This window comes from Komagataeibacter xylinus (assembly GCF_009834365.1).
GTDB classification, from domain to species: domain Bacteria; phylum Pseudomonadota; class Alphaproteobacteria; order Acetobacterales; family Acetobacteraceae; genus Komagataeibacter; species Komagataeibacter xylinus_D.
On record NZ_CP041348.1, the window covers coordinates 280,001 to 336,044 of the forward strand.

Sequence of the window (56,044 nt, forward strand, 5' to 3'; positions counted from 1 at the left end):
GACTACTGGCCGCCCCCTCCGCCTGGGCGGCTGACGCGCTGGGCCAGCCAACGGCTTCGCTGTGCTTTCGCCTGCATGACGCTGCCCTTGCCGGTGGCTATTCATGGGGCAAGGGACGGCTTTATTTTGGTGGCCATTCCTACCCGGTCAAGATCACGGGCGGCGGCGCTGTGGGAATCGGCTACAGCACACTGCGGGGCGAAGGAAAGGTCTATAACCTCGCCCGCCTGTCCGATATCAATGGCACGTACTGGTCGGTGCGGGCCGAAGGCACGATTGGCCGGGGCCGCAACGTGACAGTACTCGATAACAACCACGGCGTTGACATCAAGGCGACCATGCACACGAGCGGAGCGCATCTGGCCGCTGCCGTCATGCGCCTGACCCTGAAGGTCAATCCCGGTGGTGAGCGGGTCGAGGCTACGCCTGCAGTCTGCAGCTTCCCCATCCGCTAAAAGCGCATTTAAAAACAGATTATTAATAAAAAAGAAGAAAAGTTTCGGGCGTCGCCTTTCTTTAAAAAGGCGACATCTTCCGAAGCTTTTTGAAAAGCGCCCTCAACTCACTAGACCGTACTGATCACGATCTCGACGAGGTTGGGCCGCCCTGAGGCCATCGCCGCCTCAATGGCCGGGGCAATATCGGCCGCTCGTGTGATCTGCCGCGCTTCGAGCCCGTATGAAGTCGCCATCGCCTGATAATCAATGGGCGGATCGCACAGATCCATCGCCAGGAAATTGCCCTGCCGGGCCGAGACATAATGCGTCTGCCCGCGCATGAAACCCTTGAGCACGTTATATTCGCGGTTGTTCATCACCACGAATGTTACCGGCAACTGCTCATGCGCCGCAGTCCAGATCGCCTGCGGGGAATAAAGGGCCGCACCATCTCCCACCAGGCAGACCACCGGCTCGCGCCCCAGCCCCAGCGAAGCCCCCACCGCAGCCGGCATGCCCCAGCCCAGCGCGCCGCCGCGCAGGAAGGAATACTGCGCCGCCCAGTCGCTGTTGAGGAACATGCGCGTGTAGGACGACGTGGCAATGGCCTCATCCACAATGGCAACCTGGGGGCCAATGGCGCGCACGGCCTCGTAGGCGGCAACACAGGGGGCTATGACCGCATCACCCTGATGATCCGCCACCAGTTCTTCGGCCTCAAGGCGCCTGCGGGCGCGGGCCGCCACGACTTTTCCACGTGCGGCAACATGGGCCGCACGGCAGGGTTCGGTCTCGCGCTGGAGAAGAGGCAGCAGCACGTCAAGCGAGGCGCGGATATTGCCCACGAGGGAAAGCGGCGTCTGGAACGTGCGGCCAAGATCACGCGCATCGGCCGAGACCTGATAGACCGCGCAGCCCGGCGGCACGGGCGAGCCCTCGGAATAGAGGATGGTGATGAGCGATTTGCCGCCGAGTGCAAAGATCGCATCATAATCCGCCAGGCGACTGGCAATATCGGTGGCGCGCGTGGGCATGTTACCTGCCCAGAGCGGGCACGACGTGGCGAACGGAATGCGCGAGGGCCACGACGCGCCATAAACCGGCGCCCCCAGCATGTCGGCCACGGCGGCGACCTGTGCTGCGGCATCCGCCCCATGCACCTCATCACCCGCGATGATGGCCAGCCGCCCCGGCGTAATGCCCGCCAGCGCATGGGCAAGTTCGGGCAGGCCGCCGGCTATGGCCGCTCGGTTGATGACCGAAGGACTGCCGATGTCGATCTCGCTGGCCTCTTCCATCACATCCATGGGCAGCGACAGGAAAACCGGCCCCGAAGGCGCTGCCATCGAATCGTTAAAGGCGCGGCGCACCAGCACGGGCAACTGGTCGGCATGCAGCACTTCCTGCGCCCATTTCACCGCCGGGGTGGCAATGCTGACCAGATCGCCAAACAGCAGCGGGTCGGAGATGGTATGCCGCGAATCCTGCTGGCCCGCCGTCACCACCAGCGGTGTCTGCGATACGCTGGCATTGAGCAGGTTGCCCATGCCATGCCCCAACCCGCCTGCCGTATGCAGGTTGAGAAAGCCGGGGCGGCCTGCTGCCTGCGCATAACCATCGGCCATGGCCACAACACTCGCCTCCTGCAGGGCCAGGATATATTTCAGGTCCGGGCGGCGCTGCAGGGCATCGATCAGGGGGAGTTCCGTCGTGCCGGGATTGCCAAAGATATAGCGGACCCCCTCACTTTCCAGAATTTCCAGAAGGATATCGGCGCCGCGCCGCCCTCCCGTTCTTCGTGCCGCGACCTCAAGCGGTGTAATGGCCATGCTGTTCCCTGCCTGCTTTGAAGGTGTGGATCATGGCAACACGTTTCGGGGTGCGGGTCCAGCAGCGGGGGGAGGAAGCAGGCGTCAATTTTTATCTTGATAATAATAATGATTATCATTATCAAGAATACAACCCGTGGGCTCTCCGACAGATTCCCAACCGTCGATTTCCCAACCCTTCCCACGGAAACTTACGGCATCACCTGCACCCGGGTGATGCCGTTTTTTTATGGAAGACCGGCACAGGCGCACGGCGCATGGCGGCACAAGCGTGCATCTTGTGATTGACCACCCACCACAACGCGAAGATGATACATGCTTACGCGACCATGAAAGTACGCCCCTTGCCTGCCGACAGTCCCGTGCCCCCGACTGCCCAGACAACCGCCCACGGCACGCAGGCGGATCATGACCCGGCCCTTCCCGTCATTATCGAGACCCTGCGCCATGATGGCATCATTACCGCCCGCCAGGTCGAGGCGGCACGGTTCTGGGCCACGGATTACCGGATTGGCGTGATGGGGCTCGAAGACCCGCTGTTTGACCGGACATCGCTCGGCCTGTCACGCCGCCCGCTCAACGGACGGAGCGGGTCGATCAGCCGGTACCGGCATATTCATGATATTATCGGCGCACGTTACGAGCGCGTGCTCATCGCCGCCATGATCGATCAGCGCCCCCTGCCCGAACTTGCCCGCCATGCCCGTCATGACCCGCAGCATATGGGGCAGGTGCTCGCACTGCTGCTTGATTTCCTGACCCGGCATTACGATGCGATGCCCGGCCATCTGTGGCGCGGCTGAAGGCGGTCTCACGCAAGCCTTATGCCTGTTCAGAAAAAATTTTTGGTGCAGCTTTCTTCAAAGAGTTTCAAAAAAAGTCGCCTTTTTGAAAAAAGGTGACACCAAAAAACTGTTCTTATTTTTTATCAATAATCTGTTTTCAAACCAGTTCTGAAAAAAATGCCGCTCTTTTTTGCAAAAAAGCGGCATCCACAGGTTGGTCTTGTTTTTATAAAGCAGCCAATTTCAAACAGGCTCTCAGTCCTGGCGGTAAGCCTCGGCAAAGGCTGCGGCCGCACCGAGCAGACCGGGCTGCGGATAGGTAATCAGCTTTACCGGCATTTCCGACATCATGCCCTCGAACCGGCCCTTGGCCACAAAGCGTTCGGCAAAACCAGAATTGGGCAGGTGCTTGGCCAGGCGCAGCCCGAGGCCGCCTGCAATCACCACGGCACTGCCACCCTGCGCCAGCGCAAGATCGCCCGCCACGGTGCCCAGGCTGAGGCAGAAGCGCTCGAGGGCAGCGGCCGCCACGGGGTCCGAGCCTTCCAGCGCCATGGTCCACAGGGCCTTGTCATCACGCGCCTTGACCGAGAGTTCTCCCATCTCGGCAATCGCCTCATACAGGTTCAGCAGGCCCGGCCCGGATACCACGCGCTCGACCGACACGCGGCGGTAACGGCGGCGCAGCACGGTCAGGATCCGGTCTTCCAACTGGTCGAGTGGCGAGAAATCGATATGCCCACCCTCGGTCTCACACACGAAATAACCATTCTTGCGCCGCACGATATAAGCCGAACCCAGCCCCGTGCCCGGCCCGACCACGGTGGTCACGCCCTGCTCGGGCAGCGGAATGTCAGGCCCGCAGATATGCTGGAGGCTGTCCACGCCAACCTGCGCCACGGCGTGGGCCACCGCGCCGAAGTCATTGACCAGGATCAGTTCGTCCACCCCCAGCTTGACCGGCAGCCACGCAGGCTGGATCACCCACGGGTTGTTGGTCAGCTTGAGGATATCGCCCTTGATCGGGCACGCCACTGCAATGCCGGCCGCCTTGGGCAGCGGGCGGTCGACCACGCGGGCAAAGGCTTCCCATGCCAGCTGCAGGCTGGCGTGATCAGCACATTTCAGGGTCGTGGCCTCCCCCAGCGTGACGACACGGCCCTGGTCCACCTGGGCAATGGCGAACCGCGCATGGGTTCCACCAATGTCAACTGCTACGATCTCTTTCATGTCCGGTCACGCTCCGTGGCCATACGGCAGCTTGCTGCCTGCATCATTGTAATAAAAACGGCCTGCAAGTGTGCCCGCCCCCGGCATTGCATGCAACAGGCAGATGAATTGAGGCTTTGCAGGCCCATGGGTTCACGTCTCGGGTATGAAAAAAGACCAGTCGGGTCGGTATTTCATTGATCGAGGTCACAAAATAGCCACAATCCCCACAATCGGGACTAAAATACATTTTATTAAGTCCCGCGCACGCATTGAAATCAGTCCGTCTGGTCCGCCCTGATGGCGGAAAGGATGCGCCGCTTGAGCGGCCATGGCACCAATGTGTCGATCAGCCGCAGCACCGAGAACACGAACGGAAAGACAAGATGGGGCTGGTTACGCGCCACCGCGCGCGCAATGCGGCGCGCGGCAGAGGGCGCGCTTTGCAGGAAGGGCTTGGCCCCCACCACGCGGCGGCTCATGGGCGTATCGACAAACCCTGGCGAGACCAGCGTCACCCCGATGCCTAAAGGTGCAAGGGCCATCTGCTGGGCCTCGGCAAAGCGCTTGAGCCCGGCCTTTGAGCCGGAATAGGCGGCTGCAAACGGCAGCGCATGAAAGGCCGCGACCGAACTGAGCATGACGATATGCCCCCGCCCGCGCGGCACCATGCATTCGGCCGCCGCCGCCGCCATGGCGGAAGGGGTGGCATAATTGACCAGCCCCAGCCGCAGCACGTCCTCCGCCTTTTCCACCACATCATCGCTGCGGCGCATGTCGCCAAGCCCTGCGGCAAGAATGGCGATGCCGATGGGATGGGCCGCATCATCGGCGCGCAGGGCCGCGATGGCGGCGGCCCCATCCGCCAGGTCAAGCACGCGGGTCTCGACCGCAACGCCGCACCCGCGCGCGCGCGCCGCCACCGCATCAAGCCGCCCGGCATCACGCCCCCACAGCAGCAGCGGCCGCCTCTGGGCTGCATAAAGCCATGCCAGTTCCGCTCCTATCCCGCTCGAGGCCCCCGTAATGAGCACGTATCGGCCTTCATCCGTGCGTGATGCAGAGCTTACTGTCATTGTCCATCTTCCTTTTCGGGGTCCATCTGTGCCATGAGCACAACAACAGGACGGACCACCGAATCATTTCTTTCAACCCATGCCTGCATAGCCTGCCCCGTTTTGCCACGGAATGAAGGTCGATGCCGGTAATGTTCAGGATGCAACGAACCGGTCATGAACGAAACCGATCGTCTTACTATCATACCCGTTTCCGGCTTTCGTCAGATGACCACCTTCATCCAGTTGCCCCGCCACCTCTATGCGGGGCTGCCAGGCTATGTGCCGCCGCTCGACCTCACCCAGCGCGACCTGCTCACCCCGCGCAAGAACTCCTTTTTCCGCAATGGTCGGGCGCAGTATTTCCTCGCCATGCGCGGCAGGCGGGCCGTGGGCCGCATCTCGGCACAGATCGATCCGGTCTCGATGGAACATTATGGCGAGCCGATCGGCTTTTTTGGCGCGCTCGATGCGATTGACGACCTTGAGGTGGTATCCGCCCTGCTTGATGCCGCAGGCACCTGGCTGCGCCAGCGCGGCATGAAGTCCATGCGCGGCCCCCAGACGCTCGACAGCAACGGCGAGTTCGGGATGATGCTGTCAGGTCACCACGCGCTGCCCATGGTGGCCATGCCGTGGCACCCAAAATGGCTGCCGGGCATGATGGAGGCCTGCGGCTGCACCAAGGTGCGCGACCTGGTGGCCTACCAGATGCACACTGGGCCTGATGCGGAGGAAGCCCATCTCGTGCCCGCCAGCCTGCGGCTGGGCGAAGGCCGGCTGGGCAATGTCACCACGCGCGGCCTGCGCATGGACCGCATCAAGGAAGATGGCGAGATCCTGCGCCAGCTTTACAACGATGCCTGGCGCAATAATTGGGGCTCGATCCCGCTGGCGCGCGAAGATATCGAATCCATGATCGTGGAGATGAAGCCGCTGCTCAAGCCCGAGCATTTCGTGCTGATCGAACAGGCGGGCAAGCCGGTCTGCGTGGCGCTGGTGGTGCCCAACGTGTTCGACATCTCGGCAGACCTGAACGGCGCCCCCTCGCCGCTGGGCTGGCTCAAGCTGGGCAAGCGCCTGCTGCGCCACGAGTTCCATTCCGCCCGCGTGATCCTGCTTGGCGTAAGCTCCGTGCTTGATGGCACCGCCCTTGGTGCGATCATGCCCGCACTGGCCATTACCGAACTCATGAAGCGTGGCCACAGCCTGCCCTACCGCACCATCGAACTGGGTTGGGTGCTGGAAACCAACACATCGATGCGCCGCCTGATCGAGCGCATCACGCCCGAGCCATGCAAGCGCTACCGGGTGTATGACCGCCCCTTGGAAGAATAGGAAAAAAATAAAAGTTTCCGGATGCCGCCTTTTTTCAGGAAGGTGGCGTTCCTGCGAAGCTTTTTTATTTTTTGGAGTTTGCCTTCGGTTCGGCCACGTGGCTCCAGCCCCGCCGGGCGAGCGGCATCTCGTTGCCTGCCTCATCACGCACCTGCACACCCGCCCCCGGCACCATCCGGCCAATACGGGTCACGGCAACGCCCACGCGGGCAGCATGGGCCAGTAAACTGGATTCCTTTGCCGGCGGCACGGCCAGCAGCAGTTCATAATCATCGCCGCCTGTCAGGCACTGCGCCAGCCATGCAGAGCCAAGCGCATGCACGGCTGGCGAAAGCGGCACTCGTGGGGCTTCGATGACCGCACCCACCCCGCTCTCGCGCGCCAGGTGCCCCAGATCCTGCACCAGCCCGTCCGACACATCCATGCCTGCCGAGGCAATGCCACCGAGTTCAAGCCCCAGTCGCGGGCGCGGCAACTGGTAGCGGCTGGCAAGGAAGCCATCGGGATCGGGCACCTGCCCCTGCCGCGCCAGCAGGCCCATGGCGCCATCGCCAATCGTGCCGGTTACCCATATGCCGTCACCTGCCCGCGCGGTATTGCGCCGTAGCGCCATGCCCGGCGCCACATGCCCCAGTATGGTGAGCGAGAGCACCAGCGGGCCGGATGTGGCGGTGGTATCGCCACCAAGCAGGGTAATGGCAAACTGCTGCTGGTCCTGCGCGAGGCCAGCCGCAAAACCGGCAAACCAAGCCTCATCACGCGCAGGTGGCATGGACACGGTCAGCAGGTAGCCCAGAGGCGTTGCATCCATGGCCGCAAGATCGGACAGGTTGCAGCGCAGCAGCTTGCGGCCAATGGTGTGCGACGGGTCATCAGGCAGGAAATGCACACCCTCGACCATGGCATCCGCCGCAACAACAAGCTGCCGCCCTGCGGGGGGCGTGAACACGGCTGCATCATCGCGCAGGTCCAGAGCGCCATCACCCGCCAGCGGGCGGAACACGCGGGCAATGAAGCCGAATTCAGCTGGAAGGCCGTTCTCCCCGGCGCGCTCCGGTGCCATGGCCGCCCTCCTTTTTCCCTGCCTCAGGAAGCCGGGCTGTCGGGTGCTTCATCAACGACGTCCTGCGCCGCCTCGGCCGTGGCGGCAGGCGCCGGTTCGTTCACGCGGCGTGACAGGGCATCGAGCACGCCGTTGAGCATGCGCGGCTCATCACCAGCCAGGAAGCCGTGGCCGATATCCATGTATTCATTGATGATGACGCGCGCGGGTGCGGGGTCGGCTGCCAGCATCTCGCCGCCTGCCGCATGCATGATGGCGCGCAGCACCGGGTCAAGCCGGGCCAGCGGCCACGACGCGGGCAGGATCTCGTGCAGCAGCGCGTCAATGCGCTCCTGCCGGGCCATGGCCCCGCGCACCACAATGCCGAACAGCCGCGCATCGGCATCGGGCACCTGGCCTTCGGCATACTCGGAACCGGTCCCACCAAGGCGATGGCGGTTGAACTGGTTGATGACCTGCTCCGCCCCTTCACGCCCCTGCTCGATCTGGAACAGGGCCTGCACCGCTGCCACGCGTGAAGCGGTGCGGGAACGGACCTTGGGCTGCCGGTCGCCGTCTGTCTGTGTCATGGCGCGTTACTCCTGCTGTGGCGTTGCTGCAAAATCACGGCTTCATCGCCTCTTTGGGCGGCGGGGTCCAGTTCAATCTTTGTCTTTCGGGCCGGAAGGCGGAAAGTCCTCGCCGCCCTCGCCTGGCCCGGCGGTCGAAATCGTGGCCAGAATATCAGCAAAATCCTTGGTTTCACGGAAATCCCAGTGCACGCTGGCAAAGCGGATATAGGCTACCGAATCAATTTCGCGCAGCGTTTCCATCACCAGCCGCCCGATATCACGCGAGGGAATGTCCGTCTCCCCCATCGCCTCAAGCCTGCGCACCAGCCCATTGACGATCCGCTCGATCCGCTCGGCATCAACCGGGCGCTTGCGCAGCGCAACCTTGACCGAGCGCGCGAGCTTGTCGCGCTCGAAGGGCACGCGCCGGGCATCCGCCTTGATCACAACCAGATCGCGCAGTTGCACGCGCTCGATGGTAGTGAAGCGCTGCCCGCATGAGCCACAGATGCGCCTGCGGCGAATGGCCGCCCCATCTTCATGCGGGCGGCTGTCCTTTACCTGTGTGTCGTCATGTCCGCAAAAAGGGCAACGCATGGGCAAGCTGTTCCTGATCTGGGGGCAAAAGCACGCGTGGCGCGGACTCAGGCCCCGGTTTGCGCCAGCACATCGAGCACCGCCTCGCCATAGCGGGCCAGCTTCGAGCCGCCCACGCCACGGATCATGCCAAGCTCATCAAGCGTGGTCGGGCGCTCGAGGGCAATATCATGCAGCACCGCATCATGAAAAATGACATAGGGCGGAATTTCCTGCTCGCGCGCCTCGCCCAGCCGCCAGCTGCGCAGCGCCTCGTAGCGGGCAGCGGCCTCGGGCGTGAGGTCGGCCATGGCGGGGCGCGTGCCGCCTGTGCCGCGCGCGGCCTTGAGATCCTCGGTCGCGTCCTCGCGCAGCATGATCGGTTCCTCGCCCCGCAATATGGGCCGCGCGCGTCCTTCCTCAAGGGCAAGGGCGTTATATTCGCCCGTTACCCTGATGGCGCCCCGCGCGATAAGCTGGCGGATCACGCCGCGCCAGAACGGCTCGGGCCGGTCGCGGCCTATGCCGAACACGCTCAGCTTTTCATGCCCGTGCCGCGCCGTCATGTCCGAGGCCTTGCCCCGCAGCACGCCCGCCACATGCACCGCGCCAAAGCGCTGGCCGGTGCGGTAAATGGCCGAGAGTACCTTCTGCGCGGCTACCGTGCCATCAAACGTGGCCACCGGGCTGCGGCAGTTGTCGCAATGGCCGCAGGCTTCATCAAGTTCCTCGCCAAAGCACGAAAGCAGCGCCTGGGTGCGGCAGCCCGTGGTTTCGGTCAGGGCAATCATGGCTTCGAGCCGCGCGCTCATAATGCGTTTCTGCGCATCCGGCGCGTTGGACTGCTCCAGCCAGTACCGTGCGCGCGCCATGTCATCGCCGCCATAAAGCAGCACGGTTTCCGCCTGCTCGCCATCGCGCCCGGCGCGGCCGATCTGCTGGTAATACCCTTCGGGCGAGGAAGGCATGTCGAGATGCACCACGGCGCGCACGTCGGGCCGGTCGATGCCCATGCCAAAGGCGATGGTGGCCACGATCACCACCGGCTCGCCCGAGCGGAAGCGCATCAGTGCGGCGCGTTTTTCCACCGGCGAGAGACCGGCATGGAACGGCAGCGCCGCATAGCCCTTGCCCGCCAGCGAGCGGGCCACACGCTCGGTCTTGCTGCGGCTGCCGCAATACACAATGGAAGCCGCCCCGCGATGCCGGTCGAGAATGGCAGTAAGCTGGCGGATTTCCGATGTCTTGGGCTTGACCGCAATATCGAGATTGGGGCGGTGGAAGCTGGCCTTGAGCACCGTGGCGTCGGGCATGGCCAGGGCTTCAAGAATGTCGCTACGCGTGCGCGCATCCGCCGTGGCGGTGAGCGCTATGCGCGGCACATTGGGGAAATGCTGCGGCAATGCCGCGAGTTCACGGTATTCGGGGCGGAATTCATGGCCCCAGGCCGAGATGCAGTGCGCCTCGTCAATGGCTATGACCGAGAGCGTCAGCCGCCCGAGCCGGTCAAGCATACCCGGCGAGAGCAGGCGCTCGGGCGAGACGTAGAGAATGTCGAGCCTGCCTGCCATCAGGTCCGAGCGCACGCGGGCGGCGTCGTCAGGCTCCTGCTCGGAATGCAGGGCGCCCGCATTGACACCAAGCTGCCGCAGGGCGGCAACCTGATCATCCATCAGCGCAATCAGCGGGGATATGACCAGCCCCGTGCCGGGCCGGGCAAGGGCGGGCACCTGATAGCACACGCTCTTGCCGCCGCCGGTGGGCATGAGCACCAGACAGTCGCGCCCGGCCATGACCTCCGCCACCGCCTGCTGCTGCAGGCCACGGAAATCGGGAAAGCCGAAAACCTCGGCCAGCACCGCGCGCGGGTCGCGCGTGCTGCCTTCGGGCGCCGTCATATCATGAAAAGCGGGGCCTTCGCTCAGTGTCCGCCGACCTCGATCTCGACCCGGCGCGAAGCGAGCGCACCGTCTTCGTTGTTCATCGGGCCACGCGGCTGCTGGCTGATATGGCCTGCATCCACGCCGTCAACCGCAAGCTGACGGGCCACGATCTTGGCGCGGTCAATGGCCAGCAGTTCATCGGCCGACAGGTCATGGCTGGCAGCGGCATAGCCTTCAACGCGCACCTTGGCATTGTTTGCCACCGCGCGCTGGGCTGCCTGCGAGATCACGGTCTGGGCCGGGGCATCAAGCTGGGCCGAATTGGGGGTGAAGAACACGACATACTTGCCCGGATGGCCACCAGCGCATCCTGTCAGCAGACCGAGACCAAGAAGAAGGGACAGGCGACGCATGATGGAGTTACTCCCGTTTCAGATATGCATGACGGACCGCGCCCAGCCTGGAGGTGTGTCCGATCCGGTTTTCCGCTACTTCGTGCCCGCTGGGGCGGGGCACGTCAATCCTTTCGGCAGGCGGGATGGCCCCTTCATGCCGTAGCCGCCACGGTTTTACCACCCACGATACGCCATGCCTGATCCAGCTTTTCCACACCCGTCAGCCGGTGCACGATCAGAATGACCGTGCGCCCTTCCGTCACCTCATTAAGGGTAAGCAGGAATTCACGCTCGGTCTGGGCATCAAGCCCGGTGGCCGGCTCATCAAGGATCAGGATCGGCGCGCGCGACAGCAGCACGCGGGCCAGCGCCAGGCGCCGCCCCTGCCCGCCGGATACGCTGGCACCACCCTCACCCAGCCAGCTATCCAGCCCATCAGGCAGGGCGCGGACCACGTCGGCCACGCGGGCCTGCTCGAGCGCCGCCCACAGGTCGGCCTCGGTGGCATCCGGGCGGCCAAGCAGCAGGTTGGCGCGAATCGTATCGGTAAACAGATGCGTGGCCTGTGACAGCCAGGCAATCCGCTCGCGCATCGCCTCGTCGCGGATGGTGGCGATATCCTCGCCGCCCAGCGTAATGCGCCCCGCCTGCGGCCCCACTACCTTGAGCAGGAGTGCCGCCAGCGTGGACTTGCCCGCCCCCGAAGGTCCCATGACCGCAATGCGCTGGCCTGCGGGAATGCTCAGGTCAAGACGATCAAGCACCGGCGCGCGGGCCTCATCCCACCGGAAAGAAACCTGCTCGAAGCGGATGTCTGTGCCCGCAGGCGCAGGCTGCGTGCCTTCGAGCGGGGCATGTTCGGGCAGGTCGCCCACCGCCACCACGCGGGCGGCGGCGCGGGTGATGTTGCCCGCAAGCGCGCCCGCGCGCGTCAGCCCGCCAATACTCTCGAAGGCCGCAACCGTAAGGAACAGCACGGCTGCGGCAGGCAGCGGGGCAATGCGCGGCAGGCCCAGACCCAGGGCCGCCGCCAGAACCGCAACAACCGCCGCCTGCCCGCACAGGTAGGAGGCAGCACCAGCCAGCGCCAGCATGCGGGCCTGCTTCATCTGCGCACGGCAGAGTGCGGCATCACGGTCGCGCACATGGTCAAGCATGCGCCCCTCCGCCCCGAAGGTCGCGATCTCACGCAGGCCACCCACCATGTCGAGCACGCCCACGCGCAGTTGCGCCGCCTCATGGTTGACCAGCCCGCCTTCGCGCCGCCCCATCATGGCAGCACAGAACGGCAGCACGAATGCCCCGCAGGCAAACAGCGCGCACACCACCACGGCCAGCACGGAACTGACCATGTTGATGGCAATGAACAGGAAGGGCAGTACAAGGCACGCGCCCGCCAGCGGAATGATGATGCGCAGGTAAAGCCCGTCCAGCGTCTCGACATCCGACACGAGGCGCGAGAGCAGGTCACCCGCGCGGCGGAAGCCAAGCCCCGCCGCCGCCCCGCGCGCAAGATGGCGGAAGAACCACACCCGCACATCGGCCAGCGCGCGGAACATGGCATCATGCGCGACCAGCCGCTCCGCATAGCGCAGGATCACCCGCGCACTGCCAAAGATGCGCAGCGCCCCGGTGGTGACCACGATCATGCCCATGGTCATGGCCGCGACACGGATGCCTGCCTCGCGCATCAGCACAAGGCCGATGATCAGGGCGAGCAGCGACAGCAGCGCGCCCGCCGTGAGCAGCGGCGCGCGATGCTGCCAGATCTGCAAGATGTGCCCCACGGGGGCGAGCACGCCCTCGCGCCGAGCCTCACGGTTCAGTTCCCTTGTCTGTGAGGATTTCACGATACTTTCTCCCCACTGGTCACGACATGGCCCTGCGCCAGGTCAATCCGCTGGCCGTCAAACCCGGCCACGGCACTGGAATGGGTGGCCAGGATGACGGTGCGCCGGGCGGCAAGGCGGCGCAGGCTTTCAAACACGTCTGCCTCGGTGTCGGGGTCGAGATGCGCGGTTGGCTCATCAAGCACCACAAGCGGCGCATCTTTAAGGAAGGCGCGGGCAATCGCCACGCGCTGCGCCTGGCCGCCAGACAGGCCGAAGCCGCCCTCGCCAATAAAGGTATCAAGCCCGTGGGGCAGGCTGGCCACGAAATCTCCGGCCGCTGCCGCCGTAACTGCGGCGTGAAGCTGGTCTTCCGTTGCATCGGGGCGGGCAAACAGGATGTTCTCGCGCAGCGTGCCCGCAAACAGCACCGGCTTCTGCCCGATCCACGAGGTCATGGCCACCAGCGCTTCAGGCGCCAGCGTGGTCATGTCCACGCCATTGAATGTGATGCGCCCGCTGGCAGGCTGGATGAAGCCGAGCAGCAGTTCGATGATGGTGGATTTGCCCGAACCCGACACGCCGCACAGCAGCAGCGTCTGGCCCGCGGGCACGCTGAAGGACACATCATCAACCGCCATGCCGCGTGCGACATCCCATGCGAAACTGACATGCTCGAAGGCAACTGCCACGCCCCCCGTCATGTCGCACACCGCCTGGCCGCCAACCCGCGCGGGCGTGGCATCGGGCAGGATGCGCATGGCACTCGCGGCCCCCGAGGCATGCGCCCGGTCCTGATAGGCCAGGGCGAGACTGCGGAAGGGAGCAAAGAATTCCGGCACCACCAGCACCACGAACAGCCCGCGCGCCACCTGCCCGGCCATAACGGCAGCAGGCACGCCCTGCTCATGCAGGTCCATCAGGTGGGCACCGTTGCGCAGCGCGATGAGCACAAGGGCCACGACCATGGCGCAGTCAATGGAGGCGGAAGACAGGAAGGCCACGCGCAGCACCTTCATGGTGCGCAGGCGCAGTTCCTCGGCGCTCGCGGCAAGCCTGCGGGTTTCATCCTCCGTGCGGCCAGACAGGACAATGGTGGCGATGCCGCGCACCCGGTCAAGGAAACGCGCCTGCAGGCGGGTCATGGCCAGGAACTGGTTGCGCGAGGCCACCGCCGCCCCGATGCCGAACAACGCCTGACCAAACGGCACGGCAAGGCCGCAGATGGCCATGATCAGCGCCGAGCCCGGCTGCACGAACGCCGCAAGCACCCCGATGACAAAGGGTGCGGCCACCCACAGCACGGATGCGGGCAGCCAGCGGGCGAAAAATCCGTCCAGCGCCTCGATCCGGTCAACGGCCAGCGCGGTCAGCTCGCCCGTATGGTGCTGGCGCAAAAGGCCCGGCCCGCCACGCATGATCGCCTCGATCACGCCGCCACGCAGGCGGGCGCGCCCCTTCATGCCCGCGCGCGCGGCCAATGTATCGGATGCGGCCTGCAGGCCTGCGCGCACCACCGCCAGCCCGACCAGCCCGGCCAGCGGCCACGCAACAACCGGCATGCCACCGGGCACCAGCACGCAGGCCAGCACGGTGGCGATGCACCACACCTGCCCCACGGCAACGGCGGATATGGCCAGACCCAGCAACACGACAGGCATGGCCTGCCTGCGCCCCAGGCGCGACTGTGCCCGGGTCCACGCCTTCATCACTGTCTTGTCATCGTTCATGACCGCTCCCTATACCGAATGACACGACACAGGGACAGCCATCATGCGCCGCCATAAACTGCCCGTGAGATAACTCTGCCATGCATTTTTGCATGCATTCAGTCGGCCAGTTCATCCTGATCGGGCTGCTTTAACGGAAAAACAAGCACATAGCGGGTGCCGTTTTCCTCGAACATCTGCAACGTACCGCCCAACTGCCGCGCAAAGCCGCGGATCAGCTGCATGCCGATCCCGCTGCGCTCGTCTTCCGCTCCCCTGAGGTTGCGGCCCGCTGCCATGCCCACACCGCTATCGGCGATCCACAGGCACGCCCGGCCGCCATCAAGCGCGCGCAGGCCCACTTCAAGCGTGCCGTGCAACTGGTCGGGAAAGGCATATTTGATGGTGTTGCTGACCGCCTCGGTCACGATCAGGGCCAGCGGCACGGCCTGGTCGGGCACCATCAGCAGGTCATCCACGCGGATGTCGAGCGTGATCCGGCCTTCATCGGATTCACCGATGGCATGCATGATCTGGCCGCACAGTTCGCGCACGAAACTCTGCATGTTCAGGCTGTACAGCTCGCCATCGGCATACAGATAGCGGTGCAGGGTGGCCAGCGCGCGCACACGGTCGCGCGCCTGGGCAAATTCCTCGCGCGCGCCAGGCTGGCGGATGCGGCCGGCCTGCAGATTGAGCAGAGAGGCCACGATCTGCAGGTTGTTCTTGACGCGGTGGTGCATCTCCTTGAGCAGCAGTTCCTGGCGCACCTGCGCGCGCTCAAGGCGCTTTTCATGCCGCGCCAGCCTGCGCGTAGCCTTGCTGAAGGCATGGGCAAGCTGCCTGACCTCAAGCGGCATGGCCCAGTTCGAGCGCACGTCATACACCCCGCCAAGCTGCCACTGGTTGACCGAGGCCGTGAGCTGGCGCAGGGGCGTTATCACCAGCACATCAGCACTTTTCGAAGCCCCCAGAAGCCCCACGAGCAGCAGCACCCCGCTTGTAACAAGCGAAATGGCAAACATGACCACCGCATGCCGCTCGCTGGCGTTGCGCCGCGTCATGGTGAGCACATATACCCCACCCTGCACTCGCCCGATGGAATACGAGCCTTCAGGCAGGGTGATGTGGTCGTGCTCCACGCCACGCATGACCTCAAAGCGCGCCCACTGCATGATCCGCGCCGGCGGATGTTCCTGCCAGTTGCAATCCGCGCAGAGGGGCGCTGTGGCGCGGGCGTGACTGTCCATGACCCAGATCTCGATCGGGCCATTCTGCTGCATCAGGTCAAGCCGGGGGTCGCTGGTCTGGAGCATGGCACTGCGCCATGACAGCGGCATGATGGCGGTAAGATAGCCCGAGCGCGCCGGGCGGCCCGCATCATCGCCAATCATGGCCGCAACGGTGATGCGGAAGTGACCGGGCACGCCCGTCAGTGCATCAGGTATGGCCACGACCTTCACATCGCCCTGAAAGCGGGGCATCTCGTCAACGGTCAGGGTGGGCGCCTCATGGTCGGGGCCGACGGCGGCGGCGATATTTCCCCGGTCATCAGCCAGCGCGATCTGGCTGTAATGCCGCCCGGTCAGGGACTCGACAAGCTGGAGCATGCGCGCAAGCCCGCTACTGTCGAGCCGCATGCGCGCCACCGCCTGCAGCAGCGAGGCGACATGCTCGGATTCATGGTGCAGTTCAAGATCGATGCGCGCCACGGCCATGTCCGTGCGGTAGCCCGGTGCCTCGAGGGTATTATGATAGCTGTGCCATGCCTGCACGGCCCCGATCAGGGCGATGGGCATGGCCGCGAGCAGGATGATCGCCATCATCCGGCCACGCACGGCATCGAACACGCGCCCGACCCGCGTAAACAGGCTGCGATGGCGCCCGTGCCTGCCGCCCCGACCGGAAGAAGGTGGAACGGACATGTCTATTTTGTCCGCTTCCGGTCTTCCTCAATAAGACGCAGCAGCTCCTCGGGAACAGGCTCTTTGGTCACATCATCGAACAACTGGTGCAGCCCTCGCCTCAGCCATAGCTCGAACGCATCATCCGATCTGCTTGTGGACTTCTTTCCTGGTTGCCTGGGAGGACACTTGTCCTTCAGAGCCATCGCATTATCCCGAAGTAAATTCCCACTTCACACAACCCCTGCCTACGTGCCAGGGCCGTATCATTACCCTGTAGAATCCCGAGGTACTGACGAAGATATCAGTGTCAGTGCCATATTCACGCCATAATTCAAAGTGGGAATTCCCGTCTCAGGCCGATGCAGCGGTCGTCGCGACACGGGCCTGCGTGCGCGAACGCAGGCGCTGCACCGCCCCGCGCAGTTCAACGGTGGAGATATCGCGCTCCTCGCCATACAGCCACGTAGCAAGCTGGCGGCGGGCGCGGAATACGCGGCTCTTGGCGGTGCCCACGGCGCAACTGGTGGCGACGGCAAGCTCGTCATAGCTCATGCCCTGCATCACCACGAGCACCAGCGCCTCACGCTGGTCGGCGGGCAGGCGGTTCATGGCCTCGGCAAGTTCCTTGACCATCAGGCGTTCTTCATGCGCGCCGCTGCCTGCCATGCTGGACGCGGGCACATCCTCGATATTGCCGGTCTCGCGCTTCTTGCGCAGGTCGGAAATGAAGCGGTTGCGCAGGATGCGGTGCATCCATGCCGAGAAATTGGTGCCCGGCGTAAAGCTGTGCTGGGCGGCCAGCGCATTGCACACGGCATCCTGCACCAGGTCATCGGCTGCCGCCCGGTTGCGCGTGAGCGACAGGGCCTGCACACGCAGTCGGGGCAGGATTGCAATCATCTGGTCATGAAAGCTGCTGGTCATTTTCATCTCCCCTGTTTCGTCGTTCATGCCAGTGCAATGAACGGGAGGGATGAAAGGTTACATTTTCCATGTAACGAAAACGCGAGCACCGCGCACCGGTTCCCTCAGCCTTCGCCGGCGGCGCCCGCCTGCATGTATTCCATGATCTGGGCGCGCGCGCGTGACACGCGAGCCTTGAGCGTGCCCACCGTCACGCCGCACACAAGGGCGGCCTCGGCATAGGTCATTTCCTGCACGCCCACGAGCACCAGCGCCTCGCGCAGGCGGGGAGTGAGCTGCCAGATCGCACCATTGAGGTCGCGCAGTTCATCGGCCTCCCCCACACTGGTGTCGCTTTCGGCCTGGTCGGGGCGACGGGCGTAATCCGACATCACATCACGCTCGCGCCGCCCCTTACGCGCCTGCTCGTAAAACAGGTTGCGCGCGATGGTGTAAAGCCACGCCTTCATGCTGGTGCCCAGCGTGAACTGCTCGAGCGCGCCGAGCGCGCGCAGCACGGTTTCCTGCACCAGGTCATCCGCTGCCGCGGGCTGGCCGGTCAGGAAACGGGCAAAACCACGCAATTGTGGCAGGAGAGACAGGATCTCCCCACGCAAGTGCGTGACCCGTGACGGATCAAATGGTATTCCTGATTCCAGTTTGTTTACTCTTCAACTCTTGCAGCACAGTCTAACGCTGTCATGATCCGGAGTGTAACAGTTTATCTGGGGAGATGAATGCCTCATGCCGCTATCACGGCGTCAAGACCTGCTTCGCGCCCTGCCCTATGCCCGGCGTTACGCCCGTGCGTTATGTGGCAGCCAGTCGAGCGGCGACCTTCTGGTGGCCGAAAGCCTGCGCGAACTCATGGCGGTGGATGACCCCACCCTGCCACCGAGGCTACGCCTTTACCAATGGATCTCGCGCCACCATGCCCAGCACGGCGCGCAGGATGCGAAGGCGGGCGGCATGCCGCCGCTGGCGCGCAAGCTGCTCCTGCTCACCTCGCTTGAGGAACTCAGCGTGAATGATGCTGCCCGCGTGCTGGCCATTGCCCCGCCGCAGGCCGCCGCCATGCTGGAGGATGCCCATGCCCGCCTGCGCTCGTGCGCCCAGACCAGCGTGCTGATCATCGAGGATGAACCGATCATCGCGATGGATATCGAGGAACTGGTGCGCCAGTGCGGCCACACCATTGCCGGCGTTGCCAGCAGCGAGGAGGAGGCCGTGCGCCTTGCACGCGAGACCCGGCCCGGCCTTATCCTGGCCGACATCAATCTCGGCGATGGCGGTGACGGAATGAATGCCGTCTCGGCCATATTGCAGCACCAGGACATTCCGATCATCTTCGTCACCGCCTACCCCGAACGGCTGCTCACGGGCGATACGATCGAGCCGGCCTTCGTCATCACCAAGCCATTCGAACCGCTGACGCTGGCGGTATCCACCTATCAGGCCGTATCGGGCGGGGTACCGCTGAACTGACAAAGCCGCATGCCAGTCCCGGCGCAACCGGCATCCCGCTCCCCGGCCAGATGTGTATGCTGCCCCGGTTGCTGCCGGACGAAGCTGGGCCGCCATGCGACAGCTGAGTGAAGAGAGGGCAGAATGAAACGGCTGGTCATCGTCTCCAATCGCGTTCCCGTTCCCAAGGAGGGGCTGCGGCCCGGTGGCCTCGCGGTGGTGCTCAAGGACCTGCTGGCCCGCCAGGGCGGCATGTGGTTTGGCTGGAACGGCACCTGCCACCCCGACGCCGCCCACCTGCCGCCTGAACACCAGCAGGCCGAAGGAGTGGAATACGCCACCATCGGCCTCACCCCCGCCGAGCACCGCAATTACTACACCGGCTTTTCCAACTCCACGCTGTGGCCGCTCATGCACTCGCTGCCCGAGCACATCCACTTCGAGCGCCGCGAGCTTGAAACCTACTGGTCGGTCAACCAGCGCTTCTGCGAGAACCTGCTGCCCCTGCTGCGGCCCGATGACATCATCTGGATACACGACTACCACCTGCTGCCGCTGCCCGCCCTGCTGCGCCGCAACGGGGTGCGCCAGCCCATCGGCTTCTTCCTGCACACGCCCTTCCCCGCGCCCGACATGCTGGCCACGGCGCCTGATGGCGGCACCTTCCTGCGTGACCTGCTCAAGGCGGACCTGCTCGGCTTCCAGACTGCTGATGACACCGCCAATTTCATCTTCGCCGCAACCCGCACGGCAGGCGCGGTCCTCAAGGGTGAGGACACGCTGATGTTCGAGGACCATACGGTGCGCGTGGGCACCTTTCCCGTCGAGATCGACCCGCAGGCCTTTGCACGCGCCGCAGCCACCGCAGCCGATTCGCAGGACCTGAAGCGCCTTTCGGGCTCGCTGGCGGGGCGCAAGCTGATCTTTGGCGTGGACCGCATGGACCCCACCAAGGGACTGGACCACCGGCTGGCGGGTTATGAGCGCATGCTCGAGACCTACCCCAAGCGCGAGCGGCAGGTCACCTTTTTGCAGATCGCGGCCGAAAGCCGCACCGAGGTCGCCTCCTACAAGGCGCTGCGCAAGAAGCTCGAGCACCAGATCGGCAAGCTCAACGCCCATCGCGGCCAGGCGGACTGGACGCCGCTGCGCTTCCTCACCCGCGGCAGCCCGCGCCCCACGGTGGCGGGCTACATGCGCTTGGCCGATATCGGCTACATCACCCCGCTGCGCGATGGCATGAACCTCGTGGCCAAGGAGTTCATCGCAGCCCAGGACCCCGAGAACCCCGGCGTGCTCATCCTGTCGCGGCTGGCGGGGGCGGCCAGCCAGCTTGATGCGGCCCTGCTGGTCAACCCGCTCGACCATGATGGCATGGCCGATGCGCTCGAGCAGGCGCTGGCCATGCCCGCACCCGAAAAGCGTGAACGCTGGCAGGCCTGCTGGAACGCCATCGCCAACCGCACGGCATTGGGCTGGGGGCTGTCCTTCCTCCAGTTGCTGGAAAGCACGGTGCGCAAATAGGGGTTGCCTACACGGACCTTGCGCCCGGCCCGCCTGACACGACATAAGCGGGTATGGCTCCTCCTCCCCTTCTCCTCCTCCAGGATATTACCCTGACCCTTGGCGGCGCGCCGCTGCTTGATGGCGCGGGATTTGGCATCGGCCCCGGCGAGCGGGTCTGCCTTGTCGGGCGCAATGGCTGCGGCAAGTCCACCCTGCTGCGCATTGCGGCGGGCGAGATCCAGGCCGATGACGGCACGGTCTTCCTCCAGCCCGGCACCACGGTGCGCTACCTGCCGCAGGAGCCCGACCTGTCGGGCTTTGCCACCACGCTGGATTACGTGCGCGCAGGCATGGGGCCAAACGACCCGGAATACCGCGCCGAACTGCTGCTGACCGAACTCGGCCTGAACGGCACGGAAGACCCCTCGACCCTCTCGGGCGGGGAAGCACGCCGCTGCGCGCTGGCCCGCGCGCTGGCCCCCGAGCCGGACCTGCTCCTGCTCGATGAGCCGACCAACCACCTCGACATGCCGACCATTGAATGGCTGGAGCGTGAACTGCTTTCACTCTCATCGGCCATGGTCATCATCAGCCATGACCGCCGCCTGCTCGAGACACTGTCGCGCTCGGTCGTGTGGCTTGACCGGGGCGTGACCCGCAGGCTCGACCAGGGCTTCGCCCGCTTCGAGACTTGGCGCGAGGAAGTGCTGGAGCAGGAAGAACGCGACAGCCACAAGCTCGACCGCCAGATCGCGCGCGAGGAAGACTGGATGCGCTACGGCGTGACCGCGCGCCGCAAGCGCAACGTGCGCCGCGTGGCCGAACTGGCCGAACTGCGCAACCAGCGCCGCACCGCCATCCGCCCGCAGGGCGGCCTGAAGATGGAAGCCCGCGAGAGCGACCTGTCGGGCAAGCTCGTCGCCGTGGCCGAGGATGTATGCCGCGCCTATGACCCCGCCCACCCCGTGGTCAGTCACCTCGACCTGCGCGTGCTGCGTAAGGACCGGCTGGGCATTGTAGGGGCCAATGGCGCGGGCAAGAGCACGCTGCTGCGCCTGCTCACCGGGCAGGACAAGCCGGATTCGGGCACGATCAATATCGGCAGCGCGCTATCGGTCGTAACCCTGGACCAGCAGCGCCGCACGCTCGACCCCAAGGCCACCCTGGCCGATACGCTGACAGGCGGCGGTGGCGACATGGTGCAGGTGGGCGACGAGAAGCGCCATGTGATCGGTTACATGAAGGACTTCCTGTTCCGCCCCGAGCAGGCGCGCACCCCGGTGGGCGTGCTGTCAGGCGGTGAGCGCGGGCGACTGATGCTGGCCTGCGCGCTGGCACGCCCCTCGAACCTGCTGGTGCTCGATGAGCCGACCAACGACCTCGATCTTGAAACGCTCGACCTGTTGCAGGAGATGCTGGCCGCCTATTCCGGCACGGTGCTGCTCGTCAGCCACGACCGTGACTTCCTCGACCGGGTCGCCTCCTCCATCCTTATGGCTGAAGGCGGTGGCAGATGGGTGGAATATGCCGGTGGCTACAGCGACATGCTGGCCCAGCGGCAGGATGCAACACTCGCCGCCCGCCCCCGCACCGAGCGCAGTGAGGCCCCACCCGCCACGACCGATGTCACGCCCACCGCCTCGCCCCGCCAGCCCGCGCGCAAGATGACCTACAAGGACAAGCATGCGCTGGAGCAGTTGCCGAAGCAGATGGCTGCCCTCGAGGCGGAAATCGAGCGTCTGCGGGCAATCCTGAGCGATGGCGGGCTTTATGCCCGCGACCCTGCCGCCTTCACCGCCGCTACCGCCGCCCTCGAAAAGGCGCAGGCCGACCTGACATCTTCCGAGGAACGCTGGCTGGAGCTTGAAATGCTGCGCGAGACGCTTCAGTCCTCCTGAACGGGGGGAATGATCAGCCCCGAGGCCTCCATCTGCGCCCGTGTTGCGGCAATGCCCTGCGTAACTGCAAGGGCGGCTGCCAGCGCCCGGCGGCCTGCCGCGCCATCAACCAGTACTTTCACGCCATCAAGGCAGGCAGCGGCAAAGGCCGCGTGTTCGGCGGCCAGCGTGTCATGGTCGCGCCACGTGACCGATTCGCGGCGGAAGCCGCCAGTGCCCGGCAGCGGCAGGCCACGTTCGCGCCCGATCATGGTCAGTTCGCGCTTCATGAAATCGGCGGAGAGATAGCCCTCCTGTGAGAACACACGCATGCGCCGCTCGGTCTTGAGCGAGATGCGGCTGGCAGCAATGGTCGCAACGCAGCCATTTTCAAACCGCACGCGGGCATTGGCGATATCCTCGAACGGTGAACTCACCGCCGCACCCAGCGCATCCACGCTTTCGATCGGGCTGTCGACAATGGCCAGAACCAGATCGAGGTCATGGATCATGAGGTCAAGAATGACCGATACATCCGTACCGCGCGGCTTGTAGGGCGCGATGCGGGTCGCCTCGATATAGAGCGGGCGGGTAATGCGCTCGGTAATGGCCCGGTGCTCGGCGGAATAGCGCAGCAGGTGCCCCACCTGCAGCACCACGCCATGCTTCTGCGCCAGATGCATCAGTTCATCGGCCTGCTCCAGCGTCGCGGCCATGGGTTTTTCCACCAGCACGTGCCGGTCTGCCGCCAGTGCCTCGCGGGCGAGGTCGAAATGATATTCCGCCGGCGCCGCCACGATGATCGCATCAGAACGGGCCAGCAGGTCGGGGTAGGACAGCACCGGCACGCCACCGGCCTCATCAGCCACCTTGCGCGCCCGCGCGGCATCGGGGTCATGGATGCCCACGAGTTCCTCCCGCGCGCCAGACAGCACCTTGAGCGCGTGAAAGCGGCCAAAATGCCCTGCCCCCACAATGCCGATGCGTAACCGCCGTGCTGCCTGCGCCATATCCTGCCTTCCGTGCATGCCGTTCTTTCGGGGCCGTTTCAAAAGCAGGCCTGTTACCGCGCTTTTGAAACGGCCCCCTGCCGGATTAGCAGCCGGCACGCCGGTCGCACAGCCCCCCGCCATGCCCGCTTCCCCCTGCCAATGCGGCAAAACGGCAACGCCGGGCAGGCGCTCGGTGCATCAGCGGTTGCATCATCGGGCGTGGGGCGGCATGTTCCCGCACTGATTTTACGTGCACACGACACATTGACCATGCCGGGCAAGGGAACCGGCTCAGCCGGGCGCAGGGAGCTTTCCATCAAGTCATGATGTATTACAGTCGGCTCAGAATGGCTTCGGTCATTGGCGTATGTCTGATCGGGCTGGCGCTGTGCCTGCCCAATTTCATCCGCCAGCCCAGCCCTTCCCTCCCATGGCGCCAGATTCATCTGGGCCTTGACCTGCGTGGCGGCTCATACCTGCTTTTGCAGGTGGACATGGCCAGTGTTGCCGCCGACAGGCTGCGCGGCCTGCAGGACCAGACACGCCAGACCCTGCTCAAGGCCGGGCTGGGCTACCGCAACCTTGCCACCGGCCCCCGCGGCGTGACGTTTACGCCCCGCACGCCCGACGAGACGCAGCCTGACCTCAAGGCGCTGCGCAGCATGCCGATGAATGTGCCGGGCGAGTTCAGGGTGGAACAGGGCGATGGCGGGCAGATCGCCCTCACGCTCTCGCCCGATGCCGCCCGCCAGCGCGCCTATGATGCGGTGACCCAGTCCATCGAGATCGTGCGCCGCCGCATTGACGCCACCGGCGCGATCGACCCCGAGATCACCCGCCAGGGCGAAGACCGGATCATTGTGGAGCTGCCGGGCATCAGCGACCCCGAGCGGGTAAAAAACCTGCTCGGCACCACAGCCAAGATGACCTTCCACCTTGTGGCCGATTCCGCCATTGGCTCCGCCGTGCCGCCAGCAGGCGTGGAAATGCTGCCCATGAGCGAGGGACAGGGCACGCTGCCGGTCTTTTCGCACGTGGATGTAGATGGCGCTGACCTGACCAATGCCAGCGCCTCGGTTGATCCCGATGGCGGCGGATGGGCGGTGAACTTCACCTTCGATTCGACCGGCGCGCAGGAATTTGGCGATGTGACCCGCGCCAATGTGGGCAAGCGCTTCGCCATCGTGCTTGATAACAAGGTGATCGAGGCCCCGGTCATCCGCGGCGCCATTACCGGCGGCAACGGGCAGATTACCGGCGGCTTCTCCGCCCAGCAGGCCACCGACATCGCCCTGCTGCTGCGCGCGGGCGCCCTGCCCGCACCGCTCAATGTAATCGAGCAGCGCTCCATCGGCCCGTCGCTCGGTGCTGATTCGATCCGGGCAGGCGGCTACAGCCTTGCCGCCGGCTTCGTGCTCGTGATCGCGTTCATGGCGCTGTTCTATGGCCGGTTCGGCTGGTACGCCAACATGGCCCTGCTGGCCAACCTGGTGCTGATGACCGCCATCCTCTCGCTGTTCGAGGCAACACTGACCCTGCCGGGCATGGCGGGCATGCTGCTGACCCTGGGCATGGCGGTGGATGCCAACATCCTGATCAACGAGCGCATCCGTGAGGAAGTGGCCCGTGGCCGCAGCGCGCTCCAGGCCATGCAGGCAGGCTTCGAACGCGCGACCGCCACTATCGTGGACAGTAACGCCACCGCGCTGCTGGCCCATGTGATGCTGTTCGTTTTCGGAACCGGGCCGGTGCGCGGCTTCGCGCTGACCATCACGATCGGTATCGTGACAACCCTGTTTACCACCCTTCTCCTTTCCCGGATGCTGATGGTGCGCTGGTATGCCCGCACACGCCCCAGCACCCTGCCGGTCTGAGGCGCGCCGAATGATGTTTGATCGTCCCCTTCTCCGGTTCGTGCCGCGCGGCACGAAAATCAACTTCATGCGCGGGCGCTTCATCGGGCTGGCAACGTCCGCCGTGCTGTCCATTGCGTCGCTGATCCTGTTCTTTCACCCCGGGCTGACGCTGGGGCTGGATTTCCGCGGTGGCATCGTGGTCGAGGCCCGCACGCAGGGGCCGGCTGATTTCAACGTCATCCGCGCAGCCCTTGCGAGCGAGCATGTCTCGGCTGCGGGCGTGCAGTCCTTTGGCGGGCCGGACGACGTGCTGATCCGCCTCGACACGCCCCCCGACAGCGAACCCGACCATGAAGCCCGCACGCAGGCCATGGTCGACTCCGTGCGCCATGCCATCGCCACCCTGCCGGGCGCGCAGGTGCTGCGGGCGGATGCGGTCGGGGCCTCGGTATCAAGGGAACTGTTCCGCAACGGCATGCTGGCGCTGGGCATCAGCCTGCTGATGATCCTGGCCTATATCTGGTTCCGTTTTGAATGGGAGTTCGCGGTCAGCGCGGTGGTGACGCTGGTGCTGGACCTGACCAAGGCCATCGGCTTTCTGGTCATTACGCATTTTGAGTTCGATCTGGTGATGGTGGCCGCCATCCTGACCATTCTGGGCTATTCCACAAACGACAAGGTGGTGGTGTATGACCGCGTGCGCGAGAACCTGCGCAAATACCGCACCATGCCGCTGGCCGAATTGATCGACCTGTCGATCAACGAGACGCTGAGCCGCACGCTGGGCACGTCATGCACCGTCTTTCTGGCCGCCCTGCCGCTGGCCCTGTTTGGCGGGGCGAGCCTGTCCGGCTTTGCGTGGGTGATGCTGTTCGGGATTGTGGTGGGCACGTCGTCTTCCATCTTCATTGCAGCGCCGCTGCTGCTGCTGATGGGCGAAAAGCGCCTGCGGCGGGATGCACGGCCGCCCGCTCGCTCGTGAGAGCGCAACGTCAAATTCATAAAATTTAAAAGTTTTGGGTGCCGCCTTTTTTCAAAAAGGCGGCATTCTTTTTTTGAAGCTTTTCTCCACACTATCTGGGGGCAGGTCCAGCCGCAGGCGGCACGACCACCTGCCCGTTTGCATTGACGGGCATGAGGGGCGCGCCGGGAAGGCAGCGTGCAGGTGCCACGCCATTCAGCGTGGAAGGGTCGGGCTGGTTGGCGCAGGCCACCATGAGGGCCACGGCCTGCCTGCCTTCACGGCGCGTGCGGCGTGAGGGCTTTTGCAGCACGGTCATGATCGTGTGCTTGCCGTATTTAAGCGAGGCCGCCATGTCATACACCTGCTGGCCCGACAGCCCGCCATCCTGCAGGCGGCTGACAAGGCTGCCCTCGGCCATGAAATAGGTCGAGACCAGCAGGTAATCCTGTGCCGGGCCGGGCAGACGCGCCATGTCCGGGCGCCGCAGACCGTGGCAGCCCCCAAGCAGGCCGACTGCCGCCACAAGCAGCATGCCGGAACGGACATGTCTTCGAATATCAATCATGTAGCGCCAACCCTGTAACGGCTTTGAAAATTCTCTTTCATGCACAACGCATGCCCCGCGCCGTGGCCAGGCGGGCGGGTTACGGCCATCGGGTTACACAAACGCTGCATCCGATCAACCCGCGCCTGCCGATAGTGGGCACACGGGCCACCGGGCACAAGTATGCGGGAGGACACAAAAAAAACGGGCACCCACAACAGGGTGCCCGTTCCTTACGCTGCGCCTGGGGCGTGCGTTCAGGCCTTGGGGGCCTCGCCCTTCTGGGCGGCTTCGGTCTTGAGCACGTCGAGAATGTCCTGCAGCAGCAGTTCGCTACGCGGGGGTGCGGGCGGCGTTGCCGGCTTCTCGGCTTCTTTCTTCGCGGTCAGGCGGTTGATGACCTTGACCACCCAGAAAATCACGAAGCCGATGATGATGAACTGGATCACGGCGTTGAGGAACAGGCCCACGTTCAGCGTGACGGCGCCTGCCTTCTGCGCATCGGCCAGCGTGGCCAGATGCGGGCCGCGCAGCGTGACGAACAGGTTGGTGAAGTCGATGCCGCCAATGAGCAGGCCAAGGATGGGGGTGAAGATATCCTTCACCAGGCTGTTCACGATAGCCGTGAAAGCCGCGCCGACGATAACACCGACAGCGAGGTCAACCACGTTGCCGCGCATGAGGAAGTTACGGAATTCGCCCAGCCAGCCAGGCACATGAATATCCTTGACGTGCAGTTCAGGCACGTGATCCGGCAGTTTTGCCATTAACGCCAATCCTTTATTTCTCAGAAGAAATTCATTCCTAGCAACATCGGGCGCGCGTGACGACTGCATCAACGCCGCTTTTTTGCCATTCCGGCTGCCTGATGCAACGCGGTAACACCCTGCCTGCCCGCAGCGGGCGCGGGTTTTCTTGTTATCGGGTGTTGATCTCGGGCGCCCATCTCGTCTATAGGCCAGCCGAACATACGCCCCCGGTCGGCATCGGTGGGCCCAGCGCGAAAGTTGTTTGAAATGAAATCCGGCATCCACCCCGACTACCACGAGATCAATGTCATCATGACCGATGGCACCGAGTACAAGACCCGCTCCTGCTACGGCAAGCCGGGCGATACGCTCCGCCTCGACATCGACACCAAGTCCCACCCGGCGTGGACCGGCGTGCAGCGCATGATGGACACCGGGGGCCAGGTCGCCAAGTTCAACAAGAAGTTCGGCGCGCTGGGCCAGCGCAAGAAGGGCTGATAACCCTCACCTCCACCGAACATACACTGCGGTTACCGGCAATGCCCGGTCCCTTGAACGGGGGGCCGGGCATTCCCATGTCTGGACCATGCGAACGCCCGAGCGGGTTCGCATCTTCCCTACAGCGCGGCCCGCTCGACCGAGGAGCCGCCCACCCGCAGACCTTGCTTCATGGAGGTTTTGAACATGGCTTATGATTTCGCACCACTGTTTCGCAGCGCGATCGGGTTTGACCGGCTGGCCCAGCTTGTCGATACGGCAGCCCAGAATCCGGTAAGCCCGTCCTACCCGCCCTATAATATCGAAAAACTGTCCGATGCCCGTTATGTCCTGACCATGGCGGTGGCAGGCTTCGGCCCTGATGACATCGAACTGACCGTGCAGGACAACACGCTGATCGTGGCCGGTCGCGTGGCGGAAAACACGCAGGACCGCGAGATGCTCCATCGCGGCATCGCCACCCGCGCGTTCGAGCGCCGCTTCGTTCTTGCCGACCACGTGGTGGTGGAAAAGGCGGACATGACCAACGGCCTGCTGCGCATTGCCGTGCGCCAGATCGTGCCCGAGGCGCTCAAGCCGCGCCGCATTCCCATCTCGTCAGGGCAGGTCATGGGCATGGAAGGCGCACCACCCCCGGACTCCGTTGCGGCACCTGCCATGGCGGCCCAACCTGCCGCCTGCGGTTGCGCCGCCTGAGCAGAACCCGCAATGGCAGCGCCATTGACGACGGGGGCGGGCCATCTGGCCTGCCCCTGTTTTGCATGGTGTGGCTGCCTGCCCGGCGGGTCAGCGTATTTGCAATGTCCGGGGCTGATGGATGCGAAACATCCAGCGCGGGCGGATTGAAGTCTTGACCTTTGGCGCCCTCAACCTTCATATCACTTCCACGAGTGTTTTCCGTTTCTGGCGCGCCAGCAGGCACGCACGGTTCCCGCTTCGGGATGGAGCCGTTTCAAACACCCTTTCAGGTGCCTGCGTGTGGCGCCACACGCTGTAGGACCTGAGTGACAATGACTGCCCTGCCCCTGATGCCCAAGGCCACCGCCGTGTGGCTTATTGAAAAGACGGCGCTGACCTTTACCCAGATTGCCGAATTCTGTGGAATGCACCCCCTTGAGGTGCAGGCCATCGCCGATGGCGAAGTGGCGCAGGGAATCGTGGGCTATGACCCGATTGCCAACCACCAGCTGACCCAGGCGGAAATCGATCGCTGCGAAAAAGACCCTGAGTCGCGCCTCAAGATCCTGCCGCCCGCCAACCCGATCAACCGCCGCTCGAAGGGCGCACGGTACACGCCGGTGGCCAAGCGCAATGACCGGCCTGATGCGATTGCGTTCATCCTGCGCAACTTCCCGCAACTGTCCGAGCAGCAGACCAGCAAGCTACTGGGCACCACCAAGGACACGATCGAGAAAGTGCGCAGCAAGCAGCACTGGAACAGCCCCAACATCAAGCCGCGTGATCCCGTCACGCTGGGCCTGTGCAGCCAGACCGACCTCAATGCCATGGTTGCTGCCGCCAATGAGCGCCTTGCCCGTGAAGGCCAGGCCGTGCCCCCGCCGCTCGAACTCGACGACGACAGCGAACACGCGCTCTAAAGCCTGACCGCCCGGTGGCCCATGCCGCCGGGCGGAAAGCAGGGCCTTTTGTTCAGCCCAGCCTGGCCAGTCGCTCGATTTCTTCCTTTACGCGCAGTTTTTCCAGCTTGAGCCGCCTGATCGCGCCCTCATCGGGCAGCGGCCTGCGATCTTCATCAAAAATGCGGGCATCAAGCCGCGCATGGCGAGTTTTGAGGCTGTTGATACGCGCTTCATACGACATGGAATCCTCCAGCGTTTTGCTACGACCCGATCAGGCTAGACCAGACGCGCGGGCGAATTCCATGCTAAAATTGCAGACCGTGGGGTAAGGCGCGCATTTCGCCTTTTGGCGCGGATATGCTTAGACTAGGGCCCTGCCCACCGAACAGATGAGCCGCCATGCTGACAGATCGCGAGACCCTCCTTCGCAAGCTGCATGAACTGCGCAGCGAACATCGTGACCTTGACACGGTCATAAGCCGCATGGCCCTGCAGATATCAGACCAGTTGCAGCTGCAACGGCTGAAAAAGCGCAAACTGCTGCTCAAGGACGAGATCACCTGGCTGGAAAGCCGCCTGATCCCCGACAGTATTGCCTGACGACCTGACGAGAGTATTTCAAACCGTGAGCCACCCTTCTTCCGCCTCCCCCCGCGTGGGAATCATCATGGGCAGCCAGTCCGACTGGGAAACCATGCGCCATGCCACCGCCGTGCTGGAAAAGCTTGAAGTTGCGCATGAGGTGCGCATCGTCTCCGCCCACCGCACACCGGACCGTCTGGCCGACTATGCAAAATCAGCCCAGGGGCGCGGGCTCTCGGTCATTATCGCAGGCGCGGGCGGGGCGGCTCACCTGCCGGGCATGTGTGCAGCCTGGACGGCGCTGCCGGTAATGGGAGTTCCGGTCGAATCGCATGCGCTCAAGGGCATGGACAGCCTGCTTTCCATCGTGCAGATGCCCGGCGGCATCCCCGTGGGCACGCTGGCCATTGGCAAGGCAGGGGCCACCAATGCCGCCCTGATGGCGGCGTCCATCCTCGCCCTGTCCGACCCGGCACTTGGCACGAGGCTGGCAGCATGGCGCGCGGCCCAGACGGCCGCCGTGGCGGATGAACCAACCCGATGAGCATGCTGCCCCCCGGTTCCGTTCTGGGCATTGTGGGCGGTGGCCAGCTTGGCCGCATGTCCGCCATTGCCGCTGCCCGCCTTGGCTACCGCGCCCATATCCTGACCACCGAGGCCGATGGCCCCGCAGCCCAGGTGGCGCATGCCGTAACCCTAGGCGCCTATGATGACCACGACGCCCTGCGCCGCTTTGCCGGTGCGGTGGATGTCATCACCTTCGAGTTCGAGAACATCAGCGCTGACGGGCTTGACCTGCTCTCCAGCCTGCGCCCGGTCCACCCGGCGGGCGCGATCCTGCGCATCAGCCAGGACCGCATTGCCGAGAAGACCTTCATGGGCGAACACGGCATCCCCGTCGCCCCCTGGCATGCGGTGGAAAGCCGCGCCGACCTTGACCGCGCAGCGAAAGCACTGGGCTATCCCTTCATCCTCAAGACCACGCGGCTGGGCTATGACGGCAAGGGACAGGCCCGCATTCACAGCGCTGCCGATCTGGACCACGCTTTTGATACGCTGCGCCCCCACCCGCTGGTGGCCGAGGGCATGATCCGCTTCGCGTGCGAGGTGAGCGTGATGGTGGCGCGTAACGAGCAGGGCGATATCAGCACCTTTGACGTAACCGAGAACCGCCACCGCAACGGCATTCTCGACATCAGCCTGGCCCCGGCCCGCATCAGCCCTGATCTTGCGGCACAGGCCCGTGACCTGGCCCGACGCATTGCCACAGCTCTTGGCCTTGTGGGCCTGTTGGGCGTGGAAATGTTCGTGGACCACGACGGCAGTCTGCGCGTGAACGAGATCGCCCCCCGCCCGCATAATTCGGGCCACTGGACCATGAATGCCTGCCCGGTGGACCAGTTCGAGATGCATGTGCGTGCCGTAACCGGCCTGCCGTTGCCACCTGCCACCCGCCATAGCGACGCGGTGATGAAAAACCTGATCGGCCCGGATGACATGGCGCTGTGGCCTGAAATCATGGCCACCCCGCACCTGCTGGCCCACCATTACGGCAAGGCCAAGGCCCGGCCGGGACGCAAGATGGGGCATGTGAACGTGATCTTTCCACTCGGCAGCCTGCCAGGTGAGTTCGGTGTTGAGGCTGCCCTCGGTCCTCTTGCAACGCCTGTAAAGGAAAAAGACACGGCTCCCTGAAAGGCTGCTTAAAAACAGGCCGCCCGAGATAATAGATGTTTTGTTCAAAAGCCTCACCAGATGCCGTGTTCTTGAAAAACCGGCGGAACGTGAGGACTTTTACTTTTTCATTAACGATGAACCTTCAAACTGTATCCTGTTTGTATTGAATGACGGGCCCGCTTAGCGGTTTTGAACGATCTATCATCATGACCGCCCTTTCAGGCAGCAATGCCTGGATTGGGGCCATGCTGGTAAAAGACGCCTGGCCCTGACCTGTCAGGCAATCAGCCCCATGGCGCGGAAACTGTGGGTGCGCCCGTTGCCCACAATAATGTGGTCATGCACGACAACACCCATCAGCCTGCCAATCTGAGCAATGCGCATGGTCATCTCGATATCAGCCCCTGATGGCTCGGGGCGGCCTGCGGGGTGGTTATGGGCCAGCACCAGCTTTTCGGCGCCAAGTTGCAAAGCGCGGCGCATGATCTCGCGCGGATAGACGGGGGAATGGTTGACCGTGCCAGTGCCCATTAAATCATCGGCCAGCAGGCGGAACTCCCCGTCAAGAAACAGTACGCGGAACTGCTCGACCACTTCATGGCCCATGCAGGCCTGCAGGTAGGCCTCCAGCCCCTTGCGGCCCGCGAGCACATCCGTGCGCCGCACCCGGCCCCGATACAGCCGTAATGCCGCCTCACGCGCCACAGCGAGCAACGGCGGCACGAGGGCCTCGCGCCCCGCCACTTCATCAAGCCCGCCCACATGCGCCGAAAGCGCCATGCCCGCCGAGCCGAAACGGGCCAGAAGGCTGGCTGCCAGCCGGTCGGGGGCGGGGTGCGCCGTATCAAGCGTGCGGATGAGACGATGCAGGAGCGCATGATCCTGCGCACGGCTGATTCTGCCGCCAAGCGGCACTGATGCGGGAACGGGTGGCTTATGGTCGGACAAAACGGCCCTTCCCCAACAATTGCAGGACAGAACGCGCCGCCATGGTGCATGATGGCGACAAAATAAGGAGGTTATGAACCTGCATGCGTCTTCATCAGTCCCATACCGTACTTTTTGACCTCGATGGCACCATCATCCGCTCGCGTGATGGCATTGTCGAATCCATCCATGCCGTGCTGCGCGACCTCGGGCATGAGCCCGACCTGTCGATGGACCTGACCTGGGTGGTTGGCCCGCCGCTTGAGGAACTGATCGGCCACATCCTCGCCCATTATGGCGATGACCGTGTGCACGAAGCAATGGCGCTGTACCGCAAACACTACGAGTCGGGGGGCATGCACAAGAGCCCGGTTTTCGAGCATATGCGCGAGGTGATCGAGACCCTCTCGGCCGAGGGCGTGCGGCTGTTCGTAGCCACCTCCAAGCCGCGCTACCTGGCGCGCAAGATCCTGCACATGCGCGGCCTGGTGCAGTATTTTGACGGCCTGTCCGGCGCGCGTGAGGATGAAAGCGGGGCCGAAAAGCCCGAACTGATCGCCGCCGTGCTGCGTGAATACGCCGTCAACCGCGAGGATGCGCTGATGATCGGCGACCGCCGCTTCGACATCAGCGGGGCGCATGCCAACCATGTGCGCGCGCTGGGCGTGCTATGGGGCTACGGCACGCGCGAGGAACTTGTGCAGGCGGGTGCGGATGCGCTGGTCAGCCAGCCTGCCGAGCTGCTGGCCGCCATCCGCCAGCAATTCGCGGCAGCCGAGGCCCATCCCCACACCTAGCGCTCCATCAGCCCCCGCATGCTCACCACCTGCCCCGCCCCACGCACCAGGCAGTCCTGAAACATCAGGCCGAGCAGGCGGGCATGGGCGTATAACATGCGCACAAGGCGCAGTTCGGGCAGGTTTTCAGCCGGTGGGGGCGCGTGCCGGCCCATGTCGCGCACCGCAATGAGCGAGACCGTATGCAGTTCAAGCGCGCGGGCCAGAACCGCGCGGCACTGTTGCGGCGGAAGGCCCGCGGGCACGACCTCATCGGCCAGCATCTGGCGGGCTGAATCAAGGTAGAACATCCGCATGCCATCAGGCGTGCAGGCCGGCAGGCGGTCGCAGTAATCGAGCAGCACCGCCATATCGGTAAAAACGACCTGCCCGCGCAGGTCGGCATGGGCCAGGCGCTGCGCCACCTCCCCCGGCACGCTGATGACCGCCACCCCGCGCGGCCCCAGCCCCGCCGCCCGCAGGGCGGAAGGCGTGGCCTCAAGCACCGCCTCGAGGCTGCCAAACGTGGCCAGCAGGGCCTTGGCCTGCGGCTTGGTGTCGCGCCGGGGGGTTGCGGCAAACAGCAGCACCTCGAGCAGTTCATAGTCGGCCAGCGAGTGCGCGCCCGCCACGCGAATGCGCTCGCGCATGCGCGCCCTGTGGCCGCCGGGGCCGACCCGTGCCGGTGTTTTTATTGGCTTTGTTTCTTTCATGACCCCTCCACACGCCCGATAGCATTGGTGCGCACTGCCCGGATTGGTATAGAAGAAAGCGTGATGGACAGCCTTATCCCTACCGGCAACGCGCCGGAATACCTCAACCGCCTCAACCCCGAGCAGCGCGACGCGATCGAGACAACCGATGGCCCGCTGCTGGTCCTTGCCGGTGCGGGCACGGGCAAGACGCGGGTGCTGACCACGCGGTTCGCGCATATCCTGCTCTCGGGCCGGGCGCGCCCCAACCAGATCCTTGCCGTAACCTTTACCAACAAGGCCGCGCGCGAGATGCGCGAGCGCGTGAGCGCCCTGCTGGGCGAACCGGCGGAAGGGCTGTGGCTGGGCACCTTCCACGCGCTATGCGCGCGCATGCTGCGCCGCCATGCGGAATATGTGGGGCTTACCAGCAGCTTCACCATTCTCGATACCGATGACCAGTTGCGCCTGCTCAAGCAGGTGCTCGAACCCTACCGTATCGACACCAAGCGCTGGCCGCCACAGGCGATCATGGGCGTGATCCAGCGCTGGAAGGATCGTGGCCTCGTGCCCGACGCCATCACGGCCGCCGAGGATACCGATTTCGCCAATGGTCGCTGCGCCGAGATCTATACCGACTACCAAAATCGACTGAAGCAGATCAACGCCTGCGACTTTGGCGACCTGATGCTGCATATGACCGAAATCCTGCGCAGACACCCCGCCGTGCTGGAGCAGTATCACCGCTACTTCCGCTATATCCTCGTCGATGAGTATCAGGATACCAACACCATCCAGTACCTGTGGCTGCGCCTGCTCGCCCACAGGAAAGGCCAGCCCTCGAACATCTGCTGCGTGGGTGATGATGACCAGTCCATCTATTCATGGCGCGGGGCGGAAGTGGAGAACATCCTGCGCTTCGAGCGCGACTTCCCCGGTGCGCGCGTGGTGCGGCTCGAGCGCAATTACCGCTCCACCCGCCAGATCCTTGGCGCAGCTTCGGGCCTGATCGCCCATAACGAGGAGCGGCTTGGCAAGACGCTGCACCCCGGCCGCGAGGATGCGGAAGGCGAGAAGGTGCGCGTGATTGCCGTGCAGGACTCCGATGACGAGGCCCGCATGGTCGGCGCCGAGATCGAACGCCTGCGCGGCGATGGCCACGCCATGAGCGAGATCGCCATCCTCGTGCGCGCGGGCTTCCAGACCCGCGCGTTCGAGGAACGGCTGATCACCCTTGGCCTGCCCTACCGCGTGGTGGGCGGCCTGCGCTTTTATGAACGTGCCGAAATTCGTGATGCCATTGCCTATATGCGCGTGGTCAGCCAGCCCTCCGATGACCTGGCGTTCGAGCGCATCATCAACGTGCCGCGCCGGGGCGTGGGGGCAACGGGGCTGCAGAAGCTGCACATGCACGCCCGCGAACGCCAGATGCCACTCACCGCCGCCGTGCTGGAAATGCTCGCCACCGGCGAGATCAGGGGCCGGGCGAAGGAACAGCTGACCGCGCTGATGCACGCACTCGCCACCGCGCGCGAGCAGGCCGGGCGCGAAGGGCATGTCGTAGCCATCGACAACCTGCTCGATGAAAGCGGGTATATCGAGATGTGGAAGGCCGACAAGTCGCCCGACGCGCCGGGCCGGATCGAGAACCTCAAGGAACTCGTGCGCTCGCTGGCTGATTACGAGAACCTTGGCGGATTCCTCGAACATGTCGCCCTTGTCATGGATACCGAGGCGAAGGCGGGCGATGACAGCATGAGCATCATGACGCTGCATGGCGCCAAGGGGCTGGAATTCGATACCGTGTTCCTGCCCGGATGGGAGGAAGGGGTCTTCCCCTCGCAGCGCACGCTCGATGAAGGCGGGCTGAAGGGGCTGGAGGAAGAACGCCGCCTGGCCTATGTGGGCATTACGCGCGCGCGCAGGCTGGCCATCATCAGCCATGCCGCCAACCGCCTGATCTATGGCAGCTGGCAGTCCGCCATTCCCAGCCGGTTTGTGGAGGAACTGCCCGCCGAGCATATTGAAAGCCGGGGCGACAGCACCAGCAGCCGCCGCAACTTTCTGGGCCGCCCGGCGGTGTTCGGCTCATCCCCCTTCCCGCTTGTTGCGGCGCGAAAGGTGCATGACGTCACACCCGCGGCAAAGACTGCACCCGGCATGAAGGTGGGGGTGCGTGTGTTCCACCAGAAATTCGGCTACGGCACGATTACCTCGGTCGAAGGAAACCGGCTGGAAGTCGCGTTTGAAAAAGCAGGCCCCAAGCGGGTGATCGATAAATTTGTTGAGCAGGTATAGATGAGCCTTTCCCCCCGGCGTCACGCCACCGAACTTGAAACCATATCGGTCACCGTTCCGCCCGATGCGGTCGAGGCCTATGAATCCGCCCTCGCCACCGTCTGCGCCACCATCGGCATATTCGAACTTGATGACAGCCAGACCCTGTGGCGCGTGGAAGGGGTGAAGGACACCGGCAACGGTGAGGACGAACTACGCGCCGCCCTGATCCTCGCCGCCCTGACCAGCGGCGTGGATGCCGAACTCGAGCGCAGCCACACCGAGGCCGAAGGCTGGCTGGCCCGCACCTACGAATCCTTCCCCGAGCAGCTTGCGGGCAGGCGCTTTGCCATTCGCGGCACGCATCTTGAAGATGCGCCCAACCCGCAGCGCATTACCATCACGCTTGATGCGGGCGTGGCCTTTGGCTCGGGCGAGCACGGCTCCACGCGCGGCTGCCTGCGCGCGCTTGAAATGGTGGCCTACCGCAAACCACAGCGCATTCTCGACCTCGGCTGCGGCTCGGGCATCCTTGCCATGGCAGCCGCAGCCCTGCTGCACAAGCCGGTGCTGGCAACCGATATCGACCCGTGGTCGGTGCGGGTGACAAAGCGCAACGCCGCCATGAACGGGCTTGCCAATCTGGTTGACTGCCATCTGGGCAATGGCTGGGCCACGCCCGCCATCCGCCACCATGCACCCTATGACCTTGTGTTTGCCAACATCCTGGCGCGCCCCCTGTGCAGCATGGCCGCTGACCTGGCACTCAACCTGCTGCCCGGTGGCACCGCAATCCTGGCCGGGCTGCTCAACACGCAGGTGCGCATGGTGCTGGCCGCCCATCGCCGCCACGGGCTTGTTCTCGAGCGCCACCTGCGCGAGGGAGACTGGGGCACGCTGATCCTGCGCAAACCCCATGGCTGACACGCCTGCCCTCCTGATCCGCGATGCGACGGATGACGACATCCCGGCCATTGTCGAGATCGTCAACCACGCCATCCGCAACAGCACCTCGATGTGGGAAACGCAGGAAACCACCATCGAGGCCCGGCTGGAATGGCTGCACACCAGCCAGGCCAGCGGCTTTCCCGTGCTGGTGGCGCAGATGCCCGATGGCAATGTTGCAGGCTACAGTAGCTGGAAGATGTTCCGCCCGTTTTCGGGCTACCGGCATACGGTGGAGCATTCGCTGTATATAGCGCCCGTCTACAAGCGCCAGGGCATTGGCAGCGCCCTGCTGCAGGCCCTGTGCGAGCGGGCGAAGGCGGCGGACGTGCATGTCATGATCGCGGGCATTACCTCGACCAACATCGCCTCGCGCAAGCTGCATGAGCGCTTTGGCTTCCAGCATGGGGGCCTGCTGCCAGAATGCGGCACCAAGTATGGCCGCTGGATGGACCTCCTGTTCCTGTACCGCATCATGTCGCCGGTATAAGTTCCAACCCCGTCAAGGATATGCCCATGTCGCCAGCCCCGAACCGCCCCGAAGCCCTGCGCGCCGCCCTGAGCCGGATGGGCGTGGATGGCTTCATCCTGCCGCGTGGCGATGAGCATCTGGGCGAATATGTCGCCCCCTGCGCGGAACGGCTGGCCTGGCTCACCGGCTTTACCGGCAGCGCGGGGCTGGCGGCCATCCTGCCCGACCGCGCCGCCGTGTTCTCCGATGGGCGCTACATTACCCAGATGGACCAGCAGGTTGATGGCACGATCTGGGAGCGGCTGCACATTACCCGGACCCCGCCCGCAGGCTGGCTGGCGCAGCATGGCGCGAGCCAGCGCATCGGCTACGACCCACGCCTGATTGCCGAGAGCGCGCTGCGCCCGTTCAGTAATGCCGGGCTGACGCTCGTGCCGCTGGCTGAAAACCCGGTGGACCAGATCTGGACCGACCGCCCTGCCCCGCCCTGCACGCCCTGCGTGCCGCAGCCAGAAGCCTGGGCCGGGCAGGCCAGCACCGCCAAGCGCGAAGCCCTTGCCACCAGCCTGCAGGCCGCGGGCGAGCACGCACTGGTGCTGAGCGACCCGGCCTCGATTGCGTGGCTGCTCAACATTCGTGGCACCGATGTGCCCTACACCCCGCTCAGCCTGAGCTTTGCCATCGTGCGCGATGACGGGCGGGTGACGCTGTTCATCGACCCCGCCAAGGTAGCGCCGCAGACGCGCGACTGGCTGGGCGCCGACGTGACCCTGCTGCCACCCTCAGCGCTCGAGGAGAGTCTGCGCGCCCTGGCCCCGGCCCGTGTGCAGGTTGACCCCGCCCGCAATGCCATCTGGTTCATGCAGGTGCTGGAGCAGGCCGGTGCCACGGTCATCCGCAAGGATGATCCGTGCCAGTTGCCCAAGGCCATCAAGAACCCGACCGAGCAGGAAGGCAGCCGCCGCGCTCACCTGCTTGATGGTGTTGCGATCTGCCGCTTCCTGCACTGGCTGGATGAAAACGCGGCCCTTACTACGGAACTTGATGCCGCCGAAAAGCTCAACGGCTTTCGCGCCGACTGCCCCGATTACCGTGAGGAGAGCTTTCCCGCCATCTCCGGCGCGGGGCCGAACGGGGCCATCATCCACTACCGCGTCACCCCCGAAAGCAACCGGGCGCTACAGGCCAACGAGGTCTATCTGATCGATAGCGGCGGGCAGTATCCCTTTGGCACCACCGACATCACCCGCACCATCTGGACCGGGCCGGATGCGCCCGATGCGGCGGTGCGTGATGCCTTTACCCGCGTGCTGCGCGGGCATATCGCGCTTGCCCGCGCGCGCTTTCCCACCGGTGTGACCGGCCACGCGCTCGATGCGCTGGCCCGCCATGCCCTGTGGGAGGGCGGACTGAATTATGACCACGGCACCGGCCACGGCATTGGCAGCTATCTGTCGGTGCATGAGGGACCGGCCACGATCTCGCCCGTATTCCGGCCCGTGGCGCTGCATGCAGGCATGATCCTGTCTAACGAACCGGGCTATTACCGCCCCGGCGCGTTTGGCATCCGGCTTGAAAACCTGCATCTGATCCAGCCCAGCACCGTGGGCGAGGCCAACCGGTCGTTTCTGGAGTTCGAGGTGCTTACGCTCGCCCCCTTTGACAGGCGGCTGATTGATGCCGCCAGCCTGTCAGCAGCCGAAATTGCCTGGCTTGATGGCTATCATGCACGGGTTTTTGAAAGCATTGCCCCGCATCTGCAAACTCCGGCACGCACATGGCTTGCAGCCGCCTGCGCGCCGCTGCACGCCGGATAATGTGACTGTAAAACCGCAAGCCCGGCCCCGTGGCCCGATTGTCACACCGGACTGGGGGGCCTAGGACTTTTAACCAGTTCCGACGGGGCACCCGGCAACGAACCGGGTCCGCCAAGCCGGTGCGTATGCTGAAACGCTTTTCAGTAGCAAGCACTAAAGGGAGACGTTCGAGAATGTCTGCAGAAAAAACAATTCCCGCTACCCTGATTCCCGGTGATGGAATCGGGCCTGAAATTGTCGACTCCGTTGTCGAGATCCTTGATACGGTTGGCGCCCCCTTCAAATGGGAAAAGGCGCTTGGTGGCGTTTCCGCCCTTGAGGCTACCGGCAGCCCGCTGCCCAAGGAGACGATCGAGAGCATCCGCCGCACCGGCCTTGCGCTGAAAGGCCCGCTGACCACGCCCGTCGGTGGCGGCTTCAAGTCCATCAACGTGACACTGCGCCAGGAGTTCGGCCTGTTCGCGAATGTACGCCCCACAAAAACGATCGTGCCGGGCGGCCGCTTCGAGAACATCAATCTCGTCATCTTCCGCGAGAACCTCGAGGGCTATTACGCCGCACTCGAAAACTACATTCCCGTTGGTGACGACCCGCATGCCATCGCAACGAGCGCAGGCTACACCTCGCGCGCGGAATGCAACCGCATCGTGCGCTATGCCTTTGAATACGCGGTCAAGAACAACCGCAAGCGCGTGACGCTGGTGCACAAGGCCAACATCCTCAAGCTGCTGACCGGCCTGTTCCTTGAGGAAGGCCGCAAGGTCGCCAAGGAATATGAAGGCCGCGTGGAAGTGAACGAGCGCATCGTGGACGCCTGCGCCATGCAGCTCGTGACCGACCCCTGGCAGTATGACTGCATTGTCACCACCAACCTGTTTGGTGACATCCTGTCCGACCTGACCGCCGGTCTGGTTGGCGGCCTTGGCCTGGCACCAGGTGCGAATATTGGCGAGAAGGCCGCCGTGTTCGAGGCCGTGCATGGTTCCGCTCCTGACATTGCGGGCCAGAACAAGGCCAACCCGACCTCGCTGCTGCTCGCTGCCAACATGATGCTGCAGCATGTCGGCCGCCAGGACCTGGCAACCCGCATCGACAAGGCCATCGAGAAGGTCATCTCCTCGGGTGCCGTGCGCACCGGCGACCTTGGCGGCAAGGCCAGCACGACCGACCTGACGGCAGCGCTGAAGCAGGCTGTTTCCTGATTTTGGTGCATCCTGCGGCGGGGCGACCTGTCGCAGGAGCATGCAAAAAGGGCCGTGGCGATCATGCCACGGCCCTTTTTGCATTTATGCTGACGCCCTCTTTTTGTGAGAGACGCCGTTATCTGAGGCTTTTTGAAAAAAGCTTCACCAAAAACTTCTGGTTTTCAGCTCCCGCGGTAGGTCGAAAACCCGAACGGTGAGGCCAGAAGCGGCACATGGTAATGCCCTCCCCTGCCATCCGCCCCGGCTGCCGCCATGCCAAACGCAATCGGCACCACATCAAGGAAAGGCGGCTCGGACAAAGTCGTCCCCTGCGCGCGGAAATAATCTGCCACGGCAAATTCCAGCCGGTAGGCGCCGGGCTGCATCTCGCCCATCTGCTCGCCAAGTTCAGGGCAGCGGCCATCAGCGTTGGTTACGCCCCTGAACAGGCAGTCCTGCCCCGCCCACAGGCTGATGCCCATGCCAGCAGCAGGCTTGCCCGATACGAGATCAAGCACATGGGTGGAAAGCGTGCTCATACTTCATGCTCCAGGCGTTCGAGCACATCAGCCAGGCGAAGTGCTGCGATCTTGTTGATCTCGGCCAGCGCGGTCTGCTGCTCGGCCTCGGGCGTGTTTTCCAGCCGGGTCCGCAGCCCGTTCAGGATGGCCTGCTTGTCCGAACGCCGCACGCAGATGATGAACGGCATGCCGAATTTGGCGGCATAGGCCTCATTGAGCGCGCGGAAGCTGGAAAACTCATCAGGCGTCAGCCGATCCAGCCCGGCGGAGGCCTGCTCGGCTGCCGAGGCCGAGGTGAGCGTGGGGTCAACCCCCATGCGCTGCGCAAGCTCGGGGTGGGCGCGAATGAGGGCCATCTTTTCGGCTTCATCCGCCTGTTCCAGCACCAGCGCCATGGCGGCCAGCATGGAATCGTGCCCGCTGAAGGGCGCGTGACCATGGGCACGCTGGGCAATCCAGGGCGAATGCTCGTATATCGGGCCAAACAGTTCCACAAACCGCACGGCGGAGAGGGAATTTACCCGGTCAAAGACACGGTTCATGCCGGATGCGTCTCGAGCCAGTGCCGTGCAATGTCCAGCCGGGTGGCGACCCACACCTTCTCGCGCTGGGCAATATAGTCAAGGAAGCGTGCCACTGCCCGCGCACGGCCCGGGCGACCGGCCACACGGCAGTGCAGGCCGACCGACATCATGCGCGGCTTATCCGCCCCTTCCTCGTAGAGTTCATCGAACGTGTCGCGCAGGTAGTTGAAGAACTGCTCGCCCTCGGTAAAGCCGTTCAGCGCCACGAAGCGCATGTCGTTCACATCAAGGGTGTAAGGCACGATCAACTGCGCCCGGCCCGCGCTGCGGTCGTAATAGGGCAGGTCATCGGCGTAGGAATCGGCGTCGTACACAAAGCCGCCTTCTTCCGCCACGATGCGCGCGGTATTGGGGCTGGTGCGCCCCTGGTACCAGCCCAGCGGGCGCGAGCCGGTCAGCTTTTCATGCAGCGCAATGCATTCAAGGATGTGGGCGCGCTCAACGGCTTCAGGCACGTGCTGGTAGTCGATCCAGCGCAGCCCGTGGGAGGCGATCTCCCACCCGGCATCCTTCATCGCGGCAACTGCTGCAGGGTTGCGCGCCATGGCGGCAGCCACGGCAAACACCGTAAGCGGCTGTTTGCGCTGGGTAAAGATGCGGTGCAGCCGCCAGAACCCGGCGCGCGAGCCGTATTCATACAGGCTTTCCATCGCAATGGCGCGGGCGCCGGGAATGGACTGCGCCCCCACCATCTCGGACAGGAATGCCTCCGACCCGCGATCGCCATGAAGGACCGAGTTCTCGGCCCCCTCCTCGTAATTGATGACGAACTGGACCGCGATCCGCGCCCCGCCAGGCCATTTTGCATCGGGCGGGTTACCGGCATAACCAACCATGTCGCGCGGATAGGCACCTGTATCAGACATTACGCCGTGGTCTCCTGTTATCAGTCGTTATAGGCGGCAAGGGCAGCATCAACGCCGCTGCCTGCGCTAAAGCCGTGGCCTTCATGGCGCAGCACGGTTTCAAGCGCGCCCATGGTCAGCAGCACCTTGTGCTTTTCAGCGTTGTAACCCATGGCCCCGATGCGCCAGATCTTGCCCTGCAGCGGGCCGAAGGCGGAGCCGATCTCGATCTCGAAATCCTCGCGCATGCGCGCGCGCACCTTCTCGCCATCAATGCCCTTGGGGATGTACACGCCGGTCACGTTGGTCATGCGGTGTTCATCGCCGCCAAACAGTTCCAGCCCCATGGCGCGCAGCCCGGCGCAGACCGCGCGCGATGCTGCTGCATGGCGGGCGAAGCGGGCCTGCAGCCCTTCCTCAAGCGCCACGCGGGCGGCTTCACGCGCGCCGTAGAGCATGGTGGTGGCCTCGGTGTGATGGTTCAGGCGCTTTTCGGACCAGTAATCCATAACCATGGCCAGATCGAAATAGTTCGACGGAATGCGCACGCGCGTGCCATCGGTCGTGTCGCTGCCCCGGATGCCGGCCTCGACATGGCGGCGGGCGAAGATGTGCTCGGCCGCGCGGTCTGAGATGGTGATGGGCGCGGAACCCGGCGGGCCACCCATGCATTTCTGCAGGCCCGAACTCACCACATCCACGCCCCAGCGGTCGGTGGCCACTTCCATGCCGCCCAGGGTGGCCGTGGTATCGACATAGGACAGCACGTCATACCTGCGGCACAGCGCGCCTACCCCATCGAGCGGCTGGGCCATTGTGGTGGACGTATCGCCATGAATGCACGCCAGCACATGCGGGCGATGGGTCACGATGGCATCCTCGATCTGTTCAAGGCTCGCGACCTCGCCCCAGGGCAGGTCCAGCGTCACGATATCGGCGCCGATGCGCTGCGCGATCTCGGAGAGCAGCAGGCCAAAACGCCCCGCGCGCACGATCAGCAGCTTCATGCCCGGCTCGACCAGCGAGACCAGCGCCGCCTCGATCCCGGCCCGCGCCGTGCCATCAACCAGCAGGGTCCAGCGGTTGTTGGTCATGAACACCTGACGGTAGAGTTCCATCGTCTGGTTCATGTAATCGGTCATCTCGGGGTCGAACTGGCCCAGCATGTCGGCCGCCATGGCACGCAGCACGCGCGGGTGCGCGTTGACCGGCCCCGGCCCCATGAGCAGCCGGGCAGGTGGGTTGATCTGGCCGAAAAAGGTCTGGGTCATCCGAAATGTCTCTCAAAAAGTCCGATAAAGGCGATCATGGCCCGCAAGGCCGCATCCGTATCCGCATCGGTTACGGATTCAGCGGGGTTATGGCTGATACCGCCCTCGCAACGAACGAACAACATGGAAACCGGGGCCAGATGCGCCATGATCATGGCATCATGCCCGGCACCGCTGACCAGCAGGCGCGGGTCAGTACCCGTCACGTCCCGCACGGCCTGTTCCATGAAGGATGTCAGGCGCGGATCACATGGGGTGGCGTCGAGATCCTGCTGCAGGGCCACGTCCAGCGCGAGATGACGCGCCTGCGCCACCGCGTGGGCCACGGCCAGGATTTCCTGCGCGGCCCGGTCGCGCACCGCATTGGTTCCCGCACGCACATCCACGGTCAGCACCACCTCGCCTGGCACCACGTTGGCGGCACCCGGCACCACATCGAGCGAGCCTACGGTAGCCACCAGCCCCTGCGTGCCCGCGCGGCCGATACGCTCGGCAGCGAGGATGATCTCGGCAGCGCCTGCCAGCGCGTCGCGCCGCAGGTCCATCGATACGGTGCCTGCATGCCCCGCCATGCCGCGCAGGGTCATGCGGTAGCGGTGCTGCGCGGCAATGGCGCTGACCACGCCAAGGGCGCGGCCCTCGGCCTCGAGCACCGGCCCCTGCTCGATATGCGCCTCGACATAGGCAAGGATCTTTTCGCCCTTGCGTGATGCCGTGTGCATCTGGCCCACATCCAGCCCGAATTCAGCCAGCGCCTTGGCCAGTGTCGCGGTCTCGGCCCAGTCGCTCATGGCGGGATCAGGCGCTTCGAGCACGCCAGCCACGGCATGCGAGGTCAGCATGCCTGAGGGAAAGCGCGAGCCCTCCTCATCCCCAAAGCCGATCACTTCCAGCGCGAAGGGGAAGCGTTTGCCCTCTGCCGCGAAATGGGCCACGGCCTCGATGCCGAGGATGACCCCCAGCATGCCATCAAAAAAGCCGCCATCGCGCACGCTGTCGATATGCGAGCCGAGCAGCAGCACCGGGGCATCCGGCGTCAGGCCCTCGTAGCGCCCCAGCAGGTTGCCTGCCGCATCCATGCGCGTGGTCATGCCTGCCGCGTGCATCCACGTAGCCAGCCGGTCGCAGGTGGCGCGGTAGGATGGGCCGAGATAGGGGCGGAACAGCCCGCCCTCCATCTCGGAATACGGCGCGCGACCCAGCTCGGTGCAGCGTGCAACGGCGCGCTGGCCCGAAGGGCGGTCCATGCTGTCCCGTGCGTTTACCATGCGGCGACACATCCATCGCTGCGCGGGTCGCTCGCCCCCTCCAGCAGGCCGGATTCGTGGCGCACCAGCGCGCCCGCATGCCCCATGATGGAGGAAAACGGCGCCACGCGTTCCATCTGGTGGCCCGCGGCACTCATGCGGGCGATCACCTCGGGGTCGAAGCGGTCTTCATATTTCAGGCTGACGCTGGATTCCCCCCATGTACGGCCCAGCAGCCAGCGCGGCGCCGTGATGGCGCGCTGCAGCGGCATGCCGTAGCGCGCGTAGCGGGTGAACAGGGCCGCCTGTGTCTGGGGCTGTCCTTCGCCGCCCATGGTACCGTACACCATGGTCCGCCCATCCTCGAAGCGCGCACCCGCCGGGTTGAGTGTATGGAACGGCTTGCGGCCCGGCCGCAGGCCGTTCCACCCCTGCGGGTCAAGCCCGAAGCTGGTACCGCGGTTCTGCCACACCACACCCGTGCGTGGCAGCACCACGCCCGAGCCATATTCAAAATACAGGCTCTGGATCATGCTCACGGCCAGCCCATCGGAATCGATCACACCCAGCCATACCGTATCGCCCTGCTGCGACTGCCACGGCCAGGGGGCCGCCTTGTTCGGGTCGATGGCGGCCGCCATGCGGTCAAGCGCCTTGCGGTCATCAAGGATGTCCTGCGCCTGCACGGTCATGTAGGCGGGATCGCCCACATGCGTGTCGCGGTAGCGGAAGGCCTGCTTGGTGGCCTCGACCAGTCCGTGCAGGTAATCGAAATCATCCGCGTTCGCCGCCTTGAGCCGGTCAAACAGCGCCAGGATCAGCAGCGAGGCCACGCCCTGCGTGGGGGGCGCCATGTTGTACAGGTCCGCGCCATGGATGCGGGCATGCAGCGCTGGCTGGTGGGTCGCCTTGTGCGCCTGCAGGTCGGCCAGGGTCAACGGGCTGCCAAGGGCCTGCAGGTCGGCGGCCAGTTCACGCGCCACCGTGCCACGATAGAAGCTGGAAAGCCCTTCATCAGCCAGTTGGCGCAGCGTCGTGGCCAGGCGCGGGTTGTGCAGGATGTCGCCTGCCTGCGGCAGCTTGCCGCCGGGCATGAACTGCGCGGCAAAGCCGGGCACGTTTTTGAGTTCATCCATTTTCTGGCGGGTAATCTCGGCAGCGCCCGCGGTGACTGGCACGCCCTGCTCGGCATAGTACAGCGCATCGCGCAGCACGCGGCCAAGCGGCAGGCCCGGCGCCATGGCATGGCTCCATGACAGGGCCATCTCCCACCCCGATACCGTGCCCGCGACCGTGTTGGCCGCAAGCGGGCCACGCCACGGAATCGTGTCATGGCCTGCGGCGTGATAGAACGCGGCATCCGCCTTGCCTGCGGCCGCACCGCAGGCATCGATGGTTTCAACCCTTCCATCGGGCCACATGGTCAGCCAGAAGGCATCCCCCCCGATGCCGGTCATGTGCGGATAGACCACGGCCAATGCTGCGGCAGTGGCAACGGCGGCCTCAATGGCCGTGCCGCCTGCCTTGAGCACGTCAAGGCCTGCCTGGCTGGCAAGGTGGTGGGGGGATGTGACCATCCCCCGGCATGAACGCGGCGTATTCAGCATGACTGCTCCTTCCGCGCGTAACCCGCATCAAGCGGGCGGCAGGCGGCAAGGCCCGCGCGCTGCAGTTCGGCGGCCACGGCAAACAGTTTTGCCTCAGCCCCCGGCGCGCCGATCAACTGGATGCCCAGCGGCAGGCCCGGAGCGGCCAGCGGGGTTGCCAGCACTGGCAGCCCGGCCAGGCTGATGGGCTGGGTATAAATGCCCAGATTGGCCCGCGCGGAGACACTCTTGCCATCCACCATAATGGAAGGCTGGTCGATACGCGGCGCAACGCCCACCGTGGTGGGCGCCACCAGCACATCGGCCTGCGTAAAGGCCTCATGTACCTGCGCGCGGAACCACCGGCGGAAGCGCTGCGCCTGCACGAAGGTGGCCGCAGGCAGCATGGCGCCTGCCATGAGGCGGCTGCGGGTGGCCGGGTCATACTGCATGGAGCGCCTGCGCAGGCGGGGCAGGTGCAGATTGCCCCCTTCCGCCGCACTGATGAGGAAGGCGGATGCCCGCGCCCGCGCCACCTCGGGCAGTTCGATCACGCGGTCATGGCCCAGATGCGCCATCACGCCATCAATCGCAGCCGTCAGCTCAGTGCTGACATTGCGGGCAAACCAGCCCCCCAGCCGCGCCACTTTCACCGATGCCACATCGGGCAGGGCTGATACGTCCCGGCCGGACATGACGGCATACACCGCCATCAGGTCCTCAAGCGTGTCGGCCATGGGGCCTGCAGTATCGAGGCTGGCCACGAACGGATAGACACCACGCAGCGGCATCTGCCCGTAGGTGGGCTTGAGCCCCCACACTCCGCACAGCGCGGACGGAATGCGGATCGAGCCATTGGTGTCCGAGCCCAGCGTAAACGGCAGCAGCCCCGCAGCCACGGCGGCAGCCGACCCGCCTGACGAGCCACCGGCAAGGCGGGCATGATCATGCGGGTTGCGGGTGGTGCCGTTATGCGCGTTCTCGGTCGAGAAGCCGTAGGCAAATTCATCCATGTTCAGGGTGGCCACCGGCACGGCGCCAGCCGCACGCAGGCGGGCGACGACGGTAGCGTCCTCGGTAGCGGGCAGGTTGTCGCGCAGCACGATGGAGCCTGCGGTGGTAACCTCGCCGCGCACGTCAAACAGGTCTTTTACGCCAAAGGGCACGCCTGCCAGCGGGCCGGGGTCGCGGCCTGCGGCAATGGCCTTGTCCACTTCCTCGGCCTGCGCCACGGCGGCGGGGCCAAGGATGCGGGTCACGCTGTTGAAGCGGGTATCACGCGCCTCGATATCGGAAATGACGGCCGTGACCACGCCCACGGCGTTGCGGCGGCCCGCGCGTATCTCGGCCGCGATACCAAGCGCTGCCCCCATGGCGCGCGCGCTCATGGCACGTACCCGTAGGCTGGCTCGCAGTCATCGGGCAGCACGAAGCCTGCCACGAGGTCGGCATAGCCCTGCAGCAACGCCGTATTGGCCACGACATCTGGCAGGCAGGCCACCGGAATGTTCAGCCCGATCATCCGGGCCAGATCAGCCACGGGGGGAACCTTGTGGTCATTGCTTGCCTCCGCACCGGCGACACCCGGCGCGGAAGGCGAAAGACTTACAGCGCTACTCATCTACTCACTCTCTCCCGAATGGATAAATCTACCCGGGGCGCATCATGCAACAGGAGGATCGAGACTGACTAGTTCCGCCACGTCATAAGACAGCAGACTTTCAAGGTGCTGCCGGCCATCGGCCACGTACAGGTCACGCCCCAGCCCATGGGCCAGACGTTCCACACCAAAGCGCATGCCGCTGATCGAAGCCCCCGAAAGCCCCATGCTCGGCGTGGCGGAGAACGTGAAATTGTGGATGTTGGCCAGCATGGGCGCCAGCGGATCATCCTTGTGGCGCGGCAGGAACTGATAGCAGTCGCCAAGGTAGGGGTAGCTTTCCAGCACCGCGCTCTCGGCACCTGCGGGAGCCTTGTAGCGCTCGCCCCAAAGGGCGACGGAGGGCGCAAACGATGCGGTCTCGGGCCTGCGGGAGAGGTCGGTTGCGAAGCCGGTGCCAATGATCACGAAGTCAAAGCGCATCTCGCCAGTGGGCGAATCGACCACGATCTCATCGCCTTCCATGCGCGCGCCCGTCCAGGGGCAGCCGGTGCGGTAGGAGAAGTTTTCATGCCTGCGGCACCGCCAGAACGTATCCTGCGGCGGCGGCTGGTTGAGATCGAAGATCCGGCGCATGAAGCCCCACCGCAGCTCATCGGACAGGGCGGGGTAGTAGGCAAGGAAGCCGGTATTCTCCATCCACCGGTACGGGTTGATGGAGGGGATTTCCTTGCGGCGCAGGCACAGGGTCACGCTGCCCGCGCCTTCTTCGAGTGCCGTGGCTGCGTTATCGAACGCCGAGGCCCCGGCACCGAGCACGCCGATGCGCTTGCCCTTCAGCGCCGCAAAATCAATCGCCTCGGATGTATGGGCATAGCGCTCGCGCGGCAGGCCGTTGCGGATGAAGTCGGGCACATGCCACGTGCCACACCCTTCGATGCCGGTAGCCAGCACCAGCTTGCGGGCATAATGCACGTGGCTCGTACCATCAGGGCGGCGGAAGGTCAGGCGCAGCAGGCCGCCCTCCCACGTCACACCCATGAATTCGTGGTCGTTGGCGACCGGCAGGTCGAGGATGTCGCGGTACCAGTCGAGATAGGCCTGCCAGTCCCCACGGGGGATCTTGTCCAGCTTCTCCCACGCGGCCGCGCCGTACTGCGCCTCATACCATGAGCGCGGGGTGAGCGAGGGCACGCCAAGGTCGGGGCCGGTCACGTATTTGGGAGTGCGCAGCGTGATCATGCGCGCGAATGTCACCCACGGGCCTTCGCCGCCCTTTGCTGCCCGGTCGAATATGCGTACATTGGTGATGTTGTTGCGCTTGAGCGCAAAGGCCGTGGCAAGCCCGCCCTGCCCGGCACCGATGATCGCGACATCAAGCACACGCTGTCCATCACGATCGATGGGGGGAATCCATTCCTTGCGCGGGTAGCGGATGATTTCCAGATCACGGCGCACGGCTGCATCGAGCGCTGCCAGCCCCCCGTCTTTCGGCTGCATGTTGGTATCCATCTGCGGGTTCCCATCTGTTTTTTCGTCTTTTGCTGATGCAGCCCCGTATGACGTCCCCCGACGCCATACGGATATCCCCCAACCGCACCACGATGGCGTGATCTAATCAGCCCGCCTGGTGTTTCGTCCAGTAGAATGATTTCATCGTTCCGTTGCATAAATCGCAACGGCGGTCAGACCGCGCGCTCATCGCTCACGCCCTGCACGCGGCGCAGTTCAAGACGCAGTTCCTCGATCACGGTTTCCAGCAATGGCGGAAGCCAGCGGGATTCGCGCACATATGCCCCAAGGTCGGTCACGGCGCGGGTATCACGCAGCGGCACGTGGCGCAGGCTGTCCTGGCCGGGCTGCACGCCCACCGCGAGCGGCGACTGGAAGGCCAGCCCCGCGCCAGCAAGCACCATGCGGTTGGTCAGTTCGATCGAGCCGGTATGCAGCACCACGTTCAGCCGGTCCTGCCACGGGCGCAACATGGGCTCCATCACGCGGTATAGCGAGAGCGTGCGCGTGGGCAGGATCAGGCGGTAGGCCACGCATTCCTCTACCGTGACCGTGCGCAGGTGCGCGAGCGGATGGTCGGCGCGCACCACGGCCCCAACGGGGAAGTGCCCCACCGCCACCCGCCGCAATTCAGGATAAAGCGCCAGCGAGAACGCAATGCCAAGGTCAACCCGCCCATCCTGCAACGCCGAGACGATGGTCTTGGGGGCACCGACCTCCACATGCAGTTCCACGGTGGGAAAAGCGGAGATGATGCGCTCAAGCAGCGCGGGCAAAAGTTGGCCTGCGATTCCTTCCACCGCCATGATGCGCAGCCTGCCGTCATGTCGGCCGGACAGGGCGTTGATCTGCTCCTCCGTGCGCGCGGCATCCTGCATCACGGTCACGATATGGCGGGCCATGATGGTGCCCACCTCGGTCAGGACCATGCCTTCGGGCAGGCGGTCGAACAGGGGCGCGCCGATCTCGGCCTCCATCTGCGCAAGCTGCCGCGTGAGGGCCGAGGGCGTGACATTGAGCCTGCGCGCCGCCTCGCGGATGGAACGGCATTCCCGCACCGCATTGAAATAGGAAATGCCCCGCGCGTGCAGGCGCATCATGCGGGGCGTGCGCGAAAGCGGATCGTTCATAAGCGTCTCTCATCCCCATCTGCATCACCCTCTTCCCGCGGTGCGTGCAGGAAGCGCGTGACGATTTCCGCCGCCACCAGCGCCGCGATGACCGGGGGCCGCTTGTCACGCACGTCCTGCCCCCCGATGGGGCAGACCATGGCATTGATGCGGTCTTCGGGCAGGCCGAGCGCGCGGAAGGCCGCCTCGAAGCGGCGGCGCTTGGTGTGCGAGCCGATCAGGCCCACATAGCGAAAGTCGCCCCGTTCGAGGATGGATGCAACAATCAGGCTGTCAAGCGCGTGGCTTTGGGTCAGCACCAGTGCGCCGGAACCGGCGGGCGCACCGGCTACAAGGCGCTGCCAGTCGCCATCATCATGCACCTCCACCCCTGCGGGAATGACGGGGCCGAATTCATGCGGGCGCGAATCGCACCAGGCCAGCCGCAGCGGCAGCGGGGCCATTACATGGGCCAGCGCGCGCCCCACATGGCCTGCACCGAACAGCAAAAGCAGCGGAGCCTCGCGGCGCTGTCGCTCGAGTTGTGCCATGATGCCGTCCAGCCCCCCGTCATCGGGCACATCAATGAACAGCATCACCTCGCCCCCGCAGCACTGCCCGGAGCGGCCGCCAAGGTCGATGCGCAGGTCCTGCGCCTCGCCACCGGTGGCCAGCAGGCGGCGGGCGTGATGGATACCGTTCCATTCAAGCTCGCCACCGCCCACCGTGCCGGACTGCTCCGTGGCTGTGACAAGCATGAAGGTACCCGCCTCACGCGGGGTGGACCCCCGTACCGAGGACACGCAGATCCGGGCGACCGGCTGGCCCATGAGCCGCCACCGGGCCAGATCGGCGCGCATTTCCATGCTCATGGGGTTCAGCCAGCGGGAGGCTGACCGCAGCGCAGGCGCTCCACCGTGCGCAGGATCATCTCCGGCGTGGCGGGCGCGTCGAGCCGGGGGCAGGTGCGGTAGCCATCAAGGCTGGCCAGCGCATCCGATATCGCCTGCAGCACCGATACCCCATGCACGAAGGGTGGCTCGCCCACGGCCTTGGAGCGGAAGATGGTGTGCTCGCGGTTGGGCGCGTTTTCCAGCAGGTCCACGTTGAACACGCGCGGCCGGTCGGAACAGGCGGGGATTTTATAGGTGCTTGGCGCATGGGTGCGCAGGCGGCCAGCATCGTCCCAGACCAGTTCCTCGCAGGTCAGCCAGCCTGCGCCCTGCACGAAGCCACCCTCGATCTGGCCGATATCCAGCGCCGGGTTCAGCGACTGGCCTGCATCATGCAAGATATCGACCCGGTCGATTTTCGTCTCGCCGGTCAGCAGGTCGATCACCACCTCCGAACATGCGGCCCCGTAGGCGAAGTAATAGAAGGGCCGCCCCTGCCCCGTATCGCCATTCCACGAGATCTTGGGCGTTTTATAGAACCCGTTGGCCGACATGGACACGCGCGCGAAATAGGCCTGCCGCGTAAGGTGCGGGAACGCGATGACCTTGTGCCCCACATGCACGCCATCGGGCGCGAAGCGCACCTCGTCCTCGCTTACGTTCCAGTGGCTGGCGGCAAACTCCACCAGCCTGCGCTTGATGCGGCGCACGGCGTCGAGCACCGCCATGCCGTTGAGGTCCGCCCCGCTCGAGGCCGCCGTGGCCGATGTGTTGGGCACCTTGCCGGTGGTGGTGGCGGTAATGCGCACCTGATCGGGCCCGAGACCAAATTCGCGCATGGCCACCTGCACCATCTTGGTGTGCAGGCCCTGCCCCATCTCGGTGCCGCCGTGGTTCACCTGCACCGAGCCATCGGTATAGACATGCACCAGCGCACCGGCCTGATTATAATGGGTGGCGGTGAACGAGATGCCGAATTTGACCGGGGTGATGGCAATGCCGCGCCGCAGGTACGGGCTGGCGGCATTGAATTCACGGCACGCCGCGCGACGCTGTGCATAATGGCAGCGCCGCGCCAGTGCGGGCAGCAGGTCGTGGGTGATCGAGTCCTCCACCACCATGTTATAGGGCGTGACGTTACGGTCATGTGTGCCATAGGCGTTGCGCAGGCGGACCTCGAGCGGGTCGAGGCCGGTGGCGAATGCGATCTCCTCGATCACACGCTCGGCGGCGACGATACCCTGCGGACCGCCAAAGCCGCGATAGGCGGTATTGGACTGCGTGTTGGTGCGCAGCGGCTCCGAGCGCAGGCGCACATCGGGATAGAAATAGGCGTTATCGGCATGGAACAGCGCGCGGTCGATGACCGGGCCGGACAGGTCGGCCGACCAGCCGCAACGCGCGGCGAGGACCATGTCCACCGCCACGATCCGGCCTTCATCGGTAAAGCCTGCATCGTAATCAATCACGAAGTCATGGCGCTTGCCGGTCATGGTCATGTCGTCATCGCGGTCGAGGCGCATCTTGGCAGCCCGGCCCGTTTTGTCGGCCACGAGGGCGGCGAGGCAGGCACAGGCATTGGCCTGCGTTTCCTTGCCGCCAAAGCCGCCACCCATGCGCCGGACCTCGACGGTGATGAGGTTTGAGGGACGGTCGAGCACATGGGCAATCATGTGCTGTGTCTCGGTCGGGTGCTGGGTGGATGAGGTGACATGCATCTCCCCTTCCTCCCCCGGCCGGGCGAGAGCCACCTGCCCTTCTAGGTAGAAATGCTCCTGCCCGCCCACCGTAATGCGGCCCGAAAGCCTGCGGGGCGCATGTTCCAGCCCGGCCAGCGCATCGCCACGCTTCATTTCCATGGGCCGCCAGACCAGGGGGCTGCCGTTTTCGCGCGCCTGCGCGATGTTGAGGATGGCGGGCAGGTCCTCGTATTCCACGACCGCAAGCCGCGCCGCACGTCGGGCCGCACCACGCGTGGCGGCGGCAACCACGAACAGGGGCTGGCCGTAAAAGGAAACAATATCCTTGGCCAGAAGCGGCTCATCGCCCTTGCCCACCGGGCTGATCTGGTTCTCGCCCGGTATGTCGGCTGCCGTATAGACTGCCACAACGCCCTCGGCCTGCCGCACGGCGTCAAGGTTCATGGACACGATGCGGGCATGGGCGCGCGTGCTCAGCCCAGGCACGAGGTGCAGCGTGCCACGGGGTTCGGGCAGGTCGTCAATATAACTGGCCGTGCCCTGCACGTGCATGGCCGCACTCTCGTGCCGCAGGCTTTCCGAGGCCCCGCCAGGCACAACACCAGCAGCGGGAGCTGCGGTGGCCGTGATGTTTGCATCAGCCATGAGCGTGTTCTCCCGTGGCAGTACAGGCTGCATGCACGCTGGTCGGCACGCGGGCGGCCTGCGGTCCACACTCAGCGTAAAGGCGGGTGAGCAGGTTGGCGGCCACGGTGCTGCGGTACCACGCGCTTGCCCGCATGTCGGTCAGGGGTGTGAAATCCTTCATGATCGCCTCACGCGCGGCTTCCAGCGTGGCTTCATTCCACTTCTGGCCTGCAAGGGCGGCTTCCGTGCGCAACGCGCGGCATGGGGTGGCCGCCATGCCACCAAAGGCGATGCGCGGATTGCTGATGGTGCCATCGGGTGCAAGCGTGAGCGAAAATGCGCCCAGAATGGCCGAGATATCCTGATCGAAGCGCTTGGACACCTTCCACGCGCGGATGACCGTATCGGGCGCGGGGGCGGGAATGGTGATCCCTTCCACAAACTCGCCCGGCGCGCGGTCCTGTTTGCCGTATGCAATGAAGAACTCTTCAAGCACGATGGTCCGGCGCGTATCGCCCCGGCGCAGATGCACGGTGGCCCCTGCCGCGATCAGCACCGGCGGGCCATCACCAATGGGCGAGCCGTTGGCAATGTTGCCGCATACCGTGCCCGCATTGCGCACCTGCACCGAACCGATGCGGCGGAACACTTCCTCATCCGGCTGGGGCAGGATCTGCACCAGTGCCGCCCGGGCTTCCTGCCATGTTACCGCAGCCCCGAGGAAAAGCCCCTGCGCTGTCATCTCGATACGCCGCAGGTCGGCAATCTGGCCAATGGGGATCACATGCGGCAGGTCGCGCAGGCCCTTGGTCACCCACAGGCCCACATCGGTGGCGCCTGCCACGATGCGGGCTTCGGGGTTTTCAAGCAGGGTTGTCGCCAGCGCATCCGCCGTTACGGGAATGGTCAGGCGGCCCATGGGCCCGGTGATGTCAACCGTGGCCCCATCGCGCAGGGCACGCAGGCGCTCGGCCATATCATCGGCCATGGCATCGAAATGATCGGGGCCGGCCTGCATGGCGTGGCGCATGGCGCGCACGATGGGTGCATAGCCGGTGCAGCGGCACAGATTGCCTGCCAGCATGTCGTCAATGCCGCGTTCATCCTGCGCAAGCCCCGCCGCCTTGCGACCTGCCACCATAGACATGACAAAGCCCGGCGTGCAGAACCCGCATTGCGAACCATGATGCTCCACCATGGCCTGCTGCACCGGGTGCAGGCTGCCATCAGGTGCGCGCATGTCCTCGATGGTGAGCACCTGCGCGCCATCGAGCATGGATACGAACTGGATGCACGCATTGACCGCGCGCCAGACAAGGCGCTCGCCTTCCAGCCTGACCACAAGCACCGTGCAGGCGCCGCAATCGCCCTCGTTACAGCCTTCCTTGGTGCCGGTCAGGCAACGTTCCTCGCGCAGCCAGTCCAGCAGCGTGCGTGTTGGCGCGATGTTGGCCAACTCATGATATTCGTTTCCGACATAGAAACGGATATCGTGTCTGATCCCCGTCAAACCTGTTCCCTTGTCCTGCGGCCACGGACTGCCTCACCCCCCTCAAGGCAGACAGCCGGAACAGCCATTGATGTCTTCTGATCCCAGTATATGGGAAAGTGATCCTACCCTGTCACCCTGCCGGAAAGCAAAGAGGCAATGCCGTGATGCGTTTTTTCAAAACGCCACCTTTTTGAAAAAACGCGGCACCT

General features: G+C 64.7%; 55 protein-coding genes (1 of these 55 only partly in view). 22 read left to right on the plus strand and 33 right to left on the minus strand.

The genetic code is table 11. The features are described from left to right. Positions 1 to 455: the 3' portion of a hypothetical protein gene (locus FMA36_RS01455; protein ID WP_206065153.1), read on the plus strand. It extends 43 nt beyond the left edge of the window; only the last 455 of its 498 coding nucleotides appear in the window; its start codon lies beyond the left edge, outside the window; it ends in the stop codon at positions 453 to 455. Positions 456 to 565: 110 nt separating this feature from the next. On the opposite strand, the gene FMA36_RS01460 is transcribed toward FMA36_RS01455, so the two are convergent. Further along, positions 566 to 2,266: a thiamine pyrophosphate-binding protein gene (locus tag FMA36_RS01460; RefSeq protein WP_159260238.1), complete on the minus strand. Its 1,701-nt coding sequence runs from the start codon at positions 2,264 to 2,266 to the stop codon at positions 566 to 568. A 32-nt stretch (positions 2,267 to 2,298) separates the two neighbouring features. Between FMA36_RS01460 and FMA36_RS01465 the strand changes: the two genes are divergently transcribed. Then, positions 2,299 to 2,550: a hypothetical protein gene (locus FMA36_RS01465; RefSeq protein ID WP_159260240.1), complete on the plus strand. Its 252-nt coding sequence runs from the start codon at positions 2,299 to 2,301 to the stop codon at positions 2,548 to 2,550. A gap of 45 nt (positions 2,551 to 2,595) precedes the next feature. Next, positions 2,596 to 3,069 (plus strand): hypothetical protein, encoded by a 474-nt coding sequence (locus FMA36_RS01470; RefSeq protein WP_240906444.1) that lies wholly within the window; start codon positions 2,596 to 2,598, stop codon positions 3,067 to 3,069. 237 nt (positions 3,070 to 3,306) lie between these two features. Here the strand turns inward: FMA36_RS01470 and glk are convergent, their stop codons facing one another. Further along, positions 3,307 to 4,281 carry a glucokinase gene (glk, locus tag FMA36_RS01475; protein ID WP_159260241.1) on the minus strand — a complete coding sequence of 325 codons (975 nt, stop codon included), beginning with the start codon at positions 4,279 to 4,281 and terminating at the stop codon, positions 3,307 to 3,309. A 257-nt stretch (positions 4,282 to 4,538) separates the two neighbouring features. Next, positions 4,539 to 5,336 (minus strand): SDR family NAD(P)-dependent oxidoreductase, encoded by a 798-nt coding sequence (locus FMA36_RS01480; RefSeq protein WP_159260243.1) that lies wholly within the window; start codon positions 5,334 to 5,336, stop codon positions 4,539 to 4,541. Positions 5,337 to 5,492: 156 nt separating this feature from the next. Between FMA36_RS01480 and FMA36_RS01485 the strand changes: the two genes are divergently transcribed. Further along, positions 5,493 to 6,653 carry a hypothetical protein gene (locus FMA36_RS01485; protein ID WP_159260245.1) on the plus strand — a complete coding sequence of 387 codons (1,161 nt, stop codon included), beginning with the start codon at positions 5,493 to 5,495 and terminating at the stop codon, positions 6,651 to 6,653. 64 nt (positions 6,654 to 6,717) lie between these two features. Here the strand turns inward: FMA36_RS01485 and thiL are convergent, their stop codons facing one another. From thiL to FMA36_RS01510, 5 genes are all read right to left on the minus strand, one after another. Then, positions 6,718 to 7,716: a thiamine-phosphate kinase gene (gene thiL, locus FMA36_RS01490; protein ID WP_159260247.1), complete on the minus strand. Its 999-nt coding sequence runs from the start codon at positions 7,714 to 7,716 to the stop codon at positions 6,718 to 6,720. 23 nt (positions 7,717 to 7,739) lie between these two features. Next, positions 7,740 to 8,285, minus strand: a complete 546-nt coding sequence (gene nusB, locus FMA36_RS01495; RefSeq protein WP_159260249.1) for a transcription antitermination factor NusB — start codon at positions 8,283 to 8,285, stop codon at positions 7,740 to 7,742. 72 nt (positions 8,286 to 8,357) lie between these two features. Further along, on the minus strand, positions 8,358 to 8,864 hold the full coding sequence (gene nrdR, locus FMA36_RS01500; protein WP_159260251.1) for a transcriptional regulator NrdR: 507 nt from the start codon (positions 8,862 to 8,864) through the stop codon (positions 8,358 to 8,360). Positions 8,865 to 8,911: 47 nt separating this feature from the next. Beyond that, on the minus strand, positions 8,912 to 10,741 hold the full coding sequence (gene recQ / locus FMA36_RS01505; RefSeq protein WP_159260253.1) for a DNA helicase RecQ: 1,830 nt from the start codon (positions 10,739 to 10,741) through the stop codon (positions 8,912 to 8,914). Between the two features lie 23 nt (positions 10,742 to 10,764). Continuing rightward, positions 10,765 to 11,139: an OmpA family protein gene (locus FMA36_RS01510; protein ID WP_159260255.1), complete on the minus strand. Its 375-nt coding sequence runs from the start codon at positions 11,137 to 11,139 to the stop codon at positions 10,765 to 10,767. On the opposite strand from FMA36_RS01510, the gene FMA36_RS01515 reads away from it, so the two are divergent. Beyond that, the gene (locus FMA36_RS01515) at positions 11,138 to 11,284 is read left to right on the plus strand and encodes a hypothetical protein (RefSeq protein ID WP_159260258.1); all 147 of its coding nucleotides are present in this window, start codon (positions 11,138 to 11,140) and stop codon (positions 11,282 to 11,284) included. The genes FMA36_RS01510 and FMA36_RS01515 overlap by 2 nt on opposite strands. On the opposite strand, the gene cydC is transcribed toward FMA36_RS01515, so the two are convergent. The 6 genes from cydC to FMA36_RS01545 all read right to left on the minus strand — a co-directional run bounded on the left by cydC (position 11,274) and on the right by FMA36_RS01545 (position 18,086). Further along, entirely contained in the window at positions 11,274 to 12,971 is a 1,698-nt protein-coding gene (gene cydC / locus FMA36_RS01520; RefSeq protein ID WP_159260259.1) for a thiol reductant ABC exporter subunit CydC, read from the minus strand. The two genes, FMA36_RS01515 and cydC, sit on opposite strands and share 11 nt — an antisense overlap. Then, complete coding sequence (cydD, locus tag FMA36_RS01525; protein ID WP_159260261.1) at positions 12,968 to 14,680, minus strand: thiol reductant ABC exporter subunit CydD; 1,713 nt, start codon at positions 14,678 to 14,680, stop codon at positions 12,968 to 12,970. The genes cydC and cydD overlap by 4 nt, the downstream gene beginning before the upstream one ends. 98 nt (positions 14,681 to 14,778) lie before the next feature. Next, the gene (locus FMA36_RS01530; RefSeq protein WP_159260263.1) at positions 14,779 to 16,584 is read right to left on the minus strand and encodes a sensor histidine kinase; all 1,806 of its coding nucleotides are present in this window, start codon (positions 16,582 to 16,584) and stop codon (positions 14,779 to 14,781) included. A 2-nt stretch (positions 16,585 to 16,586) separates the two neighbouring features. Beyond that, on the minus strand, positions 16,587 to 16,769 hold the full coding sequence (locus FMA36_RS19410; protein WP_061272675.1) for a hypothetical protein: 183 nt from the start codon (positions 16,767 to 16,769) through the stop codon (positions 16,587 to 16,589). 148 nt (positions 16,770 to 16,917) lie between these two features. Next, complete coding sequence (locus FMA36_RS01540; protein WP_159260265.1) at positions 16,918 to 17,490, minus strand: sigma-70 family RNA polymerase sigma factor; 573 nt, start codon at positions 17,488 to 17,490, stop codon at positions 16,918 to 16,920. A gap of 104 nt (positions 17,491 to 17,594) precedes the next feature. Beyond that, complete coding sequence (locus tag FMA36_RS01545; protein ID WP_159260267.1) at positions 17,595 to 18,086, minus strand: sigma-70 family RNA polymerase sigma factor; 492 nt, start codon at positions 18,084 to 18,086, stop codon at positions 17,595 to 17,597. Between the two features lie 127 nt (positions 18,087 to 18,213). Between FMA36_RS01545 and FMA36_RS01550 the strand changes: the two genes are divergently transcribed. The 3 genes from FMA36_RS01550 (at position 18,214) to FMA36_RS01560 (ending at position 22,337) form a co-directional block, all read left to right on the plus strand. Continuing rightward, entirely contained in the window at positions 18,214 to 18,954 is a 741-nt protein-coding gene (locus FMA36_RS01550) for a response regulator (protein ID WP_159260269.1), read from the plus strand. A gap of 123 nt (positions 18,955 to 19,077) precedes the next feature. Continuing rightward, positions 19,078 to 20,457, plus strand: a complete 1,380-nt coding sequence (locus tag FMA36_RS01555; RefSeq protein ID WP_159260271.1) for an alpha,alpha-trehalose-phosphate synthase (UDP-forming) — start codon at positions 19,078 to 19,080, stop codon at positions 20,455 to 20,457. 53 nt (positions 20,458 to 20,510) lie between these two features. Continuing rightward, positions 20,511 to 22,337, plus strand: a complete 1,827-nt coding sequence (locus tag FMA36_RS01560; RefSeq protein ID WP_159260273.1) for an ABC-F family ATP-binding cassette domain-containing protein — start codon at positions 20,511 to 20,513, stop codon at positions 22,335 to 22,337. Here the strand turns inward: FMA36_RS01560 and FMA36_RS01565 are convergent. After that, complete coding sequence (locus tag FMA36_RS01565; protein WP_159260275.1) at positions 22,325 to 23,326, minus strand: Gfo/Idh/MocA family protein; 1,002 nt, start codon at positions 23,324 to 23,326, stop codon at positions 22,325 to 22,327. The two genes, FMA36_RS01560 and FMA36_RS01565, sit on opposite strands and share 13 nt — an antisense overlap. Positions 23,327 to 23,631: 305 nt before the next feature. On the opposite strand from FMA36_RS01565, the gene secD reads away from it, so the two are divergent. Then, the gene (secD, locus tag FMA36_RS01570) at positions 23,632 to 25,182 is read left to right on the plus strand and encodes a protein translocase subunit SecD (RefSeq protein ID WP_159260277.1); all 1,551 of its coding nucleotides are present in this window, start codon (positions 23,632 to 23,634) and stop codon (positions 25,180 to 25,182) included. 13 nt (positions 25,183 to 25,195) lie between these two features. Next, a complete protein-coding gene (gene secF, locus FMA36_RS01575; protein WP_159263477.1) occupies positions 25,196 to 26,146 on the plus strand; it encodes a protein translocase subunit SecF in 951 nt (316 codons plus the stop codon). Positions 26,147 to 26,237: 91 nt separating this feature from the next. Here secF and FMA36_RS01580 read toward each other — a convergent pair whose 3' ends face one another. Further along, positions 26,238 to 26,693 carry a hypothetical protein gene (locus FMA36_RS01580; RefSeq protein ID WP_159260279.1) on the minus strand — a complete coding sequence of 152 codons (456 nt, stop codon included), beginning with the start codon at positions 26,691 to 26,693 and terminating at the stop codon, positions 26,238 to 26,240. A gap of 236 nt (positions 26,694 to 26,929) precedes the next feature. Further along, positions 26,930 to 27,439, minus strand: a complete 510-nt coding sequence (gene mscL / locus FMA36_RS01585) for a large conductance mechanosensitive channel protein MscL (RefSeq protein WP_159260281.1) — start codon at positions 27,437 to 27,439, stop codon at positions 26,930 to 26,932. A gap of 249 nt (positions 27,440 to 27,688) precedes the next feature. On the opposite strand from mscL, the gene rpmE reads away from it, so the two are divergent. The 3 genes from rpmE (at position 27,689) to FMA36_RS01600 (ending at position 29,517) form a co-directional block, all read left to right on the plus strand. Then, positions 27,689 to 27,919, plus strand: coding sequence for a 50S ribosomal protein L31 (gene rpmE, locus FMA36_RS01590; RefSeq protein WP_061272648.1), 231 nt, complete (start codon positions 27,689 to 27,691; stop codon positions 27,917 to 27,919). Between the two features lie 186 nt (positions 27,920 to 28,105). After that, a complete protein-coding gene (locus FMA36_RS01595) occupies positions 28,106 to 28,615 on the plus strand; it encodes an Hsp20 family protein (RefSeq protein ID WP_159260283.1) in 510 nt (169 codons plus the stop codon). A gap of 314 nt (positions 28,616 to 28,929) precedes the next feature. Beyond that, positions 28,930 to 29,517: a DUF1013 domain-containing protein gene (locus FMA36_RS01600; protein WP_130729986.1), complete on the plus strand. Its 588-nt coding sequence runs from the start codon at positions 28,930 to 28,932 to the stop codon at positions 29,515 to 29,517. A gap of 52 nt (positions 29,518 to 29,569) precedes the next feature. Here the strand turns inward: FMA36_RS01600 and FMA36_RS01605 are convergent, their stop codons facing one another. Continuing rightward, a complete protein-coding gene (locus FMA36_RS01605; RefSeq protein ID WP_078526835.1) occupies positions 29,570 to 29,740 on the minus strand; it encodes a YdcH family protein in 171 nt (56 codons plus the stop codon). A 158-nt stretch (positions 29,741 to 29,898) separates the two neighbouring features. On the opposite strand from FMA36_RS01605, the gene FMA36_RS01610 reads away from it, so the two are divergent. The 3 genes from FMA36_RS01610 to FMA36_RS01620 are packed head-to-tail and all read left to right on the plus strand — an operon-like array spanning position 29,899 to position 31,776. Then, on the plus strand, positions 29,899 to 30,099 hold the full coding sequence (locus FMA36_RS01610; RefSeq protein ID WP_061272640.1) for a YdcH family protein: 201 nt from the start codon (positions 29,899 to 29,901) through the stop codon (positions 30,097 to 30,099). Positions 30,100 to 30,124: 25 nt separating this feature from the next. Further along, on the plus strand, positions 30,125 to 30,625 hold the full coding sequence (gene purE, locus FMA36_RS01615; protein WP_276612595.1) for a 5-(carboxyamino)imidazole ribonucleotide mutase: 501 nt from the start codon (positions 30,125 to 30,127) through the stop codon (positions 30,623 to 30,625). After that, the gene (locus FMA36_RS01620) at positions 30,622 to 31,776 is read left to right on the plus strand and encodes a 5-(carboxyamino)imidazole ribonucleotide synthase (protein WP_159260285.1); all 1,155 of its coding nucleotides are present in this window, start codon (positions 30,622 to 30,624) and stop codon (positions 31,774 to 31,776) included. Before purE ends, FMA36_RS01620 begins: the two co-directional genes overlap by 4 nt. Before the next feature lie 258 nt (positions 31,777 to 32,034). Here FMA36_RS01620 and FMA36_RS01625 read toward each other — a convergent pair whose 3' ends face one another. Beyond that, positions 32,035 to 32,706: a JAB domain-containing protein gene (locus tag FMA36_RS01625; protein WP_159260287.1), complete on the minus strand. Its 672-nt coding sequence runs from the start codon at positions 32,704 to 32,706 to the stop codon at positions 32,035 to 32,037. Positions 32,707 to 32,789: 83 nt separating this feature from the next. Between FMA36_RS01625 and FMA36_RS01630 the strand changes: the two genes are divergently transcribed. After that, entirely contained in the window at positions 32,790 to 33,482 is a 693-nt protein-coding gene (locus tag FMA36_RS01630) for an HAD hydrolase-like protein (RefSeq protein ID WP_159260288.1), read from the plus strand. Here FMA36_RS01630 and FMA36_RS01635 read toward each other — a convergent pair. Continuing rightward, entirely contained in the window at positions 33,479 to 34,174 is a 696-nt protein-coding gene (locus FMA36_RS01635; RefSeq protein ID WP_240906445.1) for a UPF0758 domain-containing protein, read from the minus strand. The two genes, FMA36_RS01630 and FMA36_RS01635, sit on opposite strands and share 4 nt — an antisense overlap. A gap of 63 nt (positions 34,175 to 34,237) precedes the next feature. Here FMA36_RS01635 and FMA36_RS01640 point away from each other — a divergent pair, with 63 nt between their 5' ends. From FMA36_RS01640 to FMA36_RS01660, 5 genes are all read left to right on the plus strand, one after another. After that, the gene (locus tag FMA36_RS01640) at positions 34,238 to 36,451 is read left to right on the plus strand and encodes an ATP-dependent helicase (RefSeq protein WP_159260291.1); all 2,214 of its coding nucleotides are present in this window, start codon (positions 34,238 to 34,240) and stop codon (positions 36,449 to 36,451) included. Beyond that, entirely contained in the window at positions 36,452 to 37,354 is a 903-nt protein-coding gene (locus FMA36_RS01645) for a 50S ribosomal protein L11 methyltransferase (protein ID WP_159260293.1), read from the plus strand. Then, the gene (locus FMA36_RS01650) at positions 37,347 to 37,865 is read left to right on the plus strand and encodes a GNAT family N-acetyltransferase (RefSeq protein WP_159260295.1); all 519 of its coding nucleotides are present in this window, start codon (positions 37,347 to 37,349) and stop codon (positions 37,863 to 37,865) included. The genes FMA36_RS01645 and FMA36_RS01650 overlap by 8 nt, the downstream gene beginning before the upstream one ends. Before the next feature lie 26 nt (positions 37,866 to 37,891). Further along, entirely contained in the window at positions 37,892 to 39,664 is a 1,773-nt protein-coding gene (locus FMA36_RS01655; protein WP_167517995.1) for an aminopeptidase P family protein, read from the plus strand. A gap of 173 nt (positions 39,665 to 39,837) precedes the next feature. Further along, a complete protein-coding gene (locus FMA36_RS01660; protein WP_110566483.1) occupies positions 39,838 to 40,866 on the plus strand; it encodes an isocitrate/isopropylmalate dehydrogenase family protein in 1,029 nt (342 codons plus the stop codon). 164 nt (positions 40,867 to 41,030) lie between these two features. On the opposite strand, the gene uraH is transcribed toward FMA36_RS01660, so the two are convergent. From uraH to xdhA, 13 genes are all read right to left on the minus strand, one after another. Beyond that, entirely contained in the window at positions 41,031 to 41,387 is a 357-nt protein-coding gene (uraH, locus tag FMA36_RS01665; protein ID WP_159260298.1) for a hydroxyisourate hydrolase, read from the minus strand. Next, positions 41,384 to 41,911: a 2-oxo-4-hydroxy-4-carboxy-5-ureidoimidazoline decarboxylase gene (gene uraD / locus FMA36_RS01670; protein WP_159260300.1), complete on the minus strand. Its 528-nt coding sequence runs from the start codon at positions 41,909 to 41,911 to the stop codon at positions 41,384 to 41,386. The genes uraH and uraD overlap by 4 nt, the downstream gene beginning before the upstream one ends. Beyond that, on the minus strand, positions 41,908 to 42,819 hold the full coding sequence (gene puuE / locus FMA36_RS01675) for an allantoinase PuuE (protein WP_159260302.1): 912 nt from the start codon (positions 42,817 to 42,819) through the stop codon (positions 41,908 to 41,910). The genes uraD and puuE overlap by 4 nt, the downstream gene beginning before the upstream one ends. Positions 42,820 to 42,839: 20 nt before the next feature. Further along, positions 42,840 to 44,069 (minus strand): pyridoxal-phosphate-dependent aminotransferase family protein, encoded by a 1,230-nt coding sequence (locus FMA36_RS01680; RefSeq protein WP_159260305.1) that lies wholly within the window; start codon positions 44,067 to 44,069, stop codon positions 42,840 to 42,842. Next, positions 44,066 to 45,337 carry an allantoate amidohydrolase gene (locus FMA36_RS01685; RefSeq protein ID WP_159260307.1) on the minus strand — a complete coding sequence of 424 codons (1,272 nt, stop codon included), beginning with the start codon at positions 45,335 to 45,337 and terminating at the stop codon, positions 44,066 to 44,068. Before FMA36_RS01685 ends, FMA36_RS01680 begins: the two co-directional genes overlap by 4 nt. After that, the gene (locus FMA36_RS01690) at positions 45,331 to 46,923 is read right to left on the minus strand and encodes a gamma-glutamyltransferase family protein (RefSeq protein WP_159260309.1); all 1,593 of its coding nucleotides are present in this window, start codon (positions 46,921 to 46,923) and stop codon (positions 45,331 to 45,333) included. The genes FMA36_RS01685 and FMA36_RS01690 overlap by 7 nt, the downstream gene beginning before the upstream one ends. Then, positions 46,917 to 48,290 carry an AtzE family amidohydrolase gene (locus tag FMA36_RS01695; protein ID WP_159260311.1) on the minus strand — a complete coding sequence of 458 codons (1,374 nt, stop codon included), beginning with the start codon at positions 48,288 to 48,290 and terminating at the stop codon, positions 46,917 to 46,919. Before FMA36_RS01695 ends, FMA36_RS01690 begins: the two co-directional genes overlap by 7 nt. Then, positions 48,287 to 48,523, minus strand: a complete 237-nt coding sequence (locus FMA36_RS01700) for a DUF4089 domain-containing protein (RefSeq protein WP_159260313.1) — start codon at positions 48,521 to 48,523, stop codon at positions 48,287 to 48,289. Before FMA36_RS01700 ends, FMA36_RS01695 begins: the two co-directional genes overlap by 4 nt. A gap of 42 nt (positions 48,524 to 48,565) precedes the next feature. Further along, positions 48,566 to 50,014, minus strand: coding sequence for a SidA/IucD/PvdA family monooxygenase (locus FMA36_RS01705; protein ID WP_159260315.1), 1,449 nt, complete (start codon positions 50,012 to 50,014; stop codon positions 48,566 to 48,568). A 173-nt stretch (positions 50,015 to 50,187) separates the two neighbouring features. Continuing rightward, a complete protein-coding gene (locus FMA36_RS01710; protein WP_061272588.1) occupies positions 50,188 to 51,144 on the minus strand; it encodes a LysR family transcriptional regulator in 957 nt (318 codons plus the stop codon). Next, positions 51,141 to 51,995: a xanthine dehydrogenase accessory protein XdhC gene (gene xdhC, locus FMA36_RS01715; protein ID WP_159260317.1), complete on the minus strand. Its 855-nt coding sequence runs from the start codon at positions 51,993 to 51,995 to the stop codon at positions 51,141 to 51,143. Before xdhC ends, FMA36_RS01710 begins: the two co-directional genes overlap by 4 nt. A gap of 5 nt (positions 51,996 to 52,000) precedes the next feature. Continuing rightward, on the minus strand, positions 52,001 to 54,361 hold the full coding sequence (gene xdhB / locus FMA36_RS01720; RefSeq protein ID WP_159260319.1) for a xanthine dehydrogenase molybdopterin binding subunit: 2,361 nt from the start codon (positions 54,359 to 54,361) through the stop codon (positions 52,001 to 52,003). Then, positions 54,354 to 55,844 (minus strand): xanthine dehydrogenase small subunit, encoded by a 1,491-nt coding sequence (gene xdhA / locus FMA36_RS01725; RefSeq protein WP_167518045.1) that lies wholly within the window; start codon positions 55,842 to 55,844, stop codon positions 54,354 to 54,356. The genes xdhB and xdhA overlap by 8 nt, the downstream gene beginning before the upstream one ends. Positions 55,845 to 56,044: the final 200 nt, after the last annotated feature.

Bases quoted from the DNA above. Each gene is read 5' to 3' on its own strand.
- FMA36_RS01605 (WP_078526835.1), bottom strand. From the start codon at position 29,740: ATGTCGTATGAAGCGCGTATCAACAGCCTCAAAACTCGCCATGCGCGG.
- FMA36_RS01560 (WP_159260273.1), top strand. From the start codon at position 20,511: ATGGCTCCTCCTCCCCTTCTCCTCCTCCAGGATATTACCCTGACCCTT.
- FMA36_RS01645 (WP_159260293.1), top strand. From the start codon at position 36,452: ATGAGCCTTTCCCCCCGGCGTCACGCCACCGAACTTGAAACCATATCG.
- FMA36_RS01580 (WP_159260279.1), bottom strand. From the start codon at position 26,693: ATGATTGATATTCGAAGACATGTCCGTTCCGGCATGCTGCTTGTGGCG.
- secF (WP_159263477.1), top strand. From the start codon at position 25,196: ATGTTTGATCGTCCCCTTCTCCGGTTCGTGCCGCGCGGCACGAAAATC.
- FMA36_RS01630 (WP_159260288.1), top strand. From the start codon at position 32,790: ATGCGTCTTCATCAGTCCCATACCGTACTTTTTGACCTCGATGGCACC.
- FMA36_RS01480 (WP_159260243.1), bottom strand. From the start codon at position 5,336: ATGACAGTAAGCTCTGCATCACGCACGGATGAAGGCCGATACGTGCTC.
- puuE (WP_159260302.1), bottom strand. From the start codon at position 42,819: ATGTCTGATACAGGTGCCTATCCGCGCGACATGGTTGGTTATGCCGGT.
- uraH (WP_159260298.1), bottom strand. From the start codon at position 41,387: ATGAGCACGCTTTCCACCCATGTGCTTGATCTCGTATCGGGCAAGCCT.
- FMA36_RS01705 (WP_159260315.1), bottom strand. From the start codon at position 50,014: ATGGATACCAACATGCAGCCGAAAGACGGGGGGCTGGCAGCGCTCGAT.
- FMA36_RS01695 (WP_159260311.1), bottom strand. From the start codon at position 48,290: ATGAGCGCGCGCGCCATGGGGGCAGCGCTTGGTATCGCGGCCGAGATA.
- FMA36_RS01660 (WP_110566483.1), top strand. From the start codon at position 39,838: ATGTCTGCAGAAAAAACAATTCCCGCTACCCTGATTCCCGGTGATGGA.
- FMA36_RS01595 (WP_159260283.1), top strand. From the start codon at position 28,106: ATGGCTTATGATTTCGCACCACTGTTTCGCAGCGCGATCGGGTTTGAC.
- uraD (WP_159260300.1), bottom strand. From the start codon at position 41,911: ATGAACCGTGTCTTTGACCGGGTAAATTCCCTCTCCGCCGTGCGGTTT.
- FMA36_RS01680 (WP_159260305.1), bottom strand. From the start codon at position 44,069: ATGACCCAGACCTTTTTCGGCCAGATCAACCCACCTGCCCGGCTGCTC.
- FMA36_RS01610 (WP_061272640.1), top strand. From the start codon at position 29,899: ATGCTGACAGATCGCGAGACCCTCCTTCGCAAGCTGCATGAACTGCGC.
- nrdR (WP_159260251.1), bottom strand. From the start codon at position 8,864: ATGCGTTGCCCTTTTTGCGGACATGACGACACACAGGTAAAGGACAGC.
- secD (WP_159260277.1), top strand. From the start codon at position 23,632: ATGATGTATTACAGTCGGCTCAGAATGGCTTCGGTCATTGGCGTATGT.
- FMA36_RS19410 (WP_061272675.1), bottom strand. From the start codon at position 16,769: ATGGCTCTGAAGGACAAGTGTCCTCCCAGGCAACCAGGAAAGAAGTCC.
- FMA36_RS01460 (WP_159260238.1), bottom strand. From the start codon at position 2,266: ATGGCCATTACACCGCTTGAGGTCGCGGCACGAAGAACGGGAGGGCGG.
- FMA36_RS01600 (WP_130729986.1), top strand. From the start codon at position 28,930: ATGACTGCCCTGCCCCTGATGCCCAAGGCCACCGCCGTGTGGCTTATT.
- FMA36_RS01530 (WP_159260263.1), bottom strand. From the start codon at position 16,584: ATGTCCGTTCCACCTTCTTCCGGTCGGGGCGGCAGGCACGGGCGCCAT.
- FMA36_RS01510 (WP_159260255.1), bottom strand. From the start codon at position 11,139: ATGCGTCGCCTGTCCCTTCTTCTTGGTCTCGGTCTGCTGACAGGATGC.
- FMA36_RS01655 (WP_167517995.1), top strand. From the start codon at position 37,892: ATGTCGCCAGCCCCGAACCGCCCCGAAGCCCTGCGCGCCGCCCTGAGC.
- FMA36_RS01555 (WP_159260271.1), top strand. From the start codon at position 19,078: ATGAAACGGCTGGTCATCGTCTCCAATCGCGTTCCCGTTCCCAAGGAG.
- FMA36_RS01470 (WP_240906444.1), top strand. From the start codon at position 2,596: ATGAAAGTACGCCCCTTGCCTGCCGACAGTCCCGTGCCCCCGACTGCC.
- recQ (WP_159260253.1), bottom strand. From the start codon at position 10,741: ATGACGGCGCCCGAAGGCAGCACGCGCGACCCGCGCGCGGTGCTGGCC.
- nusB (WP_159260249.1), bottom strand. From the start codon at position 8,285: ATGACACAGACAGACGGCGACCGGCAGCCCAAGGTCCGTTCCCGCACC.
- FMA36_RS01700 (WP_159260313.1), bottom strand. From the start codon at position 48,523: ATGAGTAGCGCTGTAAGTCTTTCGCCTTCCGCGCCGGGTGTCGCCGGT.
- FMA36_RS01690 (WP_159260309.1), bottom strand. From the start codon at position 46,923: ATGCTGAATACGCCGCGTTCATGCCGGGGGATGGTCACATCCCCCCAC.
- xdhC (WP_159260317.1), bottom strand. From the start codon at position 51,995: ATGAGCATGGAAATGCGCGCCGATCTGGCCCGGTGGCGGCTCATGGGC.
- FMA36_RS01515 (WP_159260258.1), top strand. From the start codon at position 11,138: ATGATGGAGTTACTCCCGTTTCAGATATGCATGACGGACCGCGCCCAG.
- FMA36_RS01550 (WP_159260269.1), top strand. From the start codon at position 18,214: ATGCCGCTATCACGGCGTCAAGACCTGCTTCGCGCCCTGCCCTATGCC.
- FMA36_RS01640 (WP_159260291.1), top strand. From the start codon at position 34,238: ATGGACAGCCTTATCCCTACCGGCAACGCGCCGGAATACCTCAACCGC.
- FMA36_RS01485 (WP_159260245.1), top strand. From the start codon at position 5,493: ATGAACGAAACCGATCGTCTTACTATCATACCCGTTTCCGGCTTTCGT.
- xdhB (WP_159260319.1), bottom strand. From the start codon at position 54,361: ATGGCTGATGCAAACATCACGGCCACCGCAGCTCCCGCTGCTGGTGTT.
- FMA36_RS01565 (WP_159260275.1), bottom strand. From the start codon at position 23,326: ATGGCGCAGGCAGCACGGCGGTTACGCATCGGCATTGTGGGGGCAGGG.
- FMA36_RS01635 (WP_240906445.1), bottom strand. From the start codon at position 34,174: ATGAAAGAAACAAAGCCAATAAAAACACCGGCACGGGTCGGCCCCGGC.
- FMA36_RS01710 (WP_061272588.1), bottom strand. From the start codon at position 51,144: ATGAACGATCCGCTTTCGCGCACGCCCCGCATGATGCGCCTGCACGCG.
- mscL (WP_159260281.1), bottom strand. From the start codon at position 27,439: ATGGCAAAACTGCCGGATCACGTGCCTGAACTGCACGTCAAGGATATT.
- rpmE (WP_061272648.1), top strand. From the start codon at position 27,689: ATGAAATCCGGCATCCACCCCGACTACCACGAGATCAATGTCATCATG.
- FMA36_RS01620 (WP_159260285.1), top strand. From the start codon at position 30,622: ATGAGCATGCTGCCCCCCGGTTCCGTTCTGGGCATTGTGGGCGGTGGC.
- thiL (WP_159260247.1), bottom strand. From the start codon at position 7,716: ATGGCACCGGAGCGCGCCGGGGAGAACGGCCTTCCAGCTGAATTCGGC.
- glk (WP_159260241.1), bottom strand. From the start codon at position 4,281: ATGAAAGAGATCGTAGCAGTTGACATTGGTGGAACCCATGCGCGGTTC.
- FMA36_RS01685 (WP_159260307.1), bottom strand. From the start codon at position 45,337: ATGGTAAACGCACGGGACAGCATGGACCGCCCTTCGGGCCAGCGCGCC.
- FMA36_RS01540 (WP_159260265.1), bottom strand. From the start codon at position 17,490: ATGACCAGCAGCTTTCATGACCAGATGATTGCAATCCTGCCCCGACTG.
- FMA36_RS01465 (WP_159260240.1), top strand. From the start codon at position 2,299: ATGGCAACACGTTTCGGGGTGCGGGTCCAGCAGCGGGGGGAGGAAGCA.
- cydD (WP_159260261.1), bottom strand. From the start codon at position 14,680: ATGAACGATGACAAGACAGTGATGAAGGCGTGGACCCGGGCACAGTCG.
- FMA36_RS01650 (WP_159260295.1), top strand. From the start codon at position 37,347: ATGGCTGACACGCCTGCCCTCCTGATCCGCGATGCGACGGATGACGAC.